We start from the raw sequence: 57,671 nt of genomic DNA, 5'->3' as shown, positions 1-57,671 counted from the left end.
ATGAGTTCCGAGAGCACCGGGGAGCTGGGCGAGCCGGCCGTCCGCGCCGCCGAGGTCGCCGAGCCGGGCGCCGTCACCATCGTCGTCCCGACCTTCAACGAGTCGGAGAACGTGGCGGAGCTGCTGCGCCGGATCACCGAGTCCGTGCCGTCCCGGCTGCCGTGCGAGGTGGTCTTCGTCGACGACTCCACCGACGACACCCCCGACGTCATCCACCGGGCGGCGCAGGACTGCCCGTTCCCCGTCACCGTGCTGCACCGCGAGGAGCCCGAGGGCGGCCTGGGCGGCGCGGTCGTGGAGGGCATCAAGGCGGCCGGCTGCGACTGGGTGGTCGTCATGGACGGCGACCTGCAGCACCCGCCCTCCCTCGTCCCCGAACTGGTCGCGGCCGGTGAGCGCACGCCCGCCGCGCTGGTCGTGGCCTCCCGCTACACCAGGGGCGGCAGCCGGGCGGGCCTCGCCGGCGGCTACCGCGTCGCCGTCTCGCGCGCCGCCACCTGGCTGACCAAGTCCCTCTTCCCGCGCCGGCTGCACGGCATCAGCGACCCGATGAGCGGCTTCTTCGCGGTCCGCCGCCGCTCCGTCGCGCCCGAGACGCTGCGGCCCCTCGGCTACAAGATCCTGCTCGAACTCGCCGTCCGCGGGCGGCCGAACCGGGTCGCCGAGGTGCCCTTCGTCTTCCAGGACCGCCACGCGGGCGAGTCCAAGTCGACCGCCGCCGAGGGCAGGCGCTTCCTGCGCCACCTCGTCGGGCTGCGCACCTCCTCCCCGGCCGCCCGCATGGTGGCCTTCGGGCTGATCGGCGCCAGCGGGTTCGTGCCGAACCTGCTCGGCCTGTACGTCCTGACCGCGCTCGGCCTGCACTACGTACCGGCGGAGATCGCCGCCAACCAGCTCGGCGTCGCCTGGAACTTCCTGCTCGTCGAGCGCCTGCTGTTCCACGACCGGCGCGCGCACCGGCGCTGGTGGGACCGGGCGGGCCGGTTCGCGCTGCTCGCCAACGCCGACCTGGTGCTGCGCATCCCGCTGATCGCGCTGTTCGTGCACCGCCTCGGCATGGGCACGCTGTCCGCCACCGCGGTGGCCCTGGTCACCACCTTCGTCCTGCGCTTCGTCGGAACCGAGGCGCTGGTCTACCTCCCGCGCAGGAGCCGCACAGCAAGGAGCACCGCGTGACCGCACCCTTCCGGCACACCGTGAGACGACGTACGACGCCCCGGCGGACCACCTCGCTGCTGACCGTGACGGCGCTCGCCTCCGGGCTGCTGCTCACCGCCCCGCAGCCCGCGGCCGCCGCCAACCTGATCAGGAACCCGGGCTTCGAGACGGCCGGCGCCGACTCCATGCCGGCCTGCTGGGAGAAGTCCGGCTGGGGCGACAACGACTTCACCTTCTCCACCGTCGCCGACGCCCACTCCGGCGCCAGGGCCATGAAGGTGGAGCTGACCCGCCGCGTCGACGGCGACCGCAAGGCGCTGATCACCGAGTCCGCCGCGTGCGCGCCGGCCGTCACCGCGGGCCGGCAGTACGACCTCGGCCTCTGGTACAGGTCGACGACCCCCGACGCCTCGGTCACGCTGTTCCGGCACGACGCGACGGCCGGCTGGCAGTACTGGACCGACCTCAAGACGCTGGAGCTCAGCGCCGGCTGGGCCGAGGCGACCGTGCGCACACCCGAGGTCCCGGCCGGCACCGACCGAATCAGCTGGGGCGTCTCGGTCTACGGCACGGGCTCGGTGACCACCGACGACTACAGGATGGAGCAGGTCGCCGACCCCGTCCCCGACCCGGTGTGCACGGGCACGGCCGAGGAGTGCGCGGACGGCCGCTGGGACGTGCTGCCCACGCGGAACCCGGTCCGCTCGATGCACTCGGTCGTCCTGCACAACGGCAAGGTGCTGCTGATCGCCGGCTCCGGCAACAGCGAGGAGATGTTCGAGGCGGGCACGTTCACGAGCGCGGTCTACGACCCCGAGAACGGCACGTACAAGCAGATCCCCACGCCCAAGGACATGTTCTGCGCCGGGCACGTCCAGCTCCAGGACGGGCGCGTGCTGGTGATGAGCGGCAACAAGGGCTACCCGTCCGCCGACGGCACGATCGGCTACCAGGGCTACAAGGACTCGTACATCTTCGATCCGGAGACCGAGACCTACAGCAAGACGAACGACATGAACGACGGGCACTGGTACCCGTCGGCGACGATCCTCGGCAACGGCGACGTGATCTCCTTCGGCGGGCTGCGCGAGGACTCCACCGGCTCGGTCACCGCCGAGCTGTGGTCGCAGGCCGAGCAGCGGTGGCAGCCGCTGTGGAAGGTCAACCAGACCTGGTCGTACTGGGGTCTGTACCCGTCGATGATCCTGATGCAGGACGGCCGCCTCTTCTACTCCGGCAGCCACGTCTTCGGCAACAACATCCCCGGCACGGGCTCGGCGATCTACGACTACGGCGCCAACACCGTCACCGAGGTGCCGGGGCTGCGGGACAAGGACGAGCGCGACCAGTCCGCGAGCGTGCTGCTGCCGCCCGCCCAGGACCAGAAGGTGCTCACCGTCGGCGGCGGCAACATCGACTCCAACCCGGACGCGGGCCGGCTCACCGACATCATCGACCTGAAGGCCGCCGACCCCTCGTACGTGGCCGGGCCGCCGCTGCCGCAGGGCACGGTCGACCTCGGCGCCGGGCCCGTGCCGCAGACCGGCGGCCAGGGCAAGATGTACGTCTCCACCGTGCTGCTGCCCGACGGCAAGGTCCTGGAGACGGGCGGCGCCCTGCACAACCGCGCCGACCCCGTGTACGAGTCCTCGCTCTTCGACCCGGCGACCGGAACCTTCGACCCGGTGGCCGCCGACCCGGAGGCGCGCGGCTACCACTCGTCCGCGTTCCTGCTCCCGGACGGCCGGGTGATGGCCACCGGCGACAACCCGGGCAACGGCTCCTGGAACCACGACGTGTCGATCTACACGCCCCCGTACCTCCTCAAGGGCGAGCGCCCGACGATCACGTCGCTGATCGACGACCACTGGGAGTACGGCGACACGCAGCGCATCACCGTGGACCGGCCCATCGCCAGGGCCGAGCTGATCCGCCCGGCGGCGGTCACGCACTCCTCGGACCCCAACCAGCGGTTCGTGGACCTGCCGCTGAGCGTGGACGGCGACAACGTCGACCTGAACGTGACGAGCAACCCCGACCTCGCCCCGCCCGGCTGGTACATGCTCTTCGCGGTCGACGCAGGCGGCGTGCCGTCGGTGGCGAAGTGGGTGCACCTCCAGGGCCCGGCCGCGCTCTCCGCCGACACCGCCTCGGCGCACGTGCACTCCTTCGCCGACGACCTCGGCGGCGACGTCAGGGAGGCGGGCAGGAAGCGGACGTCGCAGAAGGTGGGTCCGGCGGTCTCCGGCTGCGACCGCCACTACGGCTCCGCCAACGTCTGCGTCCCGACCGTGTTCCCGGACGAGGTGGGAAGGACGACGGCCGCCCGCTGCGCCTGGCTGGAGGAGCACGGCTACGGCCGACTGAAGGTCAACGGCAAGGACGACCCGTTGCGTCTGGACCCGGACCGGGACGGCGCGGCCTGCGGGAAGGGCGACGTCCGGCGCCGCTGAGGCCGCCGCCGTCGCGGGCGGGCGTCACCCCTCCCGGGTGCGCCCGCCCAGCGCCCGCTCCACGATCGCCTCCAGCTGCTCGTGGTGGGCGCCCCGCCAGTACGCCCGGCCGCACTCCCGGCACCGGGCGAAGACGTCGTACGAGCGTTGCGTGCCGCCCTCCAGCTGGTCGGCGACCTCCTCCTTGGTGGCTTCCTCGAGCAGGCCGTTGCAGGCGGTGCAGCGGCTCCAGGGCCGCAGTCCGGGCTCGAACCGGGCCAGGACGTCGTCGAGCTGCTCGTCCGGGCGTGTGCTGTAGACGAAGGCGCCCGCCCACAGCTCGCGGCGGCGCAGCAGGCCGCGGTCGCGGCTGAGCATGACGCGCTTCTCGGCCGCGGAGCGGGCCGCGAGCGCCGGGTCGCCGATGTCGGTCGACTCGTACGCCGCGTCCACGCCGAGCAGCCGCAGCCGGCGCGCGAGGGTGCCGAGGTGGACGTCGAGGAGGAAGCGGAGCGGGGCGCCGGGCACGGACTGGGGGCGCTCCACCGCCCGCACCTCGACGGACTCGCCCGCCGCCGGCACGTGCGAGACGGGCACCGGGCGGCCGTCCACGAGGAGCCCGCCCACCTCCGTCAGCGGCACGCCGAGGGACTCCACGACGTGGCCGAGCGTGGAGACGCCGTCGGTGGCGGCCCTGGTGGGTCCCGAGCGGCGGGTGTGCGGGACGAACACCCCCAGGCCGGGGGCGAATTCGATGAGGATCTCCGGTCCGTTCACCGGGTCAGGATGTCACGGGGGACCCGCCGCGGGCCTGCGGTTTCCCGGTCGGCGGACCATGGTCGAGGACGGCCGGCGCGCGGTCGACGAGATCGGGCAGCGGTTCGCCGGCGGGCCGGGTCCGCGGCCCGTCCGCCGGCAGCGGGCCGGACGCGTCCGTGAGGACGATGTCCTCCTTGACCGGGAAGTGGCGCGGGACCGTGGACGGCGACACCTCGGCGCGCCCGGCGATCCGCTCGACGGTCGTGGCCTCGTAGCCCTCCTCCTCGGCCAGCGCGTACGTCGCCCCGCGGATCGCCGCCCGGGTCCTGACCCTCTTGCGCTCGCGCGGGCCGGGCGGGGCGCCGGGGGCGGCGCCCCGCCCGCGAGCTGCCGCGGGTCCGGGGGAACGTGCGGCGGTCATGCCCTCGTCGTCGGGCACCCCGCGCCGCCGGGACCATGTCCGGAACGGGACGGTCCGCCGTTCGGGAGCGTGTCCGGAACCGGACGGTCCGCCGGCCGGGTCCCGGACGGCGCACGGAAGCGGCCGCGGCTTCCAGGAGCCGCGGCCGCCGGGGAACGGGGTGCCTCACGGACCGGCAGGGGGTCATCCGTGCTGGTAGGCCACCAGGGAGATGCCGACGTAGTGCACGACGAACGCGGCCAGGGTGAGGGAGTGGAAGACCTCGTGGAAGCCGAACCAGCGGGGTGAGGGGTTGGGGCGCTTGATGCCGTAGATGACGCCGCCCGCGCTGTAGAGCAGGCCGCCCGCGACGACCAGGACGAGCACGGCGAGGCCGCCCGCGCGCAGGAAGTCGGGCAGGAAGAAGACCGCGGCCCAGCCCATCGCGATGTAGCAGGGCGTGTAGAGCCAGCGCGGGGCGCCGACCCAGAACACCCGGAAGACGATGCCCGCGGCGGCCGCCGCCCAGATGCCCCACAGCAGCCACTGTCCCTTGGCGTCCGGCAGCAGCAGCATCGTGAGCGGGGTGTAGGTGCCCGCGATGATCAGGAAGATGTTGGCGTGATCGAGCCTGCGCAGCACGCCGCCGGCGCGGGGGCCCCAGTTGCCCCGGTGGTAGAGCGCGCTGACGCCGAACAGCAGACAGGCGGTCAGGGCGTAGATTCCGCAGGCGATCCGCCCGCGGGTGGAGTCCGCGAGCGCGGTGAGCACCAGTCCGGCGACGAGGACGGCCGGGAACATGCCGGCGTGCAGCCAGCCCCGGAGCTTCGGCTTGATCGGGTGCGGCGGTGAGGGCACGACGGAGCTGTGGCCGGCGGCCGACGGTTCCGTACGCGCGTCGGGGACGGACGCAGTCATGCGGGGCATCGTACCTACGGAACCGTAAGTTACGCGTCAGTCCGAGGAAGCCGACAGAAGCCTTCCGGCCATGATCCCACGCCGTGTGCGCAGGTGGGGAAGGGCTGCGGCGAAATCGGGACGACGCCGAGTGGCGCTCCTCACGTCGCGCTCAAGTGTGAGGCCCTCTGGACATATGCGCGGAAGCATCGGATGATCAAATGAGTGCGGTCGGCACCGGATGAGCGCCATAGCACCACCACGTGAAGCATCCGGGCCGCAGCCCCCAAGGGGCATTCGACAACAAACCCCTCACTTAGGAGCAATCGTGGCGCGCGACATCGCGGCTCCCTCACCCGTCCCCACCCAGCACCAGGAACTGATCTCGTGGGTCAACGAGATCGCCGAACTGACGCAGCCGGACAACGTGGTCTGGTGTGACGGATCCGAAGCGGAGTACGAGCGCCTGTGCGGGGAGCTCGTCCGCAAGGGCACCTTCAGGAAGCTCGACCCGATCAAGCGCCCCGACTCCTACTACGCGGTCTCCGACCCGTCCGACGTCGCACGCGTCGAGGACCGCACCTTCATCTGCTCCGAGAAGGAGGAGGACGCGGGCCCCACCAACCACTGGACGGCCCCCGCCGAGATGCGGGAGCTCTTCGAGGGCAAGGACGGCCGCGGCGGCATCTTCCGGGGCTCGATGCGCGGCCGGACCATGTACGTCGTGCCCTTCTGCATGGGCCCGCTCGGCTCCGACCTCTCCGCCGTCGGCGTGGAGATCACCGACTCGGCGTACGTCGCCGTGTCCATGCGCACGATGACCCGGATGGGACAGCCGGTCCTCGACGAGCTCGGCTCCGAGGGCTTCTTCGTGAAGGCCGTCCACACGCTCGGCGCCCCGCTGCAGGAGGGCGAGGCGGACGTCCCGTGGCCGTGCAACACCACGAAGTACATCTCGCACTTCCCGGAGTCCCGCGAGATCTGGTCCTACGGCTCGGGCTACGGCGGCAACGCCCTGCTCGGCAAGAAGTGCTACGCCCTGCGCATCGCCTCGGTGATGGCGCGCGACGAGGGCTGGCTCGCCGAGCACATGCTGATCCTGAAGCTGACGCCCCCGCAGGGGGAGCCGAAGTACGTCGCCGCGGCCTTCCCGAGCGCCTGCGGCAAGACCAACCTCGCCATGCTGGAGCCCACGATCTCGGGCTGGACGGTCGAGACCATCGGCGACGACATCGCCTGGATGCGGTTCGGCGAGGACGGCCGGCTGTACGCGATCAACCCCGAGGCCGGCTTCTTCGGCGTCGCGCCCGGCACCGGCGAGCACACCAACGCCAACGCGATGAAGACCCTGTGGGGCAACGCCGTCTTCACCAACGTGGCCCTCACCGACGACGACGACGTGTGGTGGGAGGGCATGACCGAGGAGCCGCCCGCCCACCTGACCGACTGGAAGGGCAACGACTGGACGCCGGAGTCGGGCACCCCGGCCGCCCACCCGAACGCCCGCTTCACGGTCCCCGCCGCCCAGTGCCCGATCATCGCGCCCGAGTGGGAGGACCCCAGGGGCGTGCCGATCTCCGCGATCCTCTTCGGCGGCCGCCGCGCCACCGCGGTGCCGCTGGTGACGGAGTCCTTCGACTGGAACCACGGCGTCTTCCTCGGCGCCAACGTCGCCTCCGAGAAGACCGCCGCGGCCGAGGGCAGGGTCGGCGAGCTGCGCCGCGACCCGTTCGCCATGCTGCCGTTCTGCGGCTACAACATGGGCGACTACATGGGCCACTGGATCGACGTCGCCAAGGACAAGGACCGGGCGAAGCTGCCGAAGATCTACTACGTCAACTGGTTCCGCAAGGACGACGACGGGAAGTTCGTCTGGCCGGGCTTCGGTGAGAACAGCCGCGTCCTGAAGTGGATCGTGGACCGCCTCGACGGCCGCGCCGAGGGCGTCCGGACCCCGATCGGCGTGCTGCCGGCCAAGGGCGCGCTGGACACCGAGGGACTCGACCTGTCCCAGGAGGAGCTGGACTTCCTGCTCACCGTCGACGAGGACGTGTGGCGCGAGGAGGCGTCGCTGATCCCCGGGCACCTCGACACCTTCGGCGACCACACGCCGAAGGAGCTGTGGGACGAGTACCACGCGCTGGTGCGGCGCCTGGGCTGACGTGCTTCCCGGACGCACGGGCACGAAACCGTGCGCCCGGGACGTCCGCGGCGATGCCCCCGGACCTTCGGCCGTGTGCCCGAAGGGCCGGCCCGCGACCGGTAAGGACTGCCCTGACCTGTCCTGTCGTCCCGGCCGGTGCGGTGGCGCCGCGCGCGGAACGGTGGAAGGACCGGGGGTCCCGCACAACGGGGTGCGGGGCCCCCGGTCCGTTCCCCGGTGCCGTTGGTGGCGCCCGGTCCGCGCGTCGCTGCGGGTGCGCGCGGACCGGGGCCGTATCGGAGGGCCCCGTGAGGGGTCCTTTCTCAGTGGGTGGCGAGTGCGCGCTGCTCGGCGCTCGCCGCCGCCGCGTGCGCGTCCATCCGGCGCGCCGCGAGGATCGCCGCGGCGGTGTCGGCCCGGGACGCGGCCACCACCAGGGCCCGCCCGGCGAGCGCGTGCGCCCGCTGGTGCAGGGCCGCGAGGTGCGGCTCGTGGATCGCGGCGGCCACCGACGAACGGACGGGCGGCCGCCCACCCCGCAACCGTGCCACCTGCTCGGCGAGCCGCTCGGCCGCACCGTCCAGATCCGCGGACGGCGCCAGCGCGCGCAGTTCGTCGGTCACCGCGAGCAGGGCCGAGAAGTGCCCGGCGAGCTGGATGTCCAGCTCCTCCTCGCGCGACCGGTGGGGGATGTCGGGGGTGGGGCCGGCCATCGTGTGGACCGACTTGCTGCGGATCGGTTCGTACATGGGACGGCCTCCTGTGCTGTAACAGGAAACCATCTTAGCTTGGATTCGGTCTAAAGTTGAGCAGGTTCGCAGAAGTGGATCACGAACGTACGGACGGTGACCGGGGCGCGCGGACGCGCCGGTGACGGACGTGTGCCCCGGCCGCCGGCGGACACGCGGCCCGTGGCGGCCGGCCGGCCCGCCGGAACGCCGCGCGCCCCCTCCCGGGGGAGGGGGCGCGCCCGGGTGCGGCCCCGCGGCCGCCGCGCTCACGGCTGGCTGTAGCCGTCCAGGAACGAGCCGATCCGGGTCACCGCGTCCCGCAGGTCCCGGGCCGTCGGCAGGGTCACCACGCGGAAGTGGTCGGGCTCGGGCCAGTTGAAGCCCGTGCCCTGAACGACCATGATCTTCTCCTTGCGCAGCAGGTCGAGGACCATCTGCCGGTCGTCCTTGACCTTGAAGACCTTCGGGTCGAGGCGCGGGAAGAGATACAGCGCGCCCTTCGGCTTCACGCAGGTCACGCCCGGGATCTGGGTGAGCAGTTCGTGCGCCGTGTCCCGCTGCTCGCGCAGCCGCCCGCCCGGCAGCACCAGGTCGTCGATCGACTGCCGGCCGCTGAGGGCGGCGACCACACCGTGCTGCCCCGGCATGTTGGCGCACAGCCGCATGTTCGCCAGGATCGTCAGGCCCTCGATGTAGGACTCGGCGTGCGCGCGCGGCCCGGAGATCGACATCCAGCCCACCCGGTAGCCGGCGACGCGGTACGCCTTCGACATGCCGTTGAAGGTGAGGGTGAGCAGGTCGGGGGCGACGGCGGCGGTCGGCGTGTGCGTGGCGCCGTCGTAGAGGATCTTGTCGTAGATCTCGTCGGAGCAGACGAGGAGGTTGTGGCGGCGGGCGATGTCGGTCAGGCCGCGCAGCACGGTCTCGTCGTAGACCGCGCCGGTCGGGTTGTTCGGGTTGATGATGACGATCGCCTTGGTGCGGTCGGTGACCTTCCGCTCCACGTCGGCGAGGTCCGGCATCCAGTCGGACTGCTCGTCGCAGCGGTAGTGCACGGCCGTGCCGCCGGACAGCGAGACGGCCGCCGTCCACAGCGGGTAGTCCGGGGCCGGGACGAGCACCTCGTCGCCGTCGTCGAGCAGGCCCTGCATCGCCATCACGATCAGCTCGGAGACGCCGTTGCCGATGTAGACGTGCTCGACGTCCGTCTCGATGCCGAGGGTCTGGTTGTGCATCACCACCGCGCGGCGGGCGGCCAGCAGCCCCTTGGCGTCCCCGTAGCCGTGCGCCGAGGAGACGTTGCGGAGGATGTCCTCCAGGATCTCCGGCGGGCAGTCGAAGCCGAACGCGGCGGGGTTGCCGGTGTTCAGCTTGAGGATGCGATGGCCCGCCGCTTCCAGCCGCATCGCCTCCTCGAGGACCGGGCCCCGGATTTCGTAACAGACGTTGGCGAGCTTCGTCGACTGGATCACCTGCATGTTCGTGAGCTTACGACCGCGTAACGCCGACCGCGCCGTGTTTTCCGCCACGTGGGACGGTCCGGACGGCCGTACGGGAGGGGCGGCGGGGACCGCGGGGCCGTCTTGTTGCCGCCCGCGCCTCCCGTCACAATGCCCATGACAAGCGGTCCGCGCGGCGGGTGATCCGCGTGACGGGCGGTCCGCCTGGCAAGCGGCACCACGGCCGGAAGATCTCCGGTCGTGCGACTCGCCCCGAGGGGACCCCCACATGAAGAAGCCTCTCCTCGCCGTGTGCGCGGCCCTGGCCCTCGCCGGAGCGGGCGCGCCCGCGGCCGTCGCGGCCCCCGCGCCCGCGGCACAGGCCACCGGCTTCGCCGGCACGGTCGCGCTCAGCAACTGCTCCGGCTCCGTCGTGCGCCTGCCCGCCACGCAGGACGACGACCCGGCCCTCGTGCTCTCCAACGGGCACTGCCTGGAGACCGGCCTCCCCGCGGCCGGCCAGGTGATCGTCGACCAGCCCTCCAGCCGCACCTTCGGGCTGCTGAACGCCGCGGGCACCCGCGTGGCCACCCTGCGCGCGAGCAAGGTCGCGTACGCCACGATGACCGACACCGACGTCTCGCTCTACCAGTTGACCAGCACCTACCAGCAGATCAGGGCCTCGTACGGCATCGAGGCCCTGCAACTGGACGCCGCGCGCCCGGCGGCGGGCACCCCGATCAGCGTGGTCTCCGGGTACTGGAAGCGGATCTACACCTGCGCCGTCGACGGCTTCGCGTACCGCCTCAAGGAAGGCGAGTGGACCTGGAAGGACTCCGTCCGCTACACCGCCGCCTGCGACACGGTCGGCGGCACGTCCGGCTCGCCCGTCGTGAACACCGCCACCGGCAGGGTCGTCGCCGTCAACAACACCGGCAACGAGGACGGCGGGCGCTGCACCGTCAACAACCCCTGCGAGGTGGCGGCCGACGGCACCGTCACCGTCCGGCGGGGCATCAACTACGCCCAGCAGACGTACGGGATCGTGCCCTGCGTCGGGACCGACAACAAGGTCGACCTGAGCCGGTCCGGGTGCGCCCTGCCCAAGCCGTAGCGAAGGGGCGGGGAGCGGGGGAGCGGGGAGCGGGGAGCGGACGGGTGCTTCCGGTCCCCGCTCCCCCGCGGCCCCGAGCCCCGCGGCCCCGAGCCCCGCGGCCCCGAGCCCCGCGGCCCCGAGCCCCGCGGTCCCGGGCCCCGCGGTCCCGGGCCCCGCGGTCCGAGGCCGTGCGGTCTCAGGCCGTGCGGCGGACCGCCCGTCCCGCCAGGACGTCCGTGCGCCGGCCGTCCTCGATCGCGAGGCGGCCGCCGACCACCACGTACGGGATGCCCGTCGGCGGCGTGCGCGGCGCCTCGAACGTCGAGCCCGCCGCCACCGTCGCCGGGTCGAACAGCACCAGGTCCGCGCGGTACCCCTCGCGCACCAGGCCCCGGTCCGGCAGCCGCAGCCGCGCCGCCGGGCGCGCGGTGAGGTGCGCGACGCACTCCTCCAGGGACAGCACGCCCAGTTCCCGCACGTAGTGGCCGAGGTAGTGCGGGAACGTCCCGTACGCCCGCGGGTGCGGCTTCTCGCCGCGCAGGATGCCGTCGGAGCCGCCGGTGTGCACCCGGTGGCGCATGATCGCCCGCACGTTCTCCTCGTGGCCGACGTGCTGGAGGATCGTCGGCCCGAGCCGGTCCTCGACCAGCAGCCTGCGGGCGGTCTCCCAGGGCGTCTCGCCGCGCGCGTCCGCCGACTCCCGCACGGTCCGGCCGACGTACGGGGAGAGCACGGGGTCGGTCACGCCCGAGATCTCGATGGTGTCCCACTCGATGGGCACGCCGTGGCAGCCGTCCGAGCCGACGACCTCCATGTGGTGGCGGATGCGCTCGGCCGTCCCCTCGTCGGCCAGCCGCGCGAGCACCGCCTCGGGCCCGCCCTCGCCCGCCCAGCTCGGCAGCATCGCCACGAGCGTGGTGCAGCCGGGCGTGTAGGGGTAGGTGTCGAGGCTGATGTCGGCCCCCGCGTCCAGCGCCTCGTCGAGGAGCGCGAGCAGCTCGGGGGCCTTCCCCTTGTTCACGCCGAAGTTCATGGTGGCGTGCGCCAGGTGCAGCGGGCAGCCCGCCCGCCGGGTCAGCTCGACCATCTCCCGGTACGCCTCCAGGGCCCCGGCCCCGTACGAGCGGTGGTGCGGGCAGTAGTAGCCGCCGTGCGCGGCGACGACCCGGCACAGCTCGGTCAGCTCGGCGTCCTTCGCGTACATGCCGGGCGTGTAGGTGAGCCCGGAGGACATGCCGACCGCGCCCTCGCGCATCCCGTCGGCCACCAGCTCCCGCATCCGGTCCAGTTCGGCCGGCGTGGCCTCGCGGTCCTCCCAGCCGACGGCGAGCATCCGCACGGTGCCCTGCGGGATCAGGTACGCGGCGTTCAGCGCGATGCCCTCGCCGCCGAAGCCGTGGTCCAGGCGGTCCAGGTATCCGCCCACGGACCGCCAGGTGAAGTCGATGTCCGAGCCGTCGCCGTTCCAGCCGGTGATCGCCGCGCGGACCTCGGCCAGCGTGCGGTCGTCGACCGGCGCGTACGACAGCCCGTCCTGCCCGATCACCTCCAGCGTCACGCCCTGCGCGAGCTTGGCGCTGTGGTCGGGGTCGCGCAGCAGCGCCAGGTCGCTGTGGGCGTGCATGTCGACGAAGCCGGGCGCGAGGGCGAGCCCCTCGGCGTCCAGGACGCGGCGCGCGACGGGCCGCAGGCAGCCGGCTGCCGCGCCCTCCTTGAGGACCGTGGTGATCCGGCCGCCCTCGACGCCGACGTCGGCGCGGTAGGAGGGCCCGCCGGAGCCGTCGACGACCTCGGCGTCACGGATGACGAGATCCAGCATGGACGGTTCCCCCTGCTCCTAGAAGAAGGTGCGGACGTAGTCGACGACCGTGCCGTCCGCCTCGGCCACCGGGATCAGCTCCCACTTGTCGAAGGACGTGCACGGGTGGGACAGGCCGAGGCCGAGCCAGTCGCCCACCTCCAGGTCCGCCTCCGGGTCCGTGCCCAGCCAGGCGTGCTGGTCGGACAGGGCGGTGACCGCGATCCCGGTCGCGGGCCGCTCGGCGTCGCCGCGCCGCACCACCTGCGCCTCGGGGAGGTCCAGGTCGTACGCCGCGTCCCGCTTGCCCGCGTTGGCGAACGCCTGCCGCGCGCAGGGCCGGGAGACGACCTGCGTCCACAGCCGGAACGCGGGCTCAAGGGCGCCCTCCTCGGGGACGCGGTTGAACGGGGTCAGCTCGCGGTAGTGGCCGTCGTCGTGCGAGACGTAGGCGCCCGAGCGCAGCAGCTTCAGCACGGGGAGGGAGAGGACGGGGATCTCGGCGAAGACGTCGGCGACCGCGTCGAACCAGGCGCTGCCGCCCGCGCTCACCACGATCTCCTCAAGGCCCGTGCCCGCGAAGCGGCCCGCCGCGTCGAAGGCGGCGGCGAGCGCGGTCAGCCGGCGCAGCCAGGCGCGCACGCGCTCGGGGTCCGCCCGCGGCACCTCGCCCTCGTAGCCGGCGACGCCCGCGAGCCGCAGCGTGCCCGCGGCGGCGACGGCGTCCGCGACCGCCGCGCACTCCTCCTCCGTACGGACGCCGGTGCGCGCGCCCTCGCCCGCGGCCAGCTCGACCACGACGTCCACCGGGCGGCCGGCGCCGGCGCCCCGCAGCGCGGCGTCCATCAGCTCCACGCCGCGCACGGAGTCGGCGTAGCACACGAACCGGAAGGAGGGGTCGGCGTCCAGCTCGGCCGCGACCCACTTCAGGGCGGCCGCGTCCACCAGCTCGTTGGCCAGGAAGACCCGCTGGACCCCGAAGGCCCGCGCCACCCGCACCTGGTGCGGCACGGCCAGGGTGATGCCCCACGCGCCGTGCTCGATCTGGCGGTGGAAGAGCTGGGGCGCCATCGAGGTCTTGCCGTGCGGCGCGAAGGCGAGGCCGTGCCGGGCCGCGTACTCCTCCATCAGCCGCAGGTTGTGCTTCAGGCGCTCGGCGGACAAGGAGAGCACCGGGGTGGTGAAGCCGCCGGTGAAAAGGTTGCGCCGCTGGGCGGCCAGCTCGCCCACGGTGAGGCCGTCGGCGTCCGGCGGGAGGCCCTTGAAGCGGTGGTCGACGCGCTCCTCGGCCAGGGCGGCGAGCGCTTCGCGCGCCCCGTGCGCTCCGTGGGCTTCGGCGGGGGTGTCGACGGCCATGCAGCCTCCCAGATGAAGGGGCGTTGCGTAATGTGCAACGACCATTGCGTATGTCGCTCGGAGCTGTCTAACATCTCGCCCGACGCCGGGTCAACGGAGCCGCCGGGACCCGCGAGAGCAGTCAGGAGCCGAAGCCATCGTGACCCCCGACGGACCCGCATCCCCCGCGTACGACCGCGCCGCGCCCGCCGCGGAGCCCGCGTGCGCGGCCGCCGCGGCCACGGCCGCCGCGCACGCGGCCGGGGCCGTCGCGGACGCGGCCGGGGCCGTCGCGGACGTGAGCGGGTTTGTCGGGGACGCGGGCGGGCCTGTCGCGGACGTGAGCGGGCCCGTCGGGGACGCGGGCGGGGCCGTCGTGGACGTGGTCGCGCTCGGGGAGTCCATGGTCGCGTTCCTGCCCACCCGGCCGGGCCGCCTCGCCGACGTGCCCTCCTTCGACCGGGGCATCGGCGGCGCCGAGTCCAACGTCGCCTGCGGCCTCGCCGCCGCCGGGCACTCCGTGCGCTGGGTCGGCCGCGTCGGCGCCGACGCCTTCGGTGACCACCTGGTGGCGGCGATCGCGGCGTACGGCGTCGACACCTCCGCCGTCCGCCGGGACCCGGACCGCCCCACCGGCGTCTACTTCCGTACCGCCGGCGACCGGGCCACCGACGCGCACGAGGTGGCGTACTACCGCGCGGGCTCCGCGGCCTCCGCGATGGCGCCGGACACCGTCGACCTGGCCGCCGTGCGCTCCGGCCGCGTCCTGCACCTGTCGGGCATCACCGCCGCCCTGTCCGAGGGCTGCCTGGACCTGCTGCGCCTGCTGACCGCGCGCGGCGTGGACCGCCCGCTGGTCTCCTTCGACGTCAACCACCGCCCCGGCCTGTGGCGCACCGCAGGCGCCGGGGGGCCGGCGGTCCTGCTCGACCTCGCGCGCGGCGCGGACGTCGTCTTCGTCGGCGACGACGAGGCACGCGAGGCGTGGGGCCTGGACGGCCCCGACGCGATCCGCGCGGCCCTGCCGGAACCGGAGGTCCTGGTGGTCAAGCAGGGCGGGTCGGGGGTGACGGTGTTCGCCCGCACCGACGCCGGTGCCGGCGCTGATGCCGGCGCGTCGCGCGCCGCCGGCGGCGGCGACGTCGTCACCTTCGTGCCCGCCCTGCGCGTGGACGTCGTCGCGGCCGTAGGGGCCGGCGACGCCTTCGCCGCCGGGTTCCTCTCCGCCACCCTGCGCGGACTGCCCGTACGGGACCGCGCCCGGCACGGGCACCTCATGGCCGCCGCCGCCCTCACCGTCCCCGGCGACCTCGCCGTCCCGCCCTCCCGCGGCCACGCCGACCGCCTGGCCGCCCTCGACGACGACGCGTGGGGGACACTTCGACTCGGCCCCGGCTGGACGCAAGCCGCTGAGCGGGCCCCGGAGGAGGTACGCACCCCATGAGCCAGACCGTCGACCGCGCACTGAGCATCCTGCCGCTGCTCGCCGAGGGACCCGCCGACCTCGGCCGGGTCGCCGACCGGCTGGGCGTGCACAAGTCCACCGCCCTCCGGCTGCTGCGCACCCTGAACGAGCACGGCCTCGTCTACCGCCAGTCCGACCAGCGCTACCGCCTCGGCGCCCGGCTCTTCGCGCTCGCCCAGGAGGCCGTGGAGAACCTCGACGTGCGCGAGATCGCCCACCCCCACCTCGCCCGCCTGAACGAGCAGTGCGGCCACACCGTGCACCTCGCCGTGTACGAGGAGGGCGAGGTCCTCTACATCGACAAGGTCGAGAGCCGCTACCCGGTGCGGATGTACTCCCGCATCGGCAAGCCCGTCGCCATCACCGTCGCGGCCGTGGCCAAGCTGCTCCTGGCCGACCTGCCCGAGACCGAGCGCCGCGCCCTCGCGGAGAAGCTCGACTACCCCCTGTACACGCCCCGTTCGACCCCCGGCGCCGCCGCCTTCCTCAAGGAGCTGGCGACGGTGCGTGAACAGGGCTGGGCCACCGACCTCGGCGGCCACGAGGAGTCCATCAACTGCGTCGGCGCCCCCATCCGCGGCGCCGACGGACGCGTCGTCGCCGCGATGTCGGTCTCCGCACCGAACGTCGTCGTCACCGCCGACGAACTCCTCACCCTGCTCCCGCTGGTGCGCCGCACCGCCGACGCCATCAGCCGCGAGTACTCAGGCAAGACACCGGCAAAGGACACCGCATGACCGACAAGACCGCGCTCACCCCGAAGACGCACACCACGCCGCCGGCGAAGTTCTCGCACGGGGTGCGCAAGGGCAACATCCTCCAGGTCGCCGGCCAGGTCGGCTTCCTGCCCGCCGAGGAGGGCAAGCCCCCGACGCCGGTGGGCCCGACCCTGCGCGAGCAGACCCTCCAGACCCTCGACAACGTCAAGGCGATCCTGGAGGAGGGCGGCGCGACCTGGGACGACGTGATGATGATCCGCGTCTACCTCACGGACGTCGACCACTTCGCCGAGATGAACGAGATCTACAACCAGTACTTCGAGGAGCAGAACCTCACCGCTCCGCCCGCCGCCCGCACGACCGTCTACGTCGGCCTGCCCGCGGGCCTCCTCATCGAGATCGACGCCCTCGCCGTCCTCGGCTGAGGCACGGCCCCGGCCCGCCCCGCCGTACGCACGCGCGGAGCGCGTACGGCCCCCGTGCCCCGTACGCCCTCCGTACGCCGTACGGCCCCTCGACGCACCCCGCACCCCGCACCCCGCACCCCGCACCCCGCACCCCGCGCCCGGCGCCCGGTGCTCCGCGCAGCGCACGCGCCCACCCCCTGAAGGTGCCGCACGCCGCGCGTCCCGCGCACCCGCACACCGTCACGGCGCGGCGCTCCCCGGTTCCCCGGAGCGCCGCGCCGCGATCCCCCCTGCCCCGAAAGCTTCATGGAAGTACGAGGTCACCACCCATGTCCCCGCTCGCCGCGACCCCGCCCGCCGCCGGACCGGCGCACACCGGCGGCCTGCTCGCGCTGATCCCCGGCACCGCCGGTCTGCTGACCGTCGCCGCACTCGGCATCGTGCTGCTGCTCTTCCTGATCATCAAGGCGAGACTCCAGCCCTTCGTGGCCCTCCTCGCCGTCTCCATAGCCGTCGGCCTCGCGGCCGGCCTCTCCGTCACCGAACTCTTCGGCACCGTCCAGCGCTCCGACGCCGTCTCCCTCATCGAGTCCGGCATGGGCGGCACCCTCGGCCACGTGGCGATCATCATCGGCCTGGGCACCATGCTGGGCGCCGTCCTGGAGGTCTCCGGCGGCGCCGAGGTCCTCGCCTCCCGGCTGCTGAACCTCTTCGGCGAGAAGCGCGCCCCGCTCGCCATGGGCCTGACCGGCCTGATCTTCGGCATCCCCGTCTTCTTCGACGTCGGCATCTTCGTCCTCGCGCCGATCGTCTACGCCGCCGCCAAGAGGGGCGGCAAGTCGATCCTGCTGTACTGCATGCCGCTGCTGGCCGGCCTGTCGATGACGCACGCGTTCCTGCCGCCGCACCCCGGCCCGGTCGCCGCCGCCGGACTGCTGAAGGTCGACCTCGGCTGGGTCATCCTCATGGGCGTCGTCTGCGGCATCCCCGCCGTGCTCGCCGCCTGGGCGTGGTCCGCCTGGATCGGCAGGCGCCTCTTCGTGCCCGTCCCGCAGGACATGGTCGAGGCCGCCGACGAGGCCAAGGCCGCGCTCGCCGCCGACCAGCGCGCCGCGGGCGTCACCCCGGCCGAGAAGCCCGTCCCCCTCACCACGGTCTTCGCCATCATCGGCACGCCGCTGGTCCTGATCCTCCTCGCGACCTTCTCCTCGATCGTCTTCGACCCCAGCACCGGCCGCTCGGTGATCGAGTTCTTCGGCCACCCCTTCGTCGCCCTGACGATCGCGCTGCTGCTCGCGTACTACCTGCTCGGCATCCGCCGCGGCTGGTCCCGCAAGTCGCTGGAGACGGTGTCCACGGCGTCCCTGAAGCCGGTCGGCAACATCCTGCTGGTCGTCGGCGCGGGCGGGATCTTCGGTGCGGTCCTCAAGGGCAGCGGCGTCGCCCAGGCCCTCTCCGACACCTTCAACGACGTCGGCCTGCCGGTGGTCGTCCTGTCGTACCTGATCTCGGTCGTCCTGCGCGTCGCCCAGGGCTCGGCGACGGTCGCGATCGTCACGACGGCGGGCATCGTGGCCCCGCTGCTGTCCGAGGGCGACCACTCGCAGGCCTTCGTCGCCCTGGTCATCATGGCGATCTCGGCCGGCTCCATCTTCGCCTCGCACGTCAACGACGGCGGCTTCTGGATGGTCGCCAAGTACTTCGGCATCAGCGAGCGCGACACCCTGAAGTCCTGGACGGTGCTGGAGTCGGTGCTGTCGGTGGTCGGGTTCGCGGTGGCGGCGGTGCTGAGCGTCTTCGTGTGACGCGCGCCGCGCCCGGCGGGACGGCCGCCCCGTACACCTTCGTACGGGGCGGCCGTGCCGTGCGGGACGTCCGCGCCGCCGGTGCCGTACGGGACGTACGCGACGGACGCGCTCTTTTTCCGCACGGGATGCGGGGGTTGCTTGGCGGGGCCACAGGCGCGTCGTCCATACTGCCGCCGTGGAGCAGCGCATAGGACCCAACATCCAGCCCCTGCAGGGCGCCGCGGCCGACCCGGCGTTCATCCCCGGCATCACGGGCCCGCGCCCCGCCGAGAAGGAGGCCGCCGAGCCCGAGGACGCGGTGGCGGCGGAGACGGCCGGGACGGAGGAGACGCCCGAGAAGTCCTCCCCCGCCGCGGACGCGTCCGCGGAGGCCGGCGGCACCGGCACCGCCGTCCCTGCGGCCGCCGCCGGCACTGACACCGGCACGGTGCCCGGCGCGGACGCAGAGGAGGAGAGCGAGGACGAGGACGGGGCCGTCTCCGACGACGACGGCCCGGTCTTCGAGGCATCCGACCGCCGCGCCTCGGTCCGCGCCGACCGCGACGGCGTACGCCTGCGCCTGGACGACCAGGAGTGCGAGTTCCGCTGGGACGAGATCGGCGCGGTCGAGACCGAGTCGCCGCGCTTCGGCAGGCGGTTCACGCTGACGGTGCACACGCCGGACCGCCGCTGGTACCCGATCGAGATCGAGGCCACGGCCAGGGCCCGCCACAAGGAGTGGGAGGCGAGCCTGGACGAGGTCCTGGACGCCTACTTCGACGACGGCGGTGACGAGGCGGAGGCGCCGGAGCCCGCGGACCGGGCGGAGTCCGCGAAGTCCTCGGACTCCGAGGACGAGCCCGCCGAGGGGACCGTCGCGTAGGGCACGGCCGTAGAGGCCGGGAACCGCGCGGTTCCCGGCCTCCCCTCCGCCGGACCGCTACGGCTGCGCGCAGTACTGCGCCTGCTTGCCGATCGAGCGGTACATGCAATCGGCGTTCTCCAGCAGCTGGAGCACCGCGTCGCGGTTGCGGGCGGTCTCCCGCTCGATGACCTCGTCGGGCGGGTAGAAGCCGCCGCCCGAGCCGGACGACGGGTACATCTCGAAGGTGTAGGCGAAGATCCTCTGGCTGCCCCACAGCCAGTCGTCGATCGTGCCGTCCGTGATGTAGAGGTCGCTGGACTGCTGGGGGGTGTAGCCGTTGCTGGCGGCCATCTTCTGCCCGACCGCGGCGAAGGCGTTGCGGTCGTCGGCCGTCATGCCGGTGGTGGTGTCGGAGTAGGTGTGGCCGAACGGCCAGAGCACCAGCTCGCTGTAGGTGTGGAAGTCGATGCTCGCCCTGATCTGCTGCTTCCCGCCCACGACCCGGCTGCGCACGAAGTCGGCGACGACCTTGGTCTCGGGCGCGGACTCGGCCGCGGAGCCGCGGTAGGTCTCCGAGGACGTCGACCCGGAGGACCCGCCGCAGCAGCCCCACTTGTAGCCCCAGTTGCGGTTGAGGTCGGTGCCGACGTACGACGAACCGCTGTTGGGCTGGCGGTTCTTGCGCCACGAGCGGTAGGAGCCGGTGGCGATGTCGTACTCGCCGCCGTCCGGGTTGAGGTCGGGGACGATCCAGATCTCGCGGTTGTCCACCATGTTCGTGACGCGCGAGTCGGAGCCGTAACCGGCGCCCAGCTCGCGGATCAGGTACAGCGCCATCTCCACGGTGAGGTGCTCGCGGGCGTGCTGGTGGTGGGTGAACATGACCTCGGGCTCGGACTCGTCGGTCCCCACGTTGTCGCTGATCTTGATCGCGACGATGTCCCGGCCCTGGTACGACTTGCCGATCACGCGCTTGCTCATGATGGCCGGGTGGGCGGCGACGCGCTGGTCGATCTCGGCCGTCGTCTCGGCGTGGTTGTGGTAGCGCGAGTCGGCCGAGGGGAAGTCGAAGAGGCGCGTGCCGTCCTCGCCCGCGGACCGGTCGGGCGCGGCGCCCAGCGGGCTCACCTCGTACCCGAGCCGCCGCAGCTCCTCGATCTGGGCGGCCCGTCCGGACACGACGACGGTCTCCTCGTCGGCCTCGTCGACGGTGACGCCGGCCCGCTGGATCGCCGTACGGGAGGCGGGGCCGGAGCGCAGCCGGATCTCGTACTGGCGGATGTCGTCCGCCGAGGCGGCCGGGCGCTTCGCGCTCGTGGCGCCCGCGTCGGTCGCCGTGGCGGCGAGAGGGCCCGCGAGGGCCAGGGCCAGCAGTCCGGCCAGGGCGGTGCCGGCCCTGCCGCGGATGCGGAGTCGCATGGGGTTCTCCTACGTTCTCCAGGGCGTCCGGGATCTCCGGAGGCGGAGTGGAGCGGGGGGTGGTCTTTCCGTGCGACGTGCGGGGCGAAACATGTGCGGAGCCGCCGGCCCCGCGGGGTCGTCGGGTCCGGTGCGGGTGGCGCTCATCGTGCGCGAGGGTCATGTACGGGTCAAGGAAAAGGGGCGAGCGGAGGCCACGGACGCCGTGAACTGACCGGAAAGCAAGGGGCACCGAAGTGCCGCCGTCCGGACCTGTGGACATCGCGTGCCGGTCGCCGCACGCCCTCTTGTGCGCCCGCGCGCTTTACGCTTTCTTGATCCGCATGGCGGAGACGACTGGAGACCGGGCGGGCGGCACGGACGGAACTGCGACCGGTGCGGGCGGGACGGCGGACGGCCCCGAGGGCACCGGGACGGCGGCGGGAGGGAGCGCGACGGGAGGGACCGCGGCCTCCCCCCGGAAAGCCGGCTGGAAGTACATCGGTCCGGGCGTCGTCGTCGCCGCCACGGGCGTCGGCGCGGGCGACCTGGTGGCGACGCTCGTCGCGGGCAGCAACTTCGGCTACACCCTCCTGTGGGCCGCCGTGATCGGCTGCGTCGTGAAGATCTCGCTCGCCGAGGCGGCCGGCCGCTGGCACCTGTCCACCGGCCGCACGCTCTTCGACGGCTGGGCGAGCCTGGGCCGCTGGACCACGTACTTCTTCGTCGTCTACGCGGTGGTCTGGGGCTTCGTGTACGGCGCGGCGGCGATGTCGTCCAGCGCGCTGCCGCTGCAGGCGCTCTTCCCGGACGTCATGGGCCTGGAGTGGTGGGGCATCCTGTGCGGCCTGGTCGGCCTGGTCTTCGTCTGGTTCAACCAGTACGCGGTCTTCGAGAAGGTCATGACGGTCCTCGTGGGCGTCATGTTCGTCGTCACCGTCTACCTGGCGGTCCGCGTCACCCCGAACCTGGCCGACGCCTTCGCGGGCCTCCTGCCGGTCCTCCCCGACGAGAAGGACTCGGTCCTCAACACCCTGGGCCTGATCGGCGGCGTCGGCGGCACGATCACGCTGGCCGCGTACGGCTACTGGGTCAACGCCAAGGGCTGGACCGACACCGGCTGGATGAAGGTGATGCGGCTCGACAACCGCGTCGCCTACATCACGACGGGCGTCTTCGTGATCGCCATGCTGTTCGTCGGCGCGGAGCTGCTCCACTCGGCGAACGTGGCCATCGCGAGCGGCGACAAGGGCCTGATCCAGCTCGGCGACATCCTGGAGGACGAGTACGGCACGGCGACGGCCAGGTTCTTCCTGATCGGCTTCTTCGCCACCTCCTTCACGTCGCTGATCGGGGTCTGGCACGGGGTGAGCCTGATGTGGGCGGACTTCGTGGCCCGCTACCGGGGGCGCGGGCGGACCGGGGACGGGAGCGCCGCGCCGGCCGGGGGAGCCTCGGCCGAGGAGGTCGCCTCCGGCCGGCGGGAGCGCTCCTGGGCGTTCCGCGCGTACCTGCTGTGGCTGACCTTCCCGCCGATGGTCCTGCTCTTCCAGGGCCAGCCCTTCCGCCTGGTCATCCTCTACGGCGTCCTGGGCGCGGCGTTCATGCCGTTCCTGGCCCTGACCCTCCTGTGGCTCCTCAACTCCCCGCGCACCCCCCGGGAATGGCGCAACGGCGTCCTGAGCAACGCCATGCTGGCGGTCGCGGGCGTGCTGTTCGTCGTCCTGTGCGTGAAGCAGGTCTGGGACCAGCCGTGGTCGGAGTTCTTCTAGCGGCGGCTTCTAGTGCCGTGACCGGAAAGGTGCACCGGCTCACGACGCCCGGCACGGCACTCCCCCTGGCTCTTCGAGCAGGGGGGACCCCCACGCCGCGTTGTCGGAGCCACCCGGGTACGCCCGGTACGAGGGTGGTCCTCCGCCTTGCGATGCACCGCACCGGACGCCGCGAGCCCACGGCAGACCTTTCCGGTCACGGCACTAGCGGAGCCGGTCCCACTCCTTGCTGGTGGCGATCCTCCGCAGGTCGTCCATGCCGAGGGCGGGGGTGTCCCGGGTCGGGCCGGTGACCTGCGAACCGGAGTTGAAGGCGCTGACCACGACCCGCAGACCGTCCGTACGCATGGTGTCGACGGTCCACATGACCAGCCCCAGGCCCTTGTCGTCGCCGGGTCCCTGCTGCGTGGTCAGCTTCGTACCGTCCGGCAGGGTCTCGGCACCACTCCCGAAGAGCTGGTCCGCCACGCTCCGCGTGTTGGGCGGCAGGGTTTCCGTGATGTCGGGCTGCACGTTGACCTGCACGAAGCTCTCGCCCTTGCCGTCGTCGACCACCACGTAGGCGTATTCGGGCGCCTGGCCCCCGTCCGCGACCACCTTCACACCCCGGGGCATCAGCCCGGCGAGCGTCTTCCGGACGCCGGTGCCCTCGGCGGCCGAAGGCGCCTCGGAGCCGGTGCCCGCGGGAGCCGACGCCCCGGGGCCCGGGACGGCGTCGACGGCCTCGCGCCACTCCGGCGCCGCGGCGATCTCCGCCAGCTGCGCGGTCGTCAGCGGCGGCTCCTCCCTGCTGACCGGCGCGCCCTTCTCCTCCTCGGCGTTCCACTCGGTCACGGTGACCTGCTGCCCCTGCGGGGTGACGAGCTCCGCGTACCAGCGCTTGGTGTCCTCGCGGCGGTCCGCGTACTCGTACCCCCGGAAGAGCACCAGCGCCGAGCCGTCGTCCAGCTTCTCCTCCTCGCAGGAGTCGTACGGGGTGAACACCCGGTCCGGGCACGCGGCGGCCTCTTCGGTCCGCCCGAGGCTCACCTCCACCGCCGCGCCGCCCTCGCCGTCGTCGTACACGACGTGCGCGTACGGCGTGAGCCCCTCGTCCGTGCCCCGCGCGTGCTCCCCGCTGACCCCGCCCTCGGGCAGCAGCCCCTTGAGCGTGCGGAGCAGGTCGGCCCCGGACACCGCGGCGGGTTCCCGGCCGGGCGAGGGGGTGGCCTGCCGGGCCGCCACGGACCGCTGCCCGTCGTCCCCCGAGCCCGCGGGCACGAGCAGGGCGCCGCCCACGCCCAGGAGCGCGACGCCGGCGACGCCGCCCGTGAGGACGGCGGCCCGGCGCCGCCGCAGCGCCCGGTGCCCCCGGGCCGCGCCGCCGGCGGCCAGGGCGGCCCGGTCCGTCTCGAAGGAGCCGCCGGCCCGCCGCAGGGCGTCGCCGAGCCGGTCCTCGAAGGGGTCTTCGCGTGTTTCGACGGGCATGGCACATCACCGTTTCGGAAGAGGGTGGTCGGGGGGCGTGGGGCCGGACGGCCGGGCCGCTGCGCCGGACCGCCGCGGCCGGGGTACGGCGGGACGCGGACGGACGGCTCAGGAGGCCGCGTACTCGCCCAGCTCCTCGCCGAGCAGGAGCCGCAGCCGGGCGAGGGCGCGGACGCAGCGGGTGCGCACGGCGGCCGAGCTGGCGTTCATCGCGGCGGCGGTCTCCTCCACGGAGCGGTCCTCCCAGTAGCGGAGCACCACCACCGCCCGGTCCTTGGCGGGCAGCCGGCCCAGCGCCTCGACGAGGGTGAGCCGCAGGGACGCGTCGGCGTCCGCGCCGCGCCGGTCGGGGACGTCGGGGAGGGCGTCGGTGGCCCGCTCCGCACTGCTGCGCAGCCGCCGGTGGGCGAGGAACGTCCGGGTGAGCACGGTCTGCGCGTACGCGGCCGGGTTGTCCGCCCGCGACACCCGCCCCCACTTCACGTACAGCCGCCCGAGCGTCTCCTGCACGAGGTCCTCGGCGAGATGGGTGTCCCCGCCGGTGAGCAGGCAGGCGGACCGGTAGAGGTGCCCCGTGCGCGCCCTCGCGAACTCCGCGTAGCCGTTCGCGCGATCCTGTCCCATGCCGTCCCCCGTGTTCCCGGTGCCGCCCTCACCCTCTTGATGCGGCGGCCCCCCGGAAATGTTTCACCGCCCCCGGACCCGCTCGCGGCGGGCGGCCGGCCCGCCTGCCCCGGTGCCGCGGACGAGCGTGCGGCCCCCCGGCCGCCGGACCGCACGCCCGGGTCCGCCGGGCGCCGTGCCCCGGCCGCCCGCGGGAACGCCGACCGGCCCCCGGCGCCGTGAGGGCGCCGGGGGCCGGGTCGTTCGGGGCGGGCGGTTCAGCCGAGGCCGTGCACGTGCGGGCCCACCGCGTTCGACCACGCGTTGCCCGCCGTCGCGTCCCAGTTCGTGGACCACGTCATCGCGCCGCGCAGGTCCGGATACGTCCGCGACGGCTTGAAGGAGCCGCAGTTCGTGCCCTTGGTCAGGCAGTCGAGGGCGTTGTTCACGATCGTCGGGGAGACGTAGCCGCTGCCCGCGCCGCGGGTGGAGGCCGGCAGGCCGAGGCCCACCTGGGACGGGGCCAGGCCGCCCTCCAGCTGGATGCAGGCGAGGGCCGTGAGGAAGTCCACCGAGCCCTGGCTGTACACCTTGCCGTCGCAGCCGAGCATCGAACCGCTGTTGTAGTACTGCATGTTGACGACGGTCAGGATGTCCTTGATGTTCAGGGCCGTCTTGAAGTACTCGTTCGACGTCGACTGCATGTCGATGGTCTGCGGGGCCATCGTGATGACCAGGGACGGGCCCACCTTCGCGGAGAGGGTGCGCAGGGCCTGCGACATGTACGTCGAGTTCAGGCCGTTCTCCAGGTCGATGTCCACGCCGTCGAAGCCGTAGGTCCGGATCAGGGAGTACACCGAGTCGGCGAAGGCGGTCGCGGACGCGGAGCTGTTGACCGCGACCGTGCCCTTCTCGCCGCCGACCGAGATGATCACCTTCTTGCCGGCCGCCTGCTTGGCCTTGATGTCCGCCTTGAACTGGTCGACGGTGTAGCCGTTCAGGCCCGCCGAGTCCAGGGTGAAGGACACCGCGCCCGGCGTCGACGTCGCGTCGGCGAAGGCCACCGCGATGATGTCGTACTGGGACTGGACGTCGGACAGCTTCTGCACGGCCGCGCCGTTGTTGAAGTTCTGCCAGTACCCGGTCACCGCGTGCTTGGGCAGGGCGGTGCCGTCGCCGCCGGTGCCCGCGGACGAGGTCGTGGCGGTCACGGCCGCCGACTTCGCGGACTCGCCGGCCGCGTTCGTGGCGGTGACCTGGAAGGAGTACGAGGTGGACGCCGTCAGTCCGGTGACCGTCGCCGAGGTGCCGGTCACCGCCTGCACCTTCGTGCCGTCGCGGTAGACGTTGTAGCCGGTCGCGCCGGACACCGCGTTCCACGCCAGGGATATGGACGTGGAGGTCCTGGCGGGCGCGGTCAGGCCGGCGGGCGCGGAGGGGACCGTGGGGGCGGGGGTGCCGGTGCCGCCGCCGGACGGGCCGACCACCGAGAGGTCGTCGGCGAAGTACGCGGCCTGCCCGTACCAGCCGTGCGTGTAGACCGTCACCGAGGTCGTGTTCGCGCCCGTGGTGAAGGTCGTGCGCAGCTGCTTCCAGGAGGAGGAGTCGGGGGTCCAGGTGGACACGTCCGTCGTCCCGGTGCCGGTGGCGCCCAGGTAGGCGTAGCCGCCCTGGACCCACGCGCTCAGCGTGTACGTGGAGTTCGGCGCGACCCGCACCGTCTGGCTGCAGCGGGCGTTGTCCTGGCCGCCCGGCGTGGCCCTGAGCGCGGCCGAGCCGCCGTGCACGGGGGAGGAGACGGTGGTGCCGCTGCCGGCGGAGCACGTCCAGCCGGTGAGGCCGGACTCGTAGCCACCGTTCGCGGCGTTGTCGACGTCGGCGGCCGCGGCCTGGCCCGCCAGGCCGGTGAGGGAGAGGGCGGAGGCGGACAGCACGGCGGCGAGGGCGCCGGCCAGGGTGCGGCCCCGTCTGCGGAGGGGGTGCGGGGGCATGGGTGACACGCGGTCCACTGGGACCTCCGGGAGGAGTGGGGGAGGAGGGGGAGAAGGAGGAAGAGGTGTGGAGGGGAAGGGAGGGGAGGAGAGAGAAGGGGACGGCGGCGGCCGTCGTCCGGGTGCGGAAGGACGGTGACCGTCGCCGCCCGGGGTACAGATTTGGTCCAGACCAATTCGGTTGTCAAGACCTCCGGCCCCGCCAAAACCCGGAATTCGAACTGGAGTTGGAGCCGAAATGGCTCACGCTGTGTTGATCATGCTCTCACTTGCAGTGAGTCGTTCTTCCGGATTCGGTGTTGAGCGGGGCATGCCGTGGATATGGTGCAGATGCAGGAGGACCCCACAGTGACGTTCTGAGGCGGTCCGCGACCGACAGGGGCGATCCGCGGCGGTGGCCGGCCACCCGCCGCGGTGAACGGGGTGGTGTGCAGCGTGCCGACCGCGATAGCCGTCACCAGTCCCGATCTGGTGCTTCCGCCGCACGACCGGCAGACGCCGCCCGCCGCCGTCCAGCCCCTGGAGTCCCTGGAGAGCTCGCTCACCGGGATGCACACGCTGATCGAGCAGCACGAGTACGTGATCGCCCTCTACCCGGCCTCCGCCGCGACCCCGGCCGTCCGCCGGCTGCACGCCGTGCGCTCCGTCCTGGAGAGCGACCGCATCGCGCTGCTCGGCGTCGACCTGCCGCCGCTCGGCCTCGCCCTGCTCGCGCAGCAGCTGCGCCAGCTCTCCGTCTGCGACTTCAGCCCCGGCGTGCTCGCCTCGTCCGCGCGGCTGCTCGCCCACTACATCTACGCCGGCGCCCTGCTCGGCTCCGTCGCCCGGCTCGACCGGGTCCCGGTGTCGCTGAAGTCCCACACCAAGTCGTGGATGCCGGGCAGCCAGTTCGCCGTCCTGGCCACCCCGAGCCCCCAGCTCGTACGGGTGGGGCAGCAGGACCCGCCCGCCGGGCCCGAGTTCGGCACCCGGCTGCTCGTCGCCGCCGGGCAGCTGCCCACCGACTGGCTCACCGCGACGCTCGCCCCGGCCTGGCGCGTGCAGGGCGTCGCGTCGGTCCCGCTGCCCGCCGAGTCCGCGCGCTGGTGGAGCACGGCCAGGCTCGCCGAGTTCGCCGCGGGGCTGTACGACGTCTCCGTGCTCTACCAGCTGGTGTCGTCCGTGCGGCGCGAGGAGTGCCACTGGTGCGGGCTCGAACTCATCGGTGACCGCTGCGCCTTCTGCGCCGCGTCACTGCCGCCGCCACCGGAGCTTCCGACGCCCACCGCGCGGGCAGTCTCCCCGGTGCGCGCCCTGCCCCGGGGCGCCACCTAGCCCCTCGGGCACCCGGCCCCGCCGACCCGCACCGCCTGCTCGTCCCACCGCACACCGGCACCACCCCGCACGGCCAGCACGACCCGCCCCGCCCGTCGTCCCCGCTCCGAACGAGGTTGTCCGCGTCATGCCGCACCACCCCGGGCCACGACCCCCGGCCCCCCGGCAGGAACAGCAGCTCCGCCCGGTCCCCGGCACGCCCCCACGAGGTGAGATCCAGTGAACTCCCGCCAGCGCCGCGGCGTCCTCCTGCTGGTCCTCTCCGCCCTGTGCGCCCTCGCCGCCTTCGCCGGGGTGCTGTCGGTGGTCCGCGACGTGAACTCGAAGGTCGGCCCGGAGGTCACGGCGTACCGTCTGAAGAGCGACGTCGCGCCCTACAAGGAGCTGTCGGCCGGCCAGTTCGAGAAGGTCTCCATGCCCGAGCGGTGGCTGTCCTCGACGGCGGTCACGCGCCTCTCCGAGATACGCGGCAAGATCGCGGTCACCCGCCTGGAGAAAGGTTCCCTGCTCCAGCGGGACATGATCGTCGACCGGCCCGCGCTGGAGGTGGGGCAGCAGGAGATCGCGATCATGATCGACGCGGCGACCGGTGTGGCCGGCAAGATCGATCCGGGCGCGCGGGTCAACATCTACGCCACCTTCAAGGCCGAGAACGACAACGGCCGCGACCAGTCCAAGGTCATCGTCGAGAACGCCCGCGTCATCGACGTGGGCGAGCTCACCGCCCTCGAACCCGGCCAGTCCAGCGACGACCGCCGCCGCACCGCCACCGAGGCGGTGCCCATCACCTTCGCCCTGGACACCGCCGACGCCCAGCGGGTCGCGTACGCCGAGTCGTTCGCCACGCACGTCCGGCTGGCCCTGGTCGCGGGCGGCTCCGACGCGACCGTCCCGCCCCGCGACCGCACGTACACCCTCGACGAGGACAAGTAGGAGGCCGCGCATGAGGTCAGCGCCCGAAACCGCGCGCCACGGGTCCGTCGCGGGGGCGGCACGAGGCGGGACCGCCGTGGAGCCGTCCCGGTCCCCCGGAACCTCCGGGGTCTCCCGGCCGTCCCGGTCCCCCGGGGCGTCCCGGCCGTACGGGTCCTCGCCCGGGCCGTCCCGGTCCTCCCGGCCGTACGGCCGCCGCACCGCGAGGTCCCGCCGATGACCATCCGCATCCTGCCCGCCGTCGGCGACATCGACGCGGCCCGCGCCCTCACCACCCTGCTGAGCCAGCTCGCCGACGCCGAGCCCGCGCCGCCCGTGACGGACTCCACCGCACTCCTCGACACCCTCGCCCGGCTCGCCGCCGAGTCGCTGGAGGAACTGCCCGAGGTGGTCCTGGTCCACGAGCGGATCGGGCCGGTGCCGGCCCTCGAACTGATCCGCGACCTGGTCCTGCGCTTCCCGGCGGTCGGCGTCGTGCTGGTCACCGCGGACACCGGCACCGGCGTCCTCACGGCCGCGATGGACTCCGGCGCCCGCGGCATCGTCGGCATGCCGCTCGGCTACGACGCCCTGGCCGAGCGCGTCCAGACGGCCGCCGCCTGGTCCACGGGCATGCGCCGGCACCTGGGCAGCGGCGCGCCCGAGCTGTACGCGGGCCCCGGCGGCACCGTCGTCACCGTGACCGGCGCGAAGGGCGGCGTGGGCGCCACGGTCGCCGCCGTCCAGCTCGCCCTCGCCGCCCGGGCCTCCGGCCGCAGCGTCGCCCTGCTCGACCTGGACCTGCAGTCCGGGGACGTGGCCTCGTACCTGGACGTGCAGTTCCGCCGGTCGGTGGCCGACCTCGCGGCCATCGCCGACATCAACGCCCGGGTGCTCCAGGACGCCGTCTACACCCACGACACCGGGCTCGGGCTGCTGCTCGCGCCCGGCGAGGGGGAGCGCGGCGAGGAGGTCACCGACCGGGTGGCCCGGCAGGTCCTCGCCGCCCTGCGCTCCCGGTACGAGGTCGTGGTCGTCGACTGCGGCGCCCAGATGAACGCCGCGAACGCCGCCGCCGTGGAGCTGGCCGACCACGCGCTGCTGCTGGTCACCCCGGACGTCGTCGCGGTCCGCGCCGCCAAGCGCATGGTGCGGCTGTGGGACCGGCTGCAGATCCGCAAGGCGGAGGAGACCCTCACGGTCGTCAACCGCCACGCGCGCGGCACGGAGATCCAGCCGTCCCTCGTCGAACGCGTCACCGGCACGCGCGTGGCCCGCTCCGCCGTCCCGGCCGCCTTCAAGGAACTCCAGTCCGTCGTGGACGCGGGCCGCCTGCAGGACCTCGACAGCCGCTCGACGGTGAAGCAGGCCCTGTGGGCGCTGGCGGCGGAGGTCGAACTGGTCGCGCCGCCCAAGGAGAGCGGCCGCCGGCGCCGGGCGGCGTCCGACCGGGGCGCGCTGTCCCTGCGCCGCCGGGGCGGCGACAGAGGCGCGGTGACCCTGGAGTTCGCCGGGATGTTCCCGCTGCTCCTCGTCGTGACGGCGATCCTGTGGCAGTGCGTGCTGTACGGCTACACGTACTCGCTCGCGGGCAACGCGGCGGACGAGGCCGCGCGCGCCGCCGCGGCGGCCGCGTCCACCGGCGGCGGGGACGGCGGCGCCTGCCAGGAGAAGGGCAGCGCCCACCTGCCGCCCGCCTGGCAGGACGCCGCGATCTCCTGCGGGGCGCAGGGCCCGGTCGTGAAGGCGACGGTCGAGGCCCAGGTGCCCCTGTTCTTCCCGGGCTTCGACGCGGGCTGGACCGTCCACGCGGAGGCGGGGGCGGCGCGCGAGGGGGAGGAGGAATGACGGGACGCGCGGTGCGCACGGTGTGGGCGGTGCGTGCGGTACGGGTGACACGTGCGGGGTGGCCGGCGGGCCGCGCCGCGGGGCGCCCGCGGTCACGTACGGAATCCTCCGGTCATGGCCACGGCCACGGCCACGGCCACGGCTGCGGCCGCGACCGTGCCTGTGGCCGTACGCCGCGCCGAGCCGTCCGGACGGCGGGGGCAGCGACCCGGCGCCCCCGCGGCGACCGGGGCGTCTCCATGCTGGAGTTCGCCGGGTTCCTGCCGGTCCTGCTGGTCATCGGGATGGCGGCCATCCAGCTGGGGCTCGTCGGGTACGCCGCCAACCAGGCCGGGTCCGGAGCCCGTGCCGCGGCCCGCGTCGCCTCGCAGGAGGGCGGCGACGGCGCGGCGGCCGGGCGGGCGTCCGTCAGCGGCTGGCTGAAACCGCAGGTCGGCATCGGCGCGGGCGCCTCGGACAGCACCAGAGCCACCGTCCAGGTCCAGGTGCCCTCCCTCGTTCCGTTCCTGGGCGGCCCCTGGACCCTGGAGCGCAGCGCCACCATGCCCGACGACACCGACGACTGACCGCACGGCCTCCGCGGCCGTGCGCCCACCGACCACCGTAGGAACCCCGACCCGGAGAGGAGCCGACGACCATGAGCCTGCGATCCCGTATCGCCGTCCCCGAGGACGGCGGCGGCTCGGGCCGCGAGGACGGACACCTCGTCGCGGTCTACCGCGCCAAGCTCCTGGAGGAGATCGACCTCGCCGAGATGTCCAGCCTGGCGGCGGCCGAGCGCCGCGTCCGCCTGGAGCGCGTCCTCGGCCACATCATCAGCCGCGAGGGCCCGGTGCTCTCCTCCGCCGAGCGGTCCCAGCTGATCCGGCGGGTCGTCGACGAGGCCCTGGGGCTCGGCGTCCTGGAGCCGCTCCTCGCCGACGCGTCGATCACCGAGATCATGGTCAACGGCCCCGACTCGATCTTCGTCGAGCGCGCGGGCCGCGTGGAGCAGCTGCCCCTGCGCTTCGCCTCCGCCGAGCAGCTGATGCAGACCATCGAGCGCATCGTCTCCACCGTCAACCGCCGCGTCGACGAGTCGAACCCGATGGTCGACGCCCGCCTGCCCACCGGCGAGCGCGTCAACGTCATCATCCCGCCGCTCGCCCTGACCGGCCCCACCCTCACGATCCGCCGCTTCCCGCGCGCGTACACGCTGCCCGAGCTGATCGGGCTCGGCTCGCTGGACGAGCAGATGCTGATGCTGCTCGCCGCGTTCGTGCGGGCCCGCTTCAACGTCATCGTCAGCGGCGGTACGGGCACCGGCAAGACGACCCTGCTCAACGCCCTGTCCGGGCTGATCCCGTCCCACGAGCGCATCATCACCATCGAGGACTCCGCCGAGCTCCAGCTCCAGCAGGAGCACGTGATCCGGCTGGAGTCGCGGCCGCCCAACGTGGAGGGCAAGGGCCACATCACCATCCGCGACCTGGTGCGCAACTCGCTGCGCATGCGCCCCGACCGCATCATCGTCGGCGAGGTCCGCGGCGGCGAGACCCTCGACATGCTCCAGGCCATGTCGACCGGCCACGACGGCTCCCTCGCCACCGTGCACGCCAACAGCGCCGAGGACGCCCTCATGCGGCTGCAGACCCTCGGCTCGATGTCCGAGGTGCAGATCCCCTTCGAGGCCCTGAAGGACCAGATCAACTCGGCCGTCGACGTCGTCGTGCAGCTCGTCCGGCACAGCGACGGCTCCCGCCGGATCGGCGAGATCGCGGTGCTGGTCTCGCACGGCCGGGAGCGGTTCCGCATCGCGACCGTCTCCCGCTTCGTGCCCCGGCCCGTCGGCCCCGACCGCGTCGTCCACGGCCACTTCGAGCACCTGCCGCTGCCGCGCCCGGTCGCCGAGAAGCTGTACGGCGCGGGCGAGCCGCTGCCGCCCGCCTTCGGCGTCACCGAGGTCCTCGACCCCGTGCACACCCGGCAGGCCATCGGATGAGCCGGACGCGTACGCCCCGTTTTCCCACCGCCGCGGCCCCCGTGCCCCCTCTTGTGGCCCGCGCCCCGGCCGCCGCGGCCCGTGTTCCCACTGCCGGGGCCCGCGCCCCCGCCGCCGCGGTCCGCATGCCCACCGCCGTGCCCCGTGTCCCCACCGTCGCAAGGAGCGAGCCGTGAACGACCGTGCCCTGCTCGCCCTCGGCGCCACCGTGCTGTGCTGCGCCCTCGCCGTCGCGGGCGTCCACCTGTACGCGGCCGGGCGCGCCCAGCGCCGGGACCTGGTCGACCGGCTCTCCGGCGGCCCGCTGCGCACCGCCGCCGGACGCGCGCGCCGCTTCGCCGCCCTCGACCGCCGGCTGCGCCGCACCCGGCTCGGCCGCACGATCCACCTCAGGCTGTCCGCGACGGGACTCGACCTGAGCGCCGGGGAGTTCTTCGCGTACGTCCTGGCCCTGGTCGTCGCGCTGTGGCTGATCGCGGCGGCGGCGCTCGCGCCCTTCTTCGGGCCGATCGCCGCGCTGATCGGCGTCTGGGGCGCCGCGATATTCCTCAACTGGCAGCGGCAGAAGCGCATCGAGGCGTTCATCAACCAGCTGCCCGACGTGGCCCGGCTCATCGCCAACGCCACCGCCGCGGGCCTCGCGCTGCGCACGGCCCTTGCGATGGCGGCCGAGGAGCTGGAGGCACCGGCCGGCGAGGAGCTGGCCCGCGTCGCCGACCAGCTCTCCCTCGGCCGCACGATCGACGACACCCTCGGCGAGCTGGCCGAACGCCTCCCCTCCCGCGAGCTGGTCGTCCTCGTCACCACCCTCGTGCTGTCCAACAAGGCCGGCGGCTCGGTGGTGAACTCGCTGCGCAACCTCACCCAGACCCTGGAGGACCGCAAGGAGACCCGGCGCGAGGTGCGCACCATGCTCTCCGAGGTCAACGCGACCGCCTTCACGGTCCCGCTGCTCGGCCTCGGCTCGCTGCTGCTGATCAACTCCTCGAACGAGGGGGCTCTGGCCCGTGTCACCGGCTCGCCCGTCGGCCAGGTCCTGGTGCTGGTCTCGCTCGGCCTCTACACGGTCGGCTTCTTCGTCATCCGCCGCCTCGGCAAGATCGAAGTGTGAAGGGGAGGTCACTGGGATGCTCGCGCTGATCCTGGCCGCCGCCATGGGCCTCTCCGTCGCCGGAGTCCTCCTCGGCGTGCGGATGTACCGCGCCGAGGCCAAGCTCCCCGGCGACCTCGCGCTCGCCCTGGAGGTGGGTTCCAGCCGCGTCTCCACGGCGGACTCGGCCGTCGACCGCCTCGGCATGCGGTTCGCCCCGCTCGTCCTGCGCCTGATGGGCCCGCGCCGGGTCGACGCCAAGCGCCGCCGCATCGACATGGCGGGCAACCCCGGCGGCCTCACGCTCGACCGGTACGCGGCCCGCCGCGCGGTGTACGGGGTCTTCGGCGTCGTCCTCGGCCTGGTCTTCCTCACCAACGGGCAGACCCTCTTCGCCGTCCTCACCCTCGCCTTCGGCCTGTTCGCCGCCGACGCGCTGATCTGGCAGGCGATCCGCGAGCGCAGGGAGGTCATCGACCGCACGCTCCCCGACTTCCTGGACGTCCTCGCCGTCGTGGTCTCGGCCGGACTCGGCTTCCGCCAGGCCCTGGACCGGGTCGCCGAGCGCTACGAGGGGCCGTGGGCCGACGAGCTGCGCATCACCCTGCGCCAGATGGACATGGGCGTCAGCCGCCGCCAGGCCTTCGACGAGCTGCGCAAGCGCAACTCCTCCGAGCAGGTGGCCCAGTTCGTCTCGGCGCTCCAGCAGGGCGAGGAGCTGGGCTCGCCCATCGCCGAGACCCTCATCCAGCTGGCCACCGACATGCGCAGGACCGACGCCCAGAACTCGCGCCGCCGCGCCGCCAGGACCGTCCCCAAGGCGACCATGGTGACGCTGGTCTTCATGCTGCCGGCCACCATGATCCTCATCGCCACGGGCATGTTCCTCGGCTCGGGCACCGACTTCGGCTCGGTCCTGGGGCGATGACGATGCGTCCGAGGGGATCGCGCGGTACGGGGGCACCCCGTACGGGACGACCGCGCCGTACGGGCCTGCGGTTCACGGGCCTGCGGCGCGGGCGCCTCCTCGGGGCCGCCGGCTACCTGGCCGACGACGCCCCCGCCCCCGGCGGCGTCCGCCTCCAGCTCAACGCCCTCCAGGCGCTGTGCCGCCAGGCATTCGCCGTACGCCTCGCCCTGCTCGCCGTCGGCGCGCCCTTCGCCACCGCCAACACCGCGCCGGGAGCGCCCCGCCACGCCGTCCTGGCCGCCGCCGTCCTCGGCGTCATGGGCTCGTACGCCATGCTCAGGGACTGGGAGCGGCTCGCGCCCCGGCTCCTCGCGCACCCCTCCCTGATGGCGGTGGACGTCGTCTTCGGCGCGGTCCTGCTGCTCACCGCCTCCCCGGCGTCCCCCCTGGCGTACGCGGCCGTCTGCACCCCGCTGCTCTCCGGGCTCCTCTACGGCTGGCGCGGCTCCGGCGTCTTCACCGGCGTCCAGCTCGTCGTCCTGCTCACGGTGTACCGGACCTGGGAGCACCGGCCGGGCACCGGCGCCAGCACGCTGCTGATCGCCGGGTTCTGCGTCGCCGCGGGCGTCATCGGCGTGACCCTGCGCAACCTGATGTTCCGCTTCGGTACGGCGAGCCAGGCGCTCGCGGAGGCCACCTCGCGCCTCGCCGTGGCGGACGCCGTCGCCTCCGAGCGCGCCCACCTCGCCCGCGAGCTGCACGACTCCGTGGCCAAGACCCTGCACGGGCTGGCCCTCGCGGCGGACGCGCTCGCCGCCTCGGCGGACCGCGCGGACCCGGCCGTGCTGAAGGCGCAGGCGGCCACCGTCGCGGGCGCGGCCCGCCGCGCCGCCGCCGAGTCCCGGCACCTGCTGACGGATCTGCGCCGCCACACGGACCTGACGGCGCCGCACGGGGACCTGCCCGCCGAACTGGCGGACCGGGCGCGGGACTTCGAGTCCCGTACGGGGCTCACGACCCGCCTGAGCTCCTCTCCGCGGGTCCCGCGGGACCTGCCCGACCGGGCGACCCACCACATCCTGTCGATCGTCTCGGAGGCGCTGGAGAACACCCACCGCCACGCGCGGGCGTCCCGCGTGGACATCGCCCTCGGCGCGGACGAGGGCGTGCTCCGGGTGGCCGTCCGGGACGACGGCACGGGCCCGCCGCCCGGACTGCCGCTGCACGACCCCCGGCTGCTGGCGGGATCCGGCCACTTCGGTCTGCTCGGCATGGCCGAACGCGCCGCCGCCCTCGGCGCGCGCCTCGACCTGCGCCGCGCCGCGGACGGCGGTACCGAGGTCGCGCTCGCCCTGCCCCTCGCCGTGCTCGCCCCGACCGCTCCCGACGCTTCCGAGGAGGCGACCGCACATGTCTGACCAGGCGCGTTCCGGCCCGCCGCTGCGGGTGCTCGTGGCCGACGACAACCCGGTCGTCCGCGCCGGGCTCGCCGCGCTGCTCGGCGGCCATCCCGGTGTACGGGTCGTCGCCGAGGCGGCGGACGGGGCGGAGGCGCTCGCCGCCGCCCTCCGCCTCCTCCCGGACGTCGTCCTGCTGGACGTCCGCATGCCCGGCACGGACGGCCTGTCGGTCCTGCCCGGACTCGTCCGGCTGGCGCCGGTGATGATGCTGACGTACAGCAGCGAACCCGAGGTCGTGGCCGAGGCGCTGCGCCGCGGCGCGGTCGGCTACCTCGTGCACGGCGAGTTCACCGCCGAGCAGCTCCTGGCCGCCGTGCGCGACTCCAGCCACGGAAGGGCCGTCTTCACACCGTCCGCCGCGGAGGTGTCGGATGCATTCGGTGTTTCCTACGAAGCCCACGAAGAGACTTCGCAAATGCAACCACTTGTGGGACAGTCGTCGACGGCTCGTCCCGCGCGTCCGGCGGTATCACGCCGCCGCGCCCGCGACTCGCTGGAATTCGGCCTGAGTGCCCGGGAGGTGGAGGTCATGAATCACATCGCGTCCGGCATGAACAACCGGCAGATCGCCGCCGCCTGCTTCATCAGCGAGAAGACGGTGAAGAACCACATCAATCGCATCTTCGCGAAACTGCACGCCACGACGCGGAGCGAAGCGATCGCCCGCTGGCTCGGGACCGCACGCAGGGGGTGGGACGCATGAGCCCGGACCAGCGAAGTTGGGCCCCTGGGCCCACTCGCCGTAGGCGTGGGTTCACGTACGGTGCCGGGAACGGAGAAAGCGGCGGGGAGGGAAGATGCCATGGCGGCGAAGGACTGGACGCTGAAGGCGACGGTCGAGGCGGAGCGCGCGCTCGGCACCTGGGCACGGACGGTCTCCGCCCGCATGCGGGGCCGGGAGCGGGACGCCGGGGCCGGGTTCGTGGAGTACGCGGGCCTGATGATCCTGATCGCGGGGATCTTTACGCTCATCGATCAACTGGGGTTGGACGGTCTGATCTCCGGGGCGATCGGCGATGCGGTGAACGACGTTATCGGCGGTGGCTGAGCGGTAGCTGTCTGCACAGCGACAAAGGGCAGACTCTCCCGATCTACATCTGGCTGACGGGGATTCTGCTCTTCGCCGCGTTCGCCTTCTTCGCCTTCGCCCAGGCGGCGTCCGCGCGGAACGGCGCCCAGTCCGCGGCGGACGCCGCGGCGCTGGCGGCCGCGCAGGACGCCAGGGACGAACTGCTGGACGGTCTCGTCGAGGCGATGGGCCAGGACGAGGACTGGCTGGACTGGCTGGATGGTGATCTTGCACAGGGCGCCGGAGCCACAGCCGCTGCGCAGCAGTTGGCCGCCGAGAACGACGCCACGCTGCAGGGCGGGGCCGTGCCCACCGAGGTGAACGGCTATCCCGGTTACGAAGTGGCCGTGCGGACCAACTACACGGTGGGCGAATCGGTCATCCCGGGAACTGAAGGCATGCATGCGAACGCGCATGCCACGGCGGTCATCCAACCGCGCTGCGATATCGGTCCGGATGTGGGTCCCGAGAAAGCCGTTGAACTGGATTGCGACGGCGAGATCGTGGACATCGACCCTGAAAATTTCGAACTCGATGACCTACCTGACGCATCCGTGCTGTTCTCTGTGCATCTGGCCGAGTGAAAGGAAGCCGTGCTGATGAACGTTCGGCACACCATGAAAGGCCGCACGGTACTGACCGCGGTGGCGATCGCGACTGGGCTGGTCTTCACGGTGGCCGGCTGCGGTGGAAGCGATGACGACGGTAAATCCTCCGCACCGTCGAATTCGGCGAGTGCTGAGGAAAGCAGCGAGAAGAGCGACGGGAAGGGCAATGAGGAATCGTCCTCCACATCCTCCGAGCCGCTTGCGACTGCGAAGGACGGCGACATCACGGTCACCGTCACATCCGCCAAACGCGAGGCCGGAGGATTCATTACCGTCTCCGGCAGTGTGAGGAACGACGGCAACCGCTCATGGTTGGGCGCGAATTGGGCCAGTGACGAGAGGGAACTGCGGTCCAACGGAGGTTCGTTGTCCGGGGCCAGCCTGGTCGACAACAAGGGTAAGAAGAAGTACCTCATTCTCCGGGACACGTCCGGTCGGTGCCTGTGCACCAAATTCAGTGGTCAGATCAGCCCTGGTGCATCGGCGGACTGGTATGCCCAGTTCCCCGCCCCGCCCGAGGGGACGACCCAGGTCGACTTCCAGGTCGGCTCCATGCCGCCCGCCTCCATCGAGATCTCCGAGGGCGAGTGACCATGTCCTCCACCACCCGCCCCGCCGTGACCACCGTCACCGCCCTCGCCGTCCTGACGCTGGTCCTCGGCGTCCCGGCATACGCCGACGACGGCGAACCGAGTGCGCCGCCGGGCAGTACCACCACCTCCCCGCCCCCCGAGGTCGACGCCAACAGCCCCGGGCTGCAGCTCGCCGACGGGGCGACGCTCGCGCCCGCGAAGGTGCTGGACATCAAGTCGGTGGTGGAGGACCTCGGCGGCGAGGAGCGGCGCGAGGACACCAACCAGGACGTGAAGTTCGCGCTCCAGGCGGAGGTGCTGTTCCCCAAGGACAGCTCGAAGCTGAACCCGGAGGCGAAGGCGCGCATCGCGGCGATCGCGGAGGAGATCGAGGCGCAGAACGCGACCAACGTCCGCGTCTTCGGCTTCACCGACGACCTGGGCTCGTACGCGCACGGCCTGACCCTCTCCAAGAAGCGCGCGGAGGCGGTCCACGACCAGCTCGCCGCGGGCCTCGGCGGCGATGTCACCTTCGAGGTGCGCGGCTACAGCGAGGACTACCCGATCGCCGACAACTCCTCTGAGCAGGGCCGCCGCAAGAACCGCCGGGTGGAGGTGTCCTTCCCGCGCGGCTCCGGGCCGGACTCCGGCACGGAGCAGAGCCAGGGGCAGAGCCGGTAGAGCCGGTGAGGCCGTGAGGCGATGAAGGCGGCGGGGCGGCCGCCGTCGGCCGTGCCTTGGCGCCGGACCGGTGCGTCGGCGCCGTGGCGCCGTACGCGGTGCCGTGACCGGTTCCGCCGCCGGGGGTCCACGGACACGCGTGAGAAGCCTGTGGCGTGACGCGCACAGAGTTTCCACATCGTTACCGCGAACCGCTCGCTTCCGGAAGGCGGCCTGACATAAGTTCAGGGCCAAGGTGATTCGCGTGAGCAAAGCTGCGCGGGCGGTACCGCGCAGTGGAGGGGGCTGCGCGGTGCCCCGCCGAAGACTCCGGGGACGGCTCAACGGCCGAGCACGGTGACCCGTACACCCCGTTCGAGGCCCCAGCGCGCCATCGTCCCGGCCTCCGCCTCCAGGACGTGCCGGGCCCGCGGGCGCGGCAGCCCGATCCGGCCGGGCCGCATCGTCCGCACGTCCAGGACCTGGAAGGCGCGGTCCAGGTGGGCCACGTCGACCGCGAACCGCATCCCCAGCGTGTGCACCGCGTGCGCGGGGGACAGCAGGAGCGCCCCGTCGACGCCGTCCCGTCCGAGCAGCCCGCGCCGCCGGGCCCGGCCGGACTTCGCGATCTCCAGCGGCACCGGCCCGGCGTACCCGGGAACCACAAGCATGGCCATGGCTGCGAAGTTAGCGCCGGCGTCAAGCCCGTGTGCGTGCGTCCCCCGTGTGGAGGGCATCGGCGATGCCATGTCGCGGACCTCACAGGAAACCGGCAGAAGTGAACGAATCTCATGTTTCTGGCGTCGTTTCCTGTGGATATGGCCCTTTTCTGGCCATGATCGCGACGCGGTGAAGGGTCTGGAAGTCTCAGCCCGCCGTCGTCGGGTGACTCCGGAGAGTAATTCCGGGGCGCCGATGCACGCAGCATCACTTACGAAGGGTTATGGTGGAAACCCCCCCTCGGGCCGGTCCGTCTCCCCCCCACGGACCGGCCCGTTTTTTCGTCCGCGCCCGGACGGCCCGTCCGGACCCGTCCCGGCCCGCCCGGCGGACCGGACGGAACCGGGCGGGCCGGGCGCGCGGAGCGGGTCAGCGGCGGTTGGCCCAGATGTTCGTCCCCGGTGTCGACACGGCGTACCGGTCGATCTCCTTCAGCTCCTCCTCCGTGAGCCTCGGCGCCGAGAGCGCCGCCACGTTCTCCTCCAGCTGGGCGACGCTGGACGCGCCGATCAGCGCCGAGGTCATACGCGGGTCGCGCAGCACCCAGGTCAGCGCCAGCTGGGCGAGCGACTGGCCGCGGCCGGCCGCGATCTCGTTCAGCCCGGCGAGCCGGCGCACCACGTCGGCGTCGGCCGCGAGGCCCGGGTCCAGGGACTTGCCCTGCGCGGCCCGCGAGCCCTCCGGGATGCCCTTCAGGTACTTCGAGGTGAGCAGGCCCTGGGCCAGCGGCGCGAAGGAGATGCAGCCCATGCCGGCCGCCTCCAGCGTGTCCAGCAGCCCGTCGTCCTCGGTCCAGCGGTTGATCATCGAGTACGAGGGCTGGTGGATGAGCGGGCGCACGCCCATCTCCTCCAGCAGCCGCACCGCCTGCGCGGTCTGCTCGCTCGTGTAGGAGGAGACCCCCACGTACAGCGCCTTGCCCTGCCGCACGGCGGACGCCAGCGCGCCCATCGTCTCCTCCAGCGGGGTGTCCGGGTCGAAGCGGTGCGAGTAGAAGATGTCCACGTAGTCGACGCCCATCCGCTTCAGCGAGGCGTCCAGGGAGGACAGCAGGTACTTGCGCGAGCCCCACTCCCCGTACGGGCCGGGGTGCATCCGGTAGCCGGCCTTGGTCGACAGGACCAGCTCGTCCCGGTACGGCGCGAAGTCCTGCCGCAGCAGCTTGCCGAAGTTCAGCTCGGCGGAGCCGGGCGGCGGCCCGTAGTTGTTGGCCAGGTCGAAGTGGGTGACGCCGAGGTCGAAGGCGCGGCGCAGGATGGCCCGCTGGGAGGAGAGCGCGCGGTCGTCGCCGAAGTTGTGCCACAGGCCGAGCGAGACGGCCGGCAGCTTCAGCCCGCTGCGGCCGCTGCGCCGGTACTCCATCGCGTCGTAGCGGTCCGCGGAGGCGCGGTACACAGAGGTGTCGTTCATGGAAGTGAACCTATGTCAGGTGCCCGGCACCCCTTTTCGGGGTGCCGGGGCGCACGGGGGTAGGCTTCGCCCCCTGGGGACCGCCATACGGACAGGGGCGGCGCCGGGCGAGGAAACGCTCCCGCGCCCCCGCGGCCGTTCGGGCCGCGCCTGTCCGAATCCGCACGGAGGGGCTGACTACACGTGAACCTGCGCGACAACCTGCGCCGTCTGCTGGTCAGGTTCTATGCACGCAGGGTGGAGGGCCACCTCGACCACGCCCAGGTGCCCAAGCACATCGGCGTGATCATGGACGGCAACCGGCGCTGGGCGAAGGCGGCCGGCAGCACCACCGCCCAGGGCCACCGGGCCGGGGCGGACAAGATCGAGGAGTTCCTCGGCTGGTGCGCGGAGACCGACGTCGAGGTCGTCACCCTCTGGCTGCTGTCCACGGACAACTTCGACCGGCCGCAGGAGGAGCTCGTCCCGCTCCTCGGCATCATCGAGAACGTCGTCACCTCCCTGGCCGCCGACGGCCGCTGGCGCGTGCACCACGTGGGCACCATGGACCTGCTGCCCGCGGGGATGCAGACCGTGCTGAAGGAGGCCGAGGAGTCCACCGCGCACGTCGACGGGATACTGGTCAACGTCGCCATCGGCTACGGAGGCCGCCAGGAGATCGCCGACGCCGTGCGCTCCATGGTCCTCGAGGCCGCCGACAGGGGGACCTCGCTGGAGGACCTGGCCGAGGCGGTCGACGTGGACCTCATCGGCAAGCACCTCTACACCCGCGAGCAGCCCGACCCCGACCTCGTCATCCGCACCAGCGGCGAGCAGCGGCTGTCCGGCTTCATGCTGTGGCAGACCGCCCATTCGGAGTACTACTTCTGCGAGGTCTTCTGGCCGGCCTTCCGCAAGGTCGACTTCCTGCGCGCGATGCGCGACTACGCCGCCCGCCACCGGCGTTACGGGGGCTGACCCCCCGTTCCGGGAGGTTCCCGGAGGGACGCGCGTCATCAGGAGTTAACGAACGCGCCGTCCTGTGCCTCGGCATGGCAGCGCGTGTTCGAGGGAATGAACCCTCCAGGTCGACACCCGACCCACGGGTGTCGTATCTCAGCGGACGGCACGGGGCCGTCCGCCCGGGAGGCCCTTTGCACCAGCCCGATCGTGCGGTCCGCACGGACGAGACGGAGGGCCGGCGCTCGGCCCGCGCAGCGGGGCCCGAGAACCGGTCCAGTTCCTTCCGTCGCTCCCCGACCTCATCCGAGGGGGTACGTCCTTCCGTGGTGACCAGCACAAAGCGCCACAAGTCAGACCGGCGCACCTATGTTCTCGACACCAGCGTCCTGCTGGCCGATCCAGGCGCCCTCAACCGCTTCGACGAGCACGAGGTCGTGCTCCCGATCGTCGTGGTCACGGAGCTGGAGGCCAAGCGGCACCATCCCGAACTCGGCTACTTCGCCCGGCAGGCCCTGCGCCTGCTCGACGACTACCGGGTCCGCTACGGCCGCCTGGACACCCCCATCCCGATCGGCGATCTCGGCGGGACCGTGCGTGTCGAGCTCAACCACTCGGACCCCAGCGTGCTGCCCAGCGGCTACCGCCTGGGGGACAACGACTCCCGCATCCTCGCGGTCGCCCGCAACCTGCAGGCCGAGGGGTTCGACGTCACGGTCGTGTCGAAGGACCTGCCCCTGCGGATCAAGGCGTCCTCGGTGGGCCTGCTCGCCGAGGAGTACCGCGCCGAGCTCGCCATCACGGACTCCTCCGGCTGGACCGGCATGTCCGAACTGACCCTGCCGGGCGAACAGGTCGACGTCCTCTTCGAGGAGGGGCACGTCCACGTCCCCGAGGCCGCCGACCTGCCCGTGCACACGGGCCTGACGATCCAGTCCGAGCGAGGCAGGGCCCTGGGCCGCGTCACGCCCGAGGGCGACGTCCGGCTGGTGCGCGGCGACCGGGAGGCGTTCGGCGTCAAGGGCCGCAGCGCCGAGCAGCGCATCGCGCTCGACCTGCTGCTCGACCCGGACGTCGGGATCGTGTCGATGGGCGGCCGGGCCGGCACCGGCAAGTCCGCGCTCGCGCTCTGCGCCGGTCTGGAGGCCGTCCTGGAGCGGCGCCAGCACGAGAAGGTGATGGTCTTCCGGCCGCTGTACGCGGTGGGCGGACAGGAGCTGGGCTATCTGCCCGGTACCGAGGCCGAGAAGATGAGCCCCTGGGCGCAGGCGGTCTTCGACACGCTGTCCGCGATCACCAGTCGCGAGGTCATCGAGGAGGTCACCGCCCGCGGGATGCTGGAGGTGCTGCCGCTCACGCACATCCGCGGCCGGTCCCTGCACGACGCGTTCGTGATCGTGGACGAGGCCCAGTCGCTGGAGCGGAACGTCCTGCTGACCGTGCTGTCCCGGATCGGCTCCAACTCCCGGGTGGTCCTCACCCACGACGTGGCGCAGCGGGACAACCTGCGGGTGGGCCGGTACGACGGCGTGGTGGCCGTGGTGGAGAAGCTGAAGGGGCACCCCCTCTTCGCGCACGTCACGCTCAACCGGTCCGAGCGGTCGCAGATCGCGGCCCTGGTGACCGAAATGCTGGAGGACGGGCAGATCTAGCGGCTTCCGTCCGGCGCTCACGAGGAGAGTGACGGCCCGTCCGTCGGCGCCGTCCGGCAAAAGGCGAAGAGCCTAGCCGGACGGCGCTTCGCTGCGCGCGCCTTTCCGGAAAAGTTGAGGGAGAAACGAGGTGTGAGCTTTCACACGCAACGCAGAATTGCTTCACGGTGTCCCGCTACGGCAGAGTCTCGTTCCTGTCAGGCCCCGCATGCGACACAGCCGTACCCCCAGCGGTACAGCGCAGCACAAGCATCAGAACTCCATAGAGCCGTCGCATGCCGCCCGAGCACCACGAGCCTCTTCCCCCGCGGAAGTCGCCCACCGGGCCCGTGCCTCCTGTGACCCGTCAGGTGGAGGCCAGCGTCAAGGGGCACGATCGCGTCCGCGAGGGTCACCTGTAGCGGGCGATGCTGGAAGGAAACCGTGTGAGCCGGATTTCGGTCCGGGGATTCGCAGTGGCCTCGGCCACCGCGGTCACCACTGTCGGCGCCATCACCGGCGTTGCCTCGGGCAGCACCGGACAGCCGTCGAACGACGCCGAGGCACTGGCGAACGAGGCGACCCTGCTCGCCGACATCCCGGCGGGCCAGCAGGCCCAGGTGCAGACCGCCTCGCTGACGCAGCAGGCGGACGCCCAGGCCATCGCCGCCGACGCCAGCGCCAAGAAGGACGCCGAGGAGGCCGCGCGCAAGCAGGCGGCCGAGGACGCCATCGCCAAGCAGAAGGCCGCCGAGGAGGCCGAGCGCAAGGCGAAGGAGCGCGAGAAGGAAGAGGCCGAGACCAAGGCCAGCCGCTCGGCGACCCGTGACGCGACCAGCTTCTCGGTCCAGAGCTCCTACAGCGTCGCGCAGATCCAGGCGATGGCCCGTCAGATGGTCCCGAGCGCCCAGTTCCAGTGCTTCAGCAACATCGTGAACCACGAGTCCAGCTGGAACTACAAGGCGGTCAACGCCTCCTCCGGCGCCTACGGTCTCTTCCAGGCGCTCCCCGCCTCCAAGTACTCGTCGGCCGGCTCCGACTGGCAGACCAACCCCGCCACCCAGATCAAGTGGGGCCTCAGCTACATGGACGGCCGCTACGGCAGCCCCTGCGAGGCCTGGGCGTTCTGGCAGGCCAACCACTGGTACTGAGCCGGATCCCGCTCGGCGCCCGCTCAACCGCGCGAAGCCCCTCACCGTCCTAGGGTGAGGGGCTTCGGCCATGTACGGTCGGAGCCGCAGAGCTCGGCTCCCGGGGGAGGGGAGTGGTGGGGCGCAACGGGGGAAGAGGACGGATCATGTCGCGAGTGCCAGGGTGGATCGGCCGGTTCGGTGCCCGGCTGACCGAGGTGGGGAAGCGGTTGGACGAGCGCCGGGCGGAGGCGGAGGCCGAGGAGGACGACGGCCACGGTCCCGGCCATCCGCACGCGTCCCCCGACCAGGTTCCCGCGCCGCCCGCGTACGCGCCCGCCGTGGGCGCCCGCCCCGACCCCGCCCAGGCCGTGCCGTGGGGCGTCCGGGTCGCGGCCGAGGCCGGCTGGCGGCTGCTCGTCCTCGCGGGCACCGTCTGGGTGCTGATGCGGGTCATCAGCGCCGTCCAGCTCGTCGTGCTCGCCTTCGTGTGCGCGCTGCTCGTCACCGCGCTGCTGCAGCCCACCGTGGCCCGGCTCGCGCGCCACGGAGTGCCGCGCGGCCTGGCCACCGCGCTCACCGCGATCCTCGGCTTCGTCGTGATCGGCCTGATGGGCTGGTTCGTGACCTGGCAGATCATGGAGAACCTCGACAACCTCTCCGGCCAGGTCCAGAACGGCATCGAGGAGCTGCGCGGATGGCTCCTCAACAGCCCGTTCCACGTCACGGACAAGCAGATCAACGAGATCGCCAACAACCTGCGCGACGCGGTCGGCGCCAACACCGACCAGATCACCTCCGCGGGCCTGGCGGGCGTCACGGTCGTCGTCGAGGCGCTCACCGGCATCCTGCTGGCGATGTTCTCGACGCTGTTCCTGCTCTACGACGGCAAGCGCATCTGGCAGTGGACCCTCAAGCTCGTCCCCGCCGCCGCCCGGCCCGGCGTCGCCGGCGCGGGCCCGCGGGCGTGGCGGACGCTGACCGCGTACGTGCGCGGCACGGTGATAGTGGCCCTCATCGACGCCGTCTTCATCGGCCTCGGCATCTACTTCCTCGACGTGCCGATGGCCGTGCCGCTGGCCGTCCTCATCTTCCTGTTCGCGTTCGTCCCGCTGGTCGGCGCGGTGGTGTCCGGCGCCCTCGCCGTACTCGTGGCGCTGGTGACCCAGGGCGTCTTCACCGCGGTCTTCACGCTCGCGGTGGTGCTCGCGGTGCAGCAGATCGAGGGCCACATCCTGCAGCCGTTCATCCTGGGCCGGGCCGTGCGGGTGCACCCGCTGGCCGTCGTCCTCGCGGTCTCGGCGGGCGGGATGGTCGCGGGCATCGGCGGCGCCGTGGTGGCCGTGCCGCTGGTCGCCGTGACCAACACCGTGGTCGGCTATCTGCACGCGTACTCCCACCGGACGGCGCTGCTGCAGTCGCCGCGGCCGCACGGCGCCACGGCGACGGCCGACGCGATCGTGCCGCCGTCCGCCGCGGCCGCCGCCGAGCCCTCCCCCGCGCCGGAGGCCGACGCGAGGCCGTGACGGCGCGGCGGCCCCGCTCCGTGCGCGCACGGCCGGTACGGGCAACGCCCCGCGCCCGGCGGGCCGCCCCTGCCCGGGCCCCGGCGGGCTACCCCTCGGGGTCCTCCCCCACCGGCGGGCGCCCCCGGCGGGGGATCGGGCCCGCGCCGCCGGGCAGCCGGCCCGACTCCGCGAGCGCGCGCCGCAGCAGGAACTCGATCTGCGCGTTGGCGGACCGCAACTCGTCCCCCGCCCAGCGGGCCAGCGCCTCGTAGACGAGCGGGTCGAGACGCAGCAGCACCTGCTTGCGCTGCTGCGGCCGCCGGCCGCGCGGGGCCTCCTCGGGCTCGGTCACTGGTAGAGAGAGCCCGTGTTCAGGACCGGCTGGGCGGCGCGGTCACCGCACAGCACCACCATCAGATTCGACACCATGGCCGCCTTCCGCTCCGAGTCCAGCTCGACGATGTCCCGCTCGGTGAGCCGGGCGAGCGCCGCCTCGACCATGCCGACGGCGCCGTCCACGATCTGGCGCCGCGCCGCCACGACCGCGCCCGCCTGCTGCCGCTGGAGCATCGCCGAGGCGATCTCGGGAGCGTACGCCAGGTGCGTGAAGCGCGACTCGATGATCTGCACGCCGGCGGCCTCGACGCGCGCGTGCAGCTCGACGGCGAGCTTCTCGGTGATCTCCTCCGCGTTGCCGCGCAGCGACAGGCCCTCCTCGTCGTGCGCGTCGTAGGGGTACTCGATCGCGATGTGCCGCACGGCCGCCTCGGTCTGCGTGGAGACGAACTCCAGGAAGTCGTCCACCTCGAAGGTCGCCTGTGCGGTGTCCTCGACCTTCCACACCACGACCGCGGCCAGCTCGATCGGGTTGCCGTAGGCGTCGTTGACCTTCAGGACGGCCGTCTCGTGGTTGCGCACCCGCGTCGAGATCTTCGTGCGCGAGGTGAGGGGGTTCACCCAGCGCAGGCCGTCCTGCCGGATCGTGCCCCGGTAGCGGCCGAAGAGCTGGACGACGCGGGCCTCGCCCGGCGCGACCGTGTTCAGCCCGCACATGGCGATGAAGGCCGCCAGCGCGACGAGGATGCCGAGGACGGTCAGCAGCGCCTTCACGCCGGTCGCGGAGACGGCGGTGGCGGCCGCGATCATGCCGGCGCCGGCCAGCAGTCCGACGAGGCCCAGCAGCAGGGCCAGCCCGCCGCCGATGCTGTGGGCGGCGAACTCGCGCACGCGCGGTGCGGGCATCTCCGGCACGTCGATGCCGGCCGAGGACTCGCGCGGCGGAACGTCCTGTGAGGTGGAGTCGTGCACGGACATGGTGGATCCCCGTTTCCGCCCGAACCGGTCCGGACCGGGAGGCCGGCCGTGTCCGGGGCTGTTGATTCTTCTAGCTCTTCACTAGCTAAGTGATATCACTTTAACGCATCGGGCAACCCTGGCAAGCCCCGGCTCGTCGGTTCCCGTAGGGGTGGGTGCTGATTCTCACGTCCGGAAAATGCGGGTTCGACCGGCCTGCGGCATAAGCGGCGGTGTTAGCTTTCCTAGCTGACCCGACCGACGAACCTGTGTGACACACGAGTACGGAGTGCCGAAGGCGGGCGCGCCCCCCGCGCGCCGACGAGAACGAGCGGAGCGGACCCATGGGACGAGCGGAAGAGAGACGGGCGCGGCAGCGCAGTGGCCGCCGCGCGGCGTTGAAGAGCTCGTCCGCAGGGAAGGGGCGCGGCATACGCCGCCTGTTCACCGTGAAGAAGATCCTCGGTACGTTCTTCGGCCTCTGCCTGCTGGGCATGGCCGCCTTCGTGGTGCTCTACCTCGTCGTCGGCGTGCCCGAGGGCAACGCGGCGGCGAAGATCCAGAGCAACGTCTACAAGTACGGCGACGGCACGATCCTCGCCCGCACGGGCAAGCTCAACCGCGAGATCGTCGACCTCGACGAGGTGCCCAAGGAGGTCCAGCGGACCTTCGTGGCCGCCGAGAACAAGACCTTCTACAAGGACGCCGGCGTCGACTTCAGGGGCACGGCCCGCGGCCTGCTGAACACCCTGTCCGGCAAGGGCAAGCAGGGCGGCTCGACGATCACCCAGCAGTACGTCAAGAACTACTACCTCGACCAGGACCAGACCGTCACGCGCAAGCTGAAGGAGCTGGTCATCTCCTTGAAGGTGGACCGCGAGAAGTCCAAGGACGACATCCTCGCGGGCTACATCAACACCAGCTACTACGGGCGCGGCGCCTACGGCATCCAGGCCGCGGCCCAGGCCTACTACCGGGTCGACGCCAAGGACCTGTCGGTGGAGCAGGGCGCCTACCTGGCCGCGCTGCTCCAGGCCCCGAGCCAGTACGACTGGGCGGTGGCGTCGGACACCGGCAAGAAGCTGGTCGAGGAGCGCTGGAACTACGTCCTCGACAACATGGTCGAGGAGGACTGGCTGAGCGCCTCCGAACGCGGGGAGATGACGTTCCCCGTACCGGAGGACCCCCAGGGCGCGCCGGGCCTCGAGGGCCAGACCGGCTACCTGGTGAACGCGGCGAACGCCGCCCTGCAGAAGCAGCTCGTCGCCCAGGGCAGCGCCTCCGACACGGAGGACGCCGAGGCGATGGTCGAGGCGGGCGGCTGGACCCTCACGCTCAACATCGACAAGAAGAAGCAGGCCGCGCTGGAGAAGTCCGTCAAGCGCACGCTCACCAGCAAGCTCGACCCGAAGAAGCGGGACGTCGACGCCGACGTCCAGGCCGGCGCCGTCTCCGTCGACCCGGAGACGGGCCGGGTGCTGGCGATGTACGGCGGCACGGACTACCTGAAGCACTTCTACAACAACGCCACCCGCGACGACTACCAGGCCGCCTCCACCTTCAAGCCGGTGGTCCTGGCCGCGGCCGTGGACGAGGGCGCCGAGACCCAGGACGGCGAGCCGATCACGGCGAGCACGGTCTACGACGGCGACAGCGAGCGCCCGGTCGTGGACGGCGGCCGCGAGGTCGGCTTCGCCCCGCCGAACGAGGACGACCAGAACTACGGCGACATCACCGTCCAGACGGCCATGAACAAGTCCGTCAACTCCGTCTTCGCGCAGATGGGCGTGGACGTGGGCATGGAGAAGGTCATGGAGGTCGCCGGCAGGCTGGGCATGGAGACCGAGGGCGTGCAGGCGGTGCCCGCGCAGACGCTCGGCTCCATGGGCGCGAGCCCGCTGGAGATGGCCGGCGTCTACGCGACCCTCGACAACCACGGCAAGAAGGTCACCCCGGCGATGCTGAAGGCGGCCGAGCACAAGGACCTGGAGGTCGAGCTGCCCGACCCGGTCGGCGAGCAGGTCATCAGCCGCGAGGCCGCCGACACGGTCACCTCGGTCCTCACCGGCGTGGTCGACGACGGCACGGCGCAGACCTCGGTGCGCGACAACCCCGCCCGCGGCGGGCAGCAGGTCGCCGGCAAGACCGGTACGTCCGACGAGAACAAGTCGGCCTGGTTCACCGGTTACACGCCGGACCTGGTCACCTCGGTCGGCCTGTTCGGCGAGGACGCCAAGACCGGCGACCAGGTCTCGCTGACGGGGGCCACGGGGCTGATCCCGGGCAGCGGGCGCATCAACGGCGGCGGCTACCCGGCCCAGATCTGGGCGGACTACACCTTCGGCGTGACGGACGGCGTCAGCGAGTTCGACCTGGACACCGTCCAGGGCGCGGCCGTCCAGCCGGTCGAGACGCCCACCGTCACCCAGGAGCCGACCGGGACGCCCACGTCGGAGGAGCCCACGTCGGCCCCGCCGACGAGCGAGGAGCCGACGTCCCAGGAGCCCACGGAGCCCACCGAGGAGCCCACGGACGAGGCGACCTCCTCCAGCAGCCCGAGCACGTCGCCCGGCCCGTCGTTCTCGGGCCGCCCCGTGGACCCGGAAGACGAGGAGTGGGACGACGAGGACGAGTGACCGGGCGGCGCACGCCGCACCGGCGAGGGCGCCCGGGACCGCTCGGTCCCGGACGCCCTCGTCCGTGATGCCGCCGGATGCCGCCGAAAGCCGTCGGCCCCGGTCGCGATCCGGCCGCCCGGGTCCTTGCCGGCGGCGCGCCGGTACCGCGGCGCGCGGTCCGGGACGGGGCGGGCGACGCCCCCCGGAAGCGGACGCGGGCCCTCCCGGCGGGCGCTCCCTCAGCCCCGGTTCAGCTCGAACCAGACCACCTTGCCCGTGCTCAGCCGCGTCGCGCCCCACCGTCTGGCCAGCCGGTTCACCAGGTACAGGCCGCGCCCGCCCTCGTCCGTGGCGCGCGCCTGGCGCAGCCGCGGCAGCTGCGGCACGTCGTCGCCGACCTCGCAGCGCAGCACCTCGGTGCGCAGCAGCCGCAGCGTCACCGGCCGTGTCGCGTACCGCACGGCGTTGGTCACGACCTCGCTGACCAGCAGCTCGACGGCGTCGGTCAGCTCCTCCATGTCCCAGCGGGCCAGGGCGCGGCGGGCCAGCCGCCGGGCCCGGCCGGGCGCGGAGTCCTCCGGCTCCAGGAACCAGTACGCCACGTCGCTGGGCGCGATCCCGTCGAAGCGGGCGGCGAGCAGCGCGATGTCGTCGTCCCGGTCGCCCGGGCCGAGCATGTCGAGCACCTCGTCGCACAAAGCCTCAAGGGGCGGCGGGTGGTCGGGGCCGGTCAGCTGCGCGGTCGCGGACAGCCGCTCGCGCAGTTGCTCTATGCCGGTCCACACGTCGCGCAGCCGCGACTCCACCAGACCGTCGGTGTAGAGCAGCAGCGTGGCCCCGGCCGGGGCGTCCAGCTCGACCGCCTCGAAGTCCACCCCGCCGACCCCGATGGGGGCGCCCGGCGGCACGCGCAGCACCTCGGCGCGCCCGCCCAGGTGGAGCAGCACCGGCGGCGGATGCCCGGCGTTGGCGATGGTGATGCGGTGCGAGACCGGGTCGTAGACGGCGTACAGGCAGGTCGCCATGCGGTCGCTGCCCAGGCGCTGGGCCTGCTCGTCGAGGTGGTGCAGCACCTCCTGCGGCGGCAGGTCGAGTCCGGCCAGGGTCTGCGCGGTGGTGCGCAGCTGCCCCATGATCGCGGCCGAGGTCATGGAGTGGCCCATGACGTCGCCGACGACGAGGGCGACCCGGCTGCCCGGCAGCGGGATCGCGTCGTACCAGTCGCCGCCCACCCGGGCCGTCTCGGCGGCCGGCAGATAGCGGCTCGCCAGCCGCACGCCGGTGGGGCGCGGCAGCGTCTCGGGCAGCATCGTGCGCTGCAGCTCGTCGGCGATGTACGCCTCGCGGCCGTACAGCACCGCCTTGTCGATGCCGAGCGCGCTGTGCGTGGCGAGCTGGGCCGCGACCAGCAGGTCGTCCGTCTCGAACGCGGGCCGCTCGGGGCCGCGCAGGAAGAGGGCCGCGCCGATGACGCGCCGGCGGCCGCGCAGCGGGGCCAGGATCGCGCGCTGCCCGCCGGGCACCGGCAGGTCGGCGCCGATCAGCTCGGGCAGCGCCGCCCGGGCGGCGGGCGCGTCCGCGAACACGGGCCGTACGCCGCGCAGCACCTCGGCCAGCGCGCCGCCGGGCCGCACCTCGCACAGCTCGGTGGTGGCCCCGAGGTCGGGCTCCACCGGCTGCGTCGCGGGCAGCAGGAACCCGTCGGTGTCACGGTCCTCCGGGATGTGGTCGGTGCGCCGCAGCCGCAGCACGACCGGGCCCGAGGGCCGCTCGTCGCCGACCGGCAGCGGGTCGCGCAGATAGACCAGGATCGCGTCCGAGAAGGTCGGCACGGTCGCCCGGCACAGCCCCATCACGATCTCGTCCAGGTCGATGCCGCGCGCGATGCGGCGGGTCGCGGCGCCGACGAAGCGGAGCCGGTCGCCGTCGCGGCGCATCGGCATCGGGGTGCCGGGCGCGGGGCCCCGGCCGGTGCGGCGGTCCGCGCCGCCGGACCCGGCGGCCGTGGGGGCGCCGCCGGGCCCGGCCGGGGCGACGTCCTCGGGCACGGGCCGCGGGCGGTGCGTGCCCGGCTCGCCCGCCGCGGGCTGGGAGTGCTCGGAGCCGGGGTCGCCGGCCGCAGCGGAGGCGTCCGCGCACGCGCGGGGGAGGCCGGCCGCCCGGTCGGTGCCCGCCGGGGGGCACGGCTCCGGTCCGCCCCCGGGCGCCGGCGCCGCGAGGCCCGGCGGCTGCGCCGTCTCCCGGCCGCGCAGGAGCGCCCCGCGCGGATCCGCGGGGGCGGGGGACCGGGCAGCGTCGGACCGGCCGTTCTCGTGGGAGATGGGGTGCTCCGTCACGCCTGTCGAATCCATCCGTCCGGGGCCGCGCGCCGTGCGTGCAGTTCGGCCCGCAGAAGACCGGATACCCGCAATGGCCGTGCCGGGAACGGAACCTCCGTGCGATCGGAGCCGGGCCCGGCCACCGGCGCGGGCGGCCCGGCCGGCCCTCTTCGAGCCGTACCGCTGTAGCCCTCGTACCCCTCGCTCACGTCCTGCCGCCCCTCGGTGACGTCGGGTCAGACCCGGTGCAGATGTGCTGTGGACTTCCGGTGCGCGTTCCGTCCGCCACACGGCCACCACGCCTCAACGCCGGTGCTGCGCACCGGTTCTGACATCGTTGCGGAGGACGATCCTACGGTTGCACCAGGGGGACACTACAAGGGTCTCATGTGGTCAAATGCGCCGCGGTGCGGTTCCAGTCGTCCGGCAGCGGCGGCACCGGCCAGGACGGATCGGGCCGCCAGTGCTGCCAGCCGGCCGAGAACGGCGCCTCCCAGGCGCGGATCGACTCCACCGCCGACCGCCCCGCGAGCCGCACCCCCTCCGCCTGCCGCGCGTCCATCAGACCGGCCCGCTGGGCCTGCGCGAACTCGTCCTCGTCACGCCACTCCCAACTGCGGTCCGGGTAGACGCAGATGTCGAGGAAGTGGTCCTCGGAGTCGACGCCGCCGGACCAGCGGACCAGCGGTTCCTCCAGGTTGACGTACCAGTTCTTGAAGCGCCAGCCGGGCTCCCAGAACAGCCACACCGACCACGGCTCGCCGGGCCGCGCCAGCTTCAGCACGCCCGTGCCGAACCAGCGGTCGCGCCGCACCGTGCGCGGCTTGGTGTAGCGCGACTCCAGCGGCTCGGCGTGGACCGGCGTGCCGTCGGCGAGCACCGGCCGCACGCACTCGGTGCCCGGCGCCATCCACACGGCGAGCAGGTCCTCGGTGTCCTCGACGACCGTGACGGGGCGCGCTATGTGGAACCGCGGGCCGCCGTTCTCCCGGTACCGCCACAGGATCTGCGTCCCGGGGGCCCAGTGCGCGCCGGGGCCGCCCGCTTCCACTCGTGTCACCGCTCCGTCCTCTGTCATGGCCAGATAGTAGGTGTCCTGGGCATACGCCGCTGCGGCACGCGTCACGGTTCGGCCCGTGGGACGTGCCGCGGCGGCTCCGCCGGTCTGTGCCGCGGCGGCTCCGCCGGTCTCAGGGCCGCGTCATGCGCAGCACGTCCAGGGCCTCGTCCAGCTGCTCCAGGGTGAGGTCGCCGCGGTCCACGTAGCCGGACTCCAGGACGACCTCGCGGATCGTCTTCCGCTCGGCGAGCGACCTCTTGGCGACCTTCGCCGCCTCCTCGTACCCGATGTACTTGTTCAGCGGCGTCACGACGGACGGGGACGACTCGGCGTACTCGCGGGCCCGCTCGCGGTCGGCGGTGATGCCGTCGACGGTGCGGTCGGCGAGCAGCCGGGAGGCGTTCGCCAGCAGCCGGACCGACTCCAGCACGTTCTTGGCGATCACCGGGAGCATCACGTTCAGCTCGAAGTTGCCGGCGGCGCCCGCGGTGGTGACCGTCGTGTCGTTGCCGATCACCTGCGCCGCGACCATCAGCACGGCCTCGGGGATGACCGGGTTCACCTTGCCCGGCATGATCGAGGAGCCGGGCTGCAGGTCGGGCAGGGCGATCTCGGCGAGCCCCGTGCGCGGCCCGGAGGACATCCAGCGCAGGTCGTTGGCGATCTTCGTGAGGCCGACCGCGATCGTGCGCAGCTGCCCGCTGGTCTCGACGACGCCGTCGCGCGCGCCCTGCGCCTCGAAGTGGTCGCGGGCCTCGGTCAGCGGCAGCCCGGTGGTGCGGGCGACCTCGGCGATGACGGCGGCGGAGAAGCCGCGCGGGGTGTTGATGCCGGTGCCGACGGCCGTGCCGCCCAGCGGCAGCTCCGCCAGGCGCGGCAGGGAGGCCCTGAGCCGCTCGACGCCGTAGCGCACCTGGGCCGCGTACCCGCCGAACTCCTGGCCCAGGGTCACGGGCGTGGCGTCCATCAGGTGCGTGCGCCCGGACTTCACCACGTCGGCGAACTCCTCGGACTTGCGCTCCAGCGCGGCGGCGAGGTGCTCCAGGGCCGGGATCAGGTCCCCGGTGACGGCGGCGGTCGCCGCGATGTGGATCGACGACGGGAAGACGTCGTTCGACGACTGGGAGGCGTTGACGTGGTCGTTCGGGTGGACCGGGCGGCCCAGGCGCTCGGTGGCGAGCGTGGCGACGACCTCGTTGGTGTTCATGTTGGACGAGGTGCCGGAGCCGGTCTGGAAGACGTCGACCGGGAAGTGCGCGTCCCAGCGCCCCTCGGCGACCTCGGCGGCCGCCTCCTGGATGGCGTCGGCCACGTCCTGGTCGAGCACGCCCAGCTCGGCGTTGACCTTGGCCGCGGCCGCCTTGATGCGGGCCAGCGCCTCGATGTGCGCCCGCTCCAGGTGCTGTCCGGAGATCGGGAAGTTCTCCACGGCGCGCTGGGTCTGGGCCCGCCACTTGGCGTCGGCGGGGACGCGGACCTCTCCCATGGAGTCGTGCTCGATGCGGTAGTCGTCGCTCATGTCCTGTTCAGCGTGCGGGGCCGTCCGGATGTTCCGGACGTCACCCGTCCGAGCGACGCGGGCGGGCCGCCGGGACGGCGGGCGGGCCGCCGTCCCGGTCGGGTACGCGTACGGGTCAGCCCAGGCCGGGGCCGCGCACGGGGATGGACGTGAAGGTCGGCGCCGGGGCCGGGTCCTTGAAGAAGTCGTTGCCCTTGTCGTCGACCACGATGAACGCCGGGAAGTCCTCGACCTCGATCTTCCAGACGGCCTCCATGCCGAGCTCCTCGTACTCGACGACCTCGACCTTCTTGATGCAGTCCTGCGCCAGGCGCGCGGCGGGGCCGCCGATGGAGCCCAGGTAGAAGCCGCCGTGGGCGCCGCAGGCGTCGGTGACCTGCTGCGAGCGGTTGCCCTTGGCCAGCATCACCTTGGAGCCGCCCGCCGCCTGGAACTGCTCGACGTAGGAGTCCATGCGGCCGGCCGTGGTCGGGCCGAAGGAGCCGGACGCGTAGCCCTCGGGGGTCTTCGCGGGGCCGGCGTAGTACACCGGGTGGTCCTTCAGGTACTGCGGCATCTCCTCGCCCGCGTCCAGCCGCTCCTTGATCTTGGCGTGCGCGATGTCGCGGGCCACGACCAGCGGGCCGGACAGCGACAGGCGGGTCTTGACCGGGTACTTGGTCAGCTCCGCCAGGATGGCGTCCATCGGCTGGTTGAGGTCGATCTTCACGACGTCGCCCTCGGACTCCAGCTGCTCGTCCGTCGTGTCCGGCAGGAAGCGCGCCGGGTCGGTCTCCAGCTGCTCCAGGAAGACGCCCTCCGCGGTGATCTTGGCGACGGCCTGGCGGTCGGCGGAGCAGGAGACGGCGATGGCGACCGGGCAGGACGCGCCGTGCCGGGGCAGGCGCACCACGCGGACGTCGTGGCAGAAGTACTTGCCGCCGAACTGCGCGCCGATGCCGATCTTCTGCGTGAGCTCGAAGACCTTCTCCTCCAGCTCCTTGTCGCGGAAGCCGTGGCCCAGCTCGGAGCCCTCGGCGGGCAGCTCGTCCAGGTAGTGCGCGGAGGCGTACTTGGCGGTCTTCAGGGCGAACTCCGCGGAGGTGCCGCCGACGACGATCGCCAGGTGGTACGGCGGGCAGGCGGCCGTGCCGAGGGAGCGGATCTTCTCCTCCAGGAACTTCATCATGGAGGTCTCGTTCAGGACGGCCTTCGTCTCCTGGTAGAGGAAGGACTTGTTGGCCGAGCCGCCGCCCTTGGCCATGAAGAGGAACTTGTAGGCGCCGCCGTCGGTGGCGTACAGCTCGATCTGGGCGGGGAGGTTGGAGCCGGTGTTCTTCTCCTCCCACATGGTCAGCGGGGCCATCTGCGAGTAGCGCAGGTTCAGGTTCTTGTACGCGTCGTAGATGCCGCGGCTCAGCGCCTCCTCGTCGCCGCCCTCGGTGAGGACGTTCTGGCCGCGCTTGCCCATGACGATCGCCGTGCCGGTGTCCTGGCACATGGGCAGCACGCCCGCGGCGGCGATGTTGGCGTTCTTCAGCAGGTCGAGCGCCACGAACTTGTCGTTGTTCGACGCCTCGGGGTCGTCGACGATGCGGCGCAGCTGCGCGAGGTGGGCCGGGCGCAGGTAGTGCTGGATGTCGTGGATCGCCTCCTCGGCGAGCTTGCGCAGCGCCTCGGGCTCGACCTTGAGGAACGTGCGCCCGCCGGCCTCGAAGGTGGAGACGCCCTCGGAGGTCACCAGCCGGTACGGCGTGGTGTCCTCTCCCTGGGGGAGCAGATCGGTGTACGCGAACTCAGGCATCTCGCCCATTCCTCACTCGACAGACGGCTCCGGCACGGGCGCGCCTCTTTGGCTCACTCGCCGGCGGCTGGCCTCCATTGGCAGCGTCCACCAGCGTAGGACCCGCGATGTCCTGTGTGTTTGTGAGGTAAGGCTCAGTCGGCGCGCGCATCCGCCGTCCACAGGTCTCGCGAGGGGGTAGTCGCGATCTATCGCGTTTCGGTACGCTGCTGCGGTGGACCTTCACAAGCGCACCGAGCCCGGCCCGCGGACCCCTGCCGATCCGCGCGCCTCTGACCTGCGCGCGTCCGACGCCGACCGCGACCGTTTCGCGGACGTCCTGCGCGAGGCCCTGGCCGAGGGGCGGCTGACCCCCGAGGAGCACGCCGAGCGGGTCGAGGAGGTCTACCGCGCCAAGACCGTCGGCGAGCTGGAGCCGCTCGTCCGCGACCTGCCCGGCGCCCACCGGCGCCGCCCGGAGGGGGTGTACGCCCCGCCGTCCGCCCGCCCCGCGGCCGGGGCCGTCCCCCTGGAGCCCGACGACAACGTGGTGGCGGTCTTCAGCGCCGCGGTGCGCAGGGGCCGCCGCCGCGTCGGCCGCCGTACGCACGTGTACGCGGTCTTCGGCAGCGTCGAGTTGGACCTCAGTGAGGCCCTGTTCGAGTACCAACACGTCA

The 57,671-nt window shown here is 72.8% G+C and carries 48 protein-coding genes and 1 pseudogene (2 of these 49 only partly in view); 30 read left to right on the top strand and 19 right to left on the bottom strand.

Annotation, left to right across the window (positions count from 1 at the left end; translation table 11 throughout):
- Positions 1-4, top strand: the 3' end of a protein-coding gene (locus IE271_RS04885; protein WP_190188893.1) for an ArnT family glycosyltransferase. Its footprint begins 1,661 nt before the window's first position; only the last 4 of its 1,665 coding nucleotides appear in the window; its start codon lies off the left edge, out of view; its stop codon occupies positions 2-4.
- Positions 1-1,176: a glycosyltransferase gene (locus tag IE271_RS04880; protein WP_190188892.1), complete on the top strand. Its 1,176-nt coding sequence runs from the start codon at positions 1-3 to the stop codon at positions 1,174-1,176. Before IE271_RS04885 ends, IE271_RS04880 begins: the two co-directional genes overlap by 4 nt.
- 65 nt (positions 1,177-1,241) lie before the next feature.
- Positions 1,242-3,611, top strand: coding sequence for a galactose oxidase early set domain-containing protein (locus IE271_RS04875; protein WP_190188991.1), 2,370 nt, complete (start codon positions 1,242-1,244; stop codon positions 3,609-3,611).
- A gap of 24 nt (positions 3,612-3,635) precedes the next feature.
- On the opposite strand, the gene IE271_RS04870 is transcribed toward IE271_RS04875, so the two are convergent.
- The 3 genes and pseudogenes from IE271_RS04870 to trhA all read right to left on the bottom strand — a co-directional run bounded on the left by IE271_RS04870 (position 3,636) and on the right by trhA (position 5,667).
- Complete coding sequence (locus IE271_RS04870) at positions 3,636-4,367, bottom strand: Mut7-C RNAse domain-containing protein (protein ID WP_190188891.1); 732 nt, start codon at positions 4,365-4,367, stop codon at positions 3,636-3,638.
- Positions 4,368-4,458: 91 nt separating this feature from the next.
- A pseudogene (locus IE271_RS04865) lies at positions 4,459-4,770 on the bottom strand (TetR/AcrR family transcriptional regulator); the annotation flags it as partial.
- A 183-nt stretch (positions 4,771-4,953) separates the two neighbouring features.
- Positions 4,954-5,667 (bottom strand): PAQR family membrane homeostasis protein TrhA, encoded by a 714-nt coding sequence (gene trhA, locus IE271_RS04860; RefSeq protein ID WP_190188889.1) that lies wholly within the window; start codon positions 5,665-5,667, stop codon positions 4,954-4,956.
- Positions 5,668-5,974: 307 nt separating this feature from the next.
- On the opposite strand from trhA, the gene IE271_RS04855 reads away from it, so the two are divergent.
- A complete protein-coding gene (locus IE271_RS04855) occupies positions 5,975-7,807 on the top strand; it encodes a phosphoenolpyruvate carboxykinase (GTP) (RefSeq protein ID WP_190188888.1) in 1,833 nt (610 codons plus the stop codon).
- A 305-nt stretch (positions 7,808-8,112) separates the two neighbouring features.
- Here the strand turns inward: IE271_RS04855 and IE271_RS04850 are convergent, their stop codons facing one another.
- A complete protein-coding gene (locus IE271_RS04850; protein WP_190188887.1) occupies positions 8,113-8,538 on the bottom strand; it encodes an SCO4983 family protein in 426 nt (141 codons plus the stop codon).
- A 248-nt stretch (positions 8,539-8,786) separates the two neighbouring features.
- Positions 8,787-9,998 (bottom strand): pyridoxal phosphate-dependent aminotransferase, encoded by a 1,212-nt coding sequence (locus IE271_RS04845; RefSeq protein ID WP_190188886.1) that lies wholly within the window; start codon positions 9,996-9,998, stop codon positions 8,787-8,789.
- Positions 9,999-10,248: 250 nt separating this feature from the next.
- Between IE271_RS04845 and IE271_RS04840 the strand changes: the two genes are divergently transcribed.
- On the top strand, positions 10,249-11,073 hold the full coding sequence (locus tag IE271_RS04840; RefSeq protein ID WP_190188885.1) for a trypsin-like serine peptidase: 825 nt from the start codon (positions 10,249-10,251) through the stop codon (positions 11,071-11,073).
- A gap of 178 nt (positions 11,074-11,251) precedes the next feature.
- Here IE271_RS04840 and IE271_RS04835 read toward each other — a convergent pair whose 3' ends face one another.
- Positions 11,252-12,874, bottom strand: a complete 1,623-nt coding sequence (locus tag IE271_RS04835) for an N-acyl-D-amino-acid deacylase family protein (RefSeq protein WP_190188884.1) — start codon at positions 12,872-12,874, stop codon at positions 11,252-11,254.
- A gap of 18 nt (positions 12,875-12,892) precedes the next feature.
- The gene (locus IE271_RS04830) at positions 12,893-14,209 is read right to left on the bottom strand and encodes an alanine racemase (protein ID WP_190188883.1); all 1,317 of its coding nucleotides are present in this window, start codon (positions 14,207-14,209) and stop codon (positions 12,893-12,895) included.
- 319 nt (positions 14,210-14,528) lie between these two features.
- On the opposite strand from IE271_RS04830, the gene IE271_RS04825 reads away from it, so the two are divergent.
- The 5 genes from IE271_RS04825 to IE271_RS04805 all read left to right on the top strand — a co-directional run bounded on the left by IE271_RS04825 (position 14,529) and on the right by IE271_RS04805 (position 19,449).
- The gene (locus IE271_RS04825; protein WP_229919133.1) at positions 14,529-15,632 is read left to right on the top strand and encodes a sugar kinase; all 1,104 of its coding nucleotides are present in this window, start codon (positions 14,529-14,531) and stop codon (positions 15,630-15,632) included.
- On the top strand, positions 15,629-16,390 hold the full coding sequence (locus IE271_RS04820) for an IclR family transcriptional regulator (protein ID WP_190188882.1): 762 nt from the start codon (positions 15,629-15,631) through the stop codon (positions 16,388-16,390). Before IE271_RS04825 ends, IE271_RS04820 begins: the two co-directional genes overlap by 4 nt.
- Positions 16,387-16,797, top strand: a complete 411-nt coding sequence (locus IE271_RS04815; RefSeq protein ID WP_190188881.1) for a RidA family protein — start codon at positions 16,387-16,389, stop codon at positions 16,795-16,797. The genes IE271_RS04820 and IE271_RS04815 overlap by 4 nt, the downstream gene beginning before the upstream one ends.
- A 311-nt stretch (positions 16,798-17,108) precedes the next feature.
- Positions 17,109-18,584 carry a GntP family permease gene (locus tag IE271_RS04810; protein WP_190188880.1) on the top strand — a complete coding sequence of 492 codons (1,476 nt, stop codon included), beginning with the start codon at positions 17,109-17,111 and terminating at the stop codon, positions 18,582-18,584.
- 178 nt (positions 18,585-18,762) lie between these two features.
- Complete coding sequence (locus IE271_RS04805; RefSeq protein WP_190188879.1) at positions 18,763-19,449, top strand: hypothetical protein; 687 nt, start codon at positions 18,763-18,765, stop codon at positions 19,447-19,449.
- 57 nt (positions 19,450-19,506) lie between these two features.
- Here the strand turns inward: IE271_RS04805 and IE271_RS04800 are convergent, their stop codons facing one another.
- Positions 19,507-20,850 carry a M14 family metallopeptidase gene (locus tag IE271_RS04800; protein ID WP_190188878.1) on the bottom strand — a complete coding sequence of 448 codons (1,344 nt, stop codon included), beginning with the start codon at positions 20,848-20,850 and terminating at the stop codon, positions 19,507-19,509.
- A gap of 323 nt (positions 20,851-21,173) precedes the next feature.
- Between IE271_RS04800 and IE271_RS04795 the strand changes: the two genes are divergently transcribed.
- Positions 21,174-22,601: an Nramp family divalent metal transporter gene (locus tag IE271_RS04795; protein ID WP_229919119.1), complete on the top strand. Its 1,428-nt coding sequence runs from the start codon at positions 21,174-21,176 to the stop codon at positions 22,599-22,601.
- Between the two features lie 204 nt (positions 22,602-22,805).
- Here IE271_RS04795 and IE271_RS04790 read toward each other — a convergent pair whose 3' ends face one another.
- The 3 genes from IE271_RS04790 to IE271_RS04780 form a co-directional block, all read right to left on the bottom strand.
- Entirely contained in the window at positions 22,806-24,068 is a 1,263-nt protein-coding gene (locus tag IE271_RS04790; protein WP_190188877.1) for a hypothetical protein, read from the bottom strand.
- 108 nt (positions 24,069-24,176) lie between these two features.
- Complete coding sequence (locus IE271_RS04785) at positions 24,177-24,692, bottom strand: SigE family RNA polymerase sigma factor (protein WP_190188876.1); 516 nt, start codon at positions 24,690-24,692, stop codon at positions 24,177-24,179.
- Between the two features lie 257 nt (positions 24,693-24,949).
- The gene (locus IE271_RS04780) at positions 24,950-26,662 is read right to left on the bottom strand and encodes a chitinase (protein WP_190188875.1); all 1,713 of its coding nucleotides are present in this window, start codon (positions 26,660-26,662) and stop codon (positions 24,950-24,952) included.
- 435 nt (positions 26,663-27,097) lie between these two features.
- Between IE271_RS04780 and IE271_RS04775 the strand changes: the two genes are divergently transcribed.
- The 13 genes from IE271_RS04775 to IE271_RS04715 all read left to right on the top strand — a co-directional run bounded on the left by IE271_RS04775 (position 27,098) and on the right by IE271_RS04715 (position 39,107).
- Positions 27,098-27,976 carry a hypothetical protein gene (locus tag IE271_RS04775; protein WP_229919118.1) on the top strand — a complete coding sequence of 293 codons (879 nt, stop codon included), beginning with the start codon at positions 27,098-27,100 and terminating at the stop codon, positions 27,974-27,976.
- A gap of 219 nt (positions 27,977-28,195) precedes the next feature.
- Entirely contained in the window at positions 28,196-28,909 is a 714-nt protein-coding gene (gene cpaB / locus IE271_RS04770) for a Flp pilus assembly protein CpaB (RefSeq protein ID WP_190188873.1), read from the top strand.
- 216 nt (positions 28,910-29,125) lie between these two features.
- On the top strand, positions 29,126-30,736 hold the full coding sequence (locus IE271_RS04765; RefSeq protein ID WP_190188872.1) for a CpaE/TadZ family protein: 1,611 nt from the start codon (positions 29,126-29,128) through the stop codon (positions 30,734-30,736).
- Positions 30,737-30,975: 239 nt separating this feature from the next.
- Entirely contained in the window at positions 30,976-31,302 is a 327-nt protein-coding gene (locus IE271_RS04760) for a TadE/TadG family type IV pilus assembly protein (protein ID WP_190188871.1), read from the top strand.
- A gap of 71 nt (positions 31,303-31,373) precedes the next feature.
- Entirely contained in the window at positions 31,374-32,717 is a 1,344-nt protein-coding gene (locus tag IE271_RS04755) for a TadA family conjugal transfer-associated ATPase (protein ID WP_190188870.1), read from the top strand.
- 172 nt (positions 32,718-32,889) lie between these two features.
- The gene (locus IE271_RS04750) at positions 32,890-33,828 is read left to right on the top strand and encodes a type II secretion system F family protein (protein WP_190188869.1); all 939 of its coding nucleotides are present in this window, start codon (positions 32,890-32,892) and stop codon (positions 33,826-33,828) included.
- Between the two features lie 16 nt (positions 33,829-33,844).
- A complete protein-coding gene (locus IE271_RS04745) occupies positions 33,845-34,735 on the top strand; it encodes a DUF5936 domain-containing protein (protein WP_190188868.1) in 891 nt (296 codons plus the stop codon).
- Positions 34,732-36,135 carry a sensor histidine kinase gene (locus IE271_RS04740; RefSeq protein ID WP_229919117.1) on the top strand — a complete coding sequence of 468 codons (1,404 nt, stop codon included), beginning with the start codon at positions 34,732-34,734 and terminating at the stop codon, positions 36,133-36,135. The genes IE271_RS04745 and IE271_RS04740 overlap by 4 nt, the downstream gene beginning before the upstream one ends.
- Positions 36,128-36,880, top strand: a complete 753-nt coding sequence (locus IE271_RS04735) for a response regulator (RefSeq protein ID WP_190188867.1) — start codon at positions 36,128-36,130, stop codon at positions 36,878-36,880. Before IE271_RS04740 ends, IE271_RS04735 begins: the two co-directional genes overlap by 8 nt.
- Positions 36,881-36,979: 99 nt before the next feature.
- Positions 36,980-37,225, top strand: coding sequence for a hypothetical protein (locus tag IE271_RS04730; RefSeq protein ID WP_190189001.1), 246 nt, complete (start codon positions 36,980-36,982; stop codon positions 37,223-37,225).
- The gene (locus IE271_RS04725; RefSeq protein ID WP_268256171.1) at positions 37,222-37,830 is read left to right on the top strand and encodes a pilus assembly protein TadG-related protein; all 609 of its coding nucleotides are present in this window, start codon (positions 37,222-37,224) and stop codon (positions 37,828-37,830) included. Before IE271_RS04730 ends, IE271_RS04725 begins: the two co-directional genes overlap by 4 nt.
- A gap of 15 nt (positions 37,831-37,845) precedes the next feature.
- Entirely contained in the window at positions 37,846-38,445 is a 600-nt protein-coding gene (locus IE271_RS04720; RefSeq protein WP_190188987.1) for a hypothetical protein, read from the top strand.
- Positions 38,446-38,447: 2 nt separating this feature from the next.
- A complete protein-coding gene (locus IE271_RS04715) occupies positions 38,448-39,107 on the top strand; it encodes an OmpA family protein (protein ID WP_190188866.1) in 660 nt (219 codons plus the stop codon).
- A gap of 320 nt (positions 39,108-39,427) precedes the next feature.
- Here the strand turns inward: IE271_RS04715 and IE271_RS04710 are convergent, their stop codons facing one another.
- Entirely contained in the window at positions 39,428-39,763 is a 336-nt protein-coding gene (locus IE271_RS04710) for a DUF192 domain-containing protein (RefSeq protein WP_229919116.1), read from the bottom strand.
- Between the two features lie 412 nt (positions 39,764-40,175).
- Complete coding sequence (mgrA, locus tag IE271_RS04705) at positions 40,176-41,216, bottom strand: L-glyceraldehyde 3-phosphate reductase (protein ID WP_190188865.1); 1,041 nt, start codon at positions 41,214-41,216, stop codon at positions 40,176-40,178.
- A gap of 183 nt (positions 41,217-41,399) precedes the next feature.
- Here mgrA and IE271_RS04700 point away from each other — a divergent pair, with 183 nt between their 5' ends.
- From IE271_RS04700 to IE271_RS04685, 4 genes are all read left to right on the top strand, one after another.
- On the top strand, positions 41,400-42,173 hold the full coding sequence (locus IE271_RS04700; RefSeq protein WP_190188864.1) for an isoprenyl transferase: 774 nt from the start codon (positions 41,400-41,402) through the stop codon (positions 42,171-42,173).
- Between the two features lie 308 nt (positions 42,174-42,481).
- On the top strand, positions 42,482-43,807 hold the full coding sequence (gene phoH2 / locus IE271_RS04695) for an RNA 5'-3' helicase PhoH2 (RefSeq protein WP_190188863.1): 1,326 nt from the start codon (positions 42,482-42,484) through the stop codon (positions 43,805-43,807).
- Positions 43,808-44,232: 425 nt separating this feature from the next.
- Positions 44,233-44,937: an aggregation-promoting factor C-terminal-like domain-containing protein gene (locus IE271_RS04690; RefSeq protein WP_491591086.1), complete on the top strand. Its 705-nt coding sequence runs from the start codon at positions 44,233-44,235 to the stop codon at positions 44,935-44,937.
- Between the two features lie 146 nt (positions 44,938-45,083).
- The gene (locus tag IE271_RS04685; RefSeq protein WP_190188861.1) at positions 45,084-46,442 is read left to right on the top strand and encodes an AI-2E family transporter; all 1,359 of its coding nucleotides are present in this window, start codon (positions 45,084-45,086) and stop codon (positions 46,440-46,442) included.
- 88 nt (positions 46,443-46,530) lie between these two features.
- Here IE271_RS04685 and IE271_RS04680 read toward each other — a convergent pair whose 3' ends face one another.
- Together IE271_RS04680 and IE271_RS04675 are read right to left on the bottom strand one after the other, a co-directional pair.
- On the bottom strand, positions 46,531-46,776 hold the full coding sequence (locus IE271_RS04680) for a type II toxin-antitoxin system antitoxin (protein WP_190188860.1): 246 nt from the start codon (positions 46,774-46,776) through the stop codon (positions 46,531-46,533).
- Complete coding sequence (locus IE271_RS04675; RefSeq protein WP_190188859.1) at positions 46,773-47,738, bottom strand: SPFH domain-containing protein; 966 nt, start codon at positions 47,736-47,738, stop codon at positions 46,773-46,775. Before IE271_RS04675 ends, IE271_RS04680 begins: the two co-directional genes overlap by 4 nt.
- Positions 47,739-48,061: 323 nt before the next feature.
- Between IE271_RS04675 and IE271_RS04670 the strand changes: the two genes are divergently transcribed.
- On the top strand, positions 48,062-50,353 hold the full coding sequence (locus IE271_RS04670) for a transglycosylase domain-containing protein (RefSeq protein WP_190188858.1): 2,292 nt from the start codon (positions 48,062-48,064) through the stop codon (positions 50,351-50,353).
- A 221-nt stretch (positions 50,354-50,574) separates the two neighbouring features.
- Here the strand turns inward: IE271_RS04670 and IE271_RS04665 are convergent, their stop codons facing one another.
- The 4 genes from IE271_RS04665 to IE271_RS04650 all read right to left on the bottom strand — a co-directional run bounded on the left by IE271_RS04665 (position 50,575) and on the right by IE271_RS04650 (position 57,015).
- Positions 50,575-52,671 (bottom strand): ATP-binding SpoIIE family protein phosphatase, encoded by a 2,097-nt coding sequence (locus tag IE271_RS04665; protein ID WP_373308709.1) that lies wholly within the window; start codon positions 52,669-52,671, stop codon positions 50,575-50,577.
- A gap of 367 nt (positions 52,672-53,038) precedes the next feature.
- Complete coding sequence (gene fomD, locus IE271_RS04660) at positions 53,039-53,731, bottom strand: cytidylyl-2-hydroxypropylphosphonate hydrolase (RefSeq protein WP_190188856.1); 693 nt, start codon at positions 53,729-53,731, stop codon at positions 53,039-53,041.
- Between the two features lie 112 nt (positions 53,732-53,843).
- Complete coding sequence (locus IE271_RS04655) at positions 53,844-55,232, bottom strand: class II fumarate hydratase (RefSeq protein WP_190188855.1); 1,389 nt, start codon at positions 55,230-55,232, stop codon at positions 53,844-53,846.
- Between the two features lie 115 nt (positions 55,233-55,347).
- Positions 55,348-57,015 carry a fumarate hydratase gene (locus tag IE271_RS04650; RefSeq protein ID WP_190188854.1) on the bottom strand — a complete coding sequence of 556 codons (1,668 nt, stop codon included), beginning with the start codon at positions 57,013-57,015 and terminating at the stop codon, positions 55,348-55,350.
- A 214-nt stretch (positions 57,016-57,229) separates the two neighbouring features.
- On the opposite strand from IE271_RS04650, the gene IE271_RS04645 reads away from it, so the two are divergent.
- A protein-coding gene (locus IE271_RS04645; RefSeq protein WP_190188853.1) for a DUF1707 SHOCT-like domain-containing protein crosses the window boundary here: on the top strand, positions 57,230-57,671 show its 5' portion. It continues 269 nt past the right edge of the window; the window shows 442 of its 711 coding nt (coding positions 1-442); the start codon lies at positions 57,230-57,232; its stop codon lies off the right edge, out of view.

Source organism: Streptomyces minutiscleroticus, from assembly GCF_014650875.1.
Lineage (GTDB): Bacteria > Actinomycetota > Actinomycetes > Streptomycetales > Streptomycetaceae > Streptomyces > Streptomyces minutiscleroticus.
The sequence above is the reverse complement of the archived record's forward strand: the minus strand, read 5'-3'. Positions and strand labels throughout refer to the sequence as shown.

Bases quoted from the DNA above. Each gene is read 5' to 3' on its own strand.
- IE271_RS04835 (WP_190188884.1), bottom strand. From the start codon at position 12,874: ATGCTGGATCTCGTCATCCGTGACGCCGAGGTCGTCGACGGCTCCGGC.
- IE271_RS04670 (WP_190188858.1), top strand. From the start codon at position 48,062: ATGGGACGAGCGGAAGAGAGACGGGCGCGGCAGCGCAGTGGCCGCCGC.
- IE271_RS04745 (WP_190188868.1), top strand. From the start codon at position 33,845: ATGCTCGCGCTGATCCTGGCCGCCGCCATGGGCCTCTCCGTCGCCGGA.
- IE271_RS04780 (WP_190188875.1), bottom strand. From the start codon at position 26,662: ATGCCCCCGCACCCCCTCCGCAGACGGGGCCGCACCCTGGCCGGCGCC.
- IE271_RS04790 (WP_190188877.1), bottom strand. From the start codon at position 24,068: ATGCCCGTCGAAACACGCGAAGACCCCTTCGAGGACCGGCTCGGCGAC.
- IE271_RS04715 (WP_190188866.1), top strand. From the start codon at position 38,448: ATGTCCTCCACCACCCGCCCCGCCGTGACCACCGTCACCGCCCTCGCC.
- IE271_RS04730 (WP_190189001.1), top strand. From the start codon at position 36,980: ATGGCGGCGAAGGACTGGACGCTGAAGGCGACGGTCGAGGCGGAGCGC.
- IE271_RS04850 (WP_190188887.1), bottom strand. From the start codon at position 8,538: ATGTACGAACCGATCCGCAGCAAGTCGGTCCACACGATGGCCGGCCCC.
- IE271_RS04785 (WP_190188876.1), bottom strand. From the start codon at position 24,692: ATGGGACAGGATCGCGCGAACGGCTACGCGGAGTTCGCGAGGGCGCGC.
- IE271_RS04710 (WP_229919116.1), bottom strand. From the start codon at position 39,763: ATGGCCATGCTTGTGGTTCCCGGGTACGCCGGGCCGGTGCCGCTGGAG.
- IE271_RS04675 (WP_190188859.1), bottom strand. From the start codon at position 47,738: ATGTCCGTGCACGACTCCACCTCACAGGACGTTCCGCCGCGCGAGTCC.
- IE271_RS04880 (WP_190188892.1), top strand. From the start codon at position 1: ATGAGTTCCGAGAGCACCGGGGAGCTGGGCGAGCCGGCCGTCCGCGCC.
- fomD (WP_190188856.1), bottom strand. From the start codon at position 53,731: ATGACAGAGGACGGAGCGGTGACACGAGTGGAAGCGGGCGGCCCCGGC.
- IE271_RS04735 (WP_190188867.1), top strand. From the start codon at position 36,128: ATGTCTGACCAGGCGCGTTCCGGCCCGCCGCTGCGGGTGCTCGTGGCC.
- IE271_RS04830 (WP_190188883.1), bottom strand. From the start codon at position 14,209: ATGGCCGTCGACACCCCCGCCGAAGCCCACGGAGCGCACGGGGCGCGC.
- IE271_RS04765 (WP_190188872.1), top strand. From the start codon at position 29,126: ATGACCATCCGCATCCTGCCCGCCGTCGGCGACATCGACGCGGCCCGC.
- IE271_RS04800 (WP_190188878.1), bottom strand. From the start codon at position 20,850: ATGCGACTCCGCATCCGCGGCAGGGCCGGCACCGCCCTGGCCGGACTG.
- IE271_RS04845 (WP_190188886.1), bottom strand. From the start codon at position 9,998: ATGCAGGTGATCCAGTCGACGAAGCTCGCCAACGTCTGTTACGAAATC.
- IE271_RS04685 (WP_190188861.1), top strand. From the start codon at position 45,084: ATGTCGCGAGTGCCAGGGTGGATCGGCCGGTTCGGTGCCCGGCTGACC.
- IE271_RS04740 (WP_229919117.1), top strand. From the start codon at position 34,732: ATGACGATGCGTCCGAGGGGATCGCGCGGTACGGGGGCACCCCGTACG.
- IE271_RS04655 (WP_190188855.1), bottom strand. From the start codon at position 55,232: ATGAGCGACGACTACCGCATCGAGCACGACTCCATGGGAGAGGTCCGC.
- IE271_RS04795 (WP_229919119.1), top strand. From the start codon at position 21,174: ATGGCGGAGACGACTGGAGACCGGGCGGGCGGCACGGACGGAACTGCG.
- IE271_RS04820 (WP_190188882.1), top strand. From the start codon at position 15,629: ATGAGCCAGACCGTCGACCGCGCACTGAGCATCCTGCCGCTGCTCGCC.
- IE271_RS04650 (WP_190188854.1), bottom strand. From the start codon at position 57,015: ATGCCTGAGTTCGCGTACACCGATCTGCTCCCCCAGGGAGAGGACACC.
- IE271_RS04755 (WP_190188870.1), top strand. From the start codon at position 31,374: ATGAGCCTGCGATCCCGTATCGCCGTCCCCGAGGACGGCGGCGGCTCG.
- IE271_RS04720 (WP_190188987.1), top strand. From the start codon at position 37,846: ATGAACGTTCGGCACACCATGAAAGGCCGCACGGTACTGACCGCGGTG.
- IE271_RS04815 (WP_190188881.1), top strand. From the start codon at position 16,387: ATGACCGACAAGACCGCGCTCACCCCGAAGACGCACACCACGCCGCCG.
- IE271_RS04810 (WP_190188880.1), top strand. From the start codon at position 17,109: ATGTCCCCGCTCGCCGCGACCCCGCCCGCCGCCGGACCGGCGCACACC.
- IE271_RS04760 (WP_190188871.1), top strand. From the start codon at position 30,976: ATGCTGGAGTTCGCCGGGTTCCTGCCGGTCCTGCTGGTCATCGGGATG.
- IE271_RS04840 (WP_190188885.1), top strand. From the start codon at position 10,249: ATGAAGAAGCCTCTCCTCGCCGTGTGCGCGGCCCTGGCCCTCGCCGGA.
- trhA (WP_190188889.1), bottom strand. From the start codon at position 5,667: ATGACTGCGTCCGTCCCCGACGCGCGTACGGAACCGTCGGCCGCCGGC.
- mgrA (WP_190188865.1), bottom strand. From the start codon at position 41,216: ATGAACGACACCTCTGTGTACCGCGCCTCCGCGGACCGCTACGACGCG.